At 70.8% G+C, this 51,406-nt stretch carries 54 protein-coding genes and 2 tRNA genes (1 of these 56 cut by a window edge); 34 read left to right on the top strand and 22 right to left on the bottom strand.

Features of this window, described 5'->3' with window-relative positions:
• Positions 1–796, bottom strand: the start of a protein-coding gene (locus BJ975_RS16225; protein WP_179427793.1) for an RNA degradosome polyphosphate kinase. The gene continues 1,337 nt to the left of window position 1, outside the view; 796 of the gene's 2,133 nt are visible here — the first part of the coding sequence; the start codon lies at positions 794–796; its stop codon lies off the left edge, out of view.
• Between the two features lie 39 nt (positions 797–835).
• Entirely contained in the window at positions 836–1,024 is a 189-nt protein-coding gene (locus tag BJ975_RS16230) for a hypothetical protein (protein WP_179427794.1), read from the bottom strand.
• A gap of 119 nt (positions 1,025–1,143) precedes the next feature.
• Between BJ975_RS16230 and BJ975_RS16235 the strand changes: the two genes are divergently transcribed.
• Complete coding sequence (locus BJ975_RS16235) at positions 1,144–2,175, top strand: alpha/beta hydrolase (RefSeq protein ID WP_179427795.1); 1,032 nt, start codon at positions 1,144–1,146, stop codon at positions 2,173–2,175.
• A 1-nt stretch (position 2,176) separates the two neighbouring features.
• Here BJ975_RS16235 and mshD read toward each other — a convergent pair whose 3' ends face one another.
• On the bottom strand, positions 2,177–2,971 hold the full coding sequence (mshD, locus tag BJ975_RS16240; protein WP_179427796.1) for a mycothiol synthase: 795 nt from the start codon (positions 2,969–2,971) through the stop codon (positions 2,177–2,179).
• Positions 2,968–4,395: a carboxyl transferase domain-containing protein gene (locus tag BJ975_RS16245; protein ID WP_317628240.1), complete on the bottom strand. Its 1,428-nt coding sequence runs from the start codon at positions 4,393–4,395 to the stop codon at positions 2,968–2,970. The genes mshD and BJ975_RS16245 overlap by 4 nt, the downstream gene beginning before the upstream one ends.
• A gap of 73 nt (positions 4,396–4,468) precedes the next feature.
• Between BJ975_RS16245 and BJ975_RS16250 the strand changes: the two genes are divergently transcribed.
• Genes BJ975_RS16250 through BJ975_RS16260 form a run of 3 tightly spaced genes read left to right on the top strand, consistent with a single transcriptional unit; the run spans position 4,469 to position 6,201 of the window.
• Positions 4,469–5,521: a mannose-1-phosphate guanylyltransferase gene (locus BJ975_RS16250; RefSeq protein ID WP_269304019.1), complete on the top strand. Its 1,053-nt coding sequence runs from the start codon at positions 4,469–4,471 to the stop codon at positions 5,519–5,521.
• A gap of 9 nt (positions 5,522–5,530) precedes the next feature.
• Complete coding sequence (locus BJ975_RS16255) at positions 5,531–5,902, top strand: YidH family protein (protein ID WP_179427802.1); 372 nt, start codon at positions 5,531–5,533, stop codon at positions 5,900–5,902.
• Positions 5,899–6,201: a DUF202 domain-containing protein gene (locus BJ975_RS16260; RefSeq protein WP_179427804.1), complete on the top strand. Its 303-nt coding sequence runs from the start codon at positions 5,899–5,901 to the stop codon at positions 6,199–6,201. Before BJ975_RS16255 ends, BJ975_RS16260 begins: the two co-directional genes overlap by 4 nt.
• 74 nt (positions 6,202–6,275) lie before the next feature.
• On the opposite strand, the gene manA is transcribed toward BJ975_RS16260, so the two are convergent.
• Positions 6,276–7,487 (bottom strand): mannose-6-phosphate isomerase, class I, encoded by a 1,212-nt coding sequence (gene manA, locus BJ975_RS16265; protein ID WP_179427806.1) that lies wholly within the window; start codon positions 7,485–7,487, stop codon positions 6,276–6,278.
• Between the two features lie 24 nt (positions 7,488–7,511).
• On the opposite strand from manA, the gene BJ975_RS16270 reads away from it, so the two are divergent.
• The gene (locus BJ975_RS16270; protein ID WP_317628239.1) at positions 7,512–8,270 is read left to right on the top strand and encodes an HAD-IIB family hydrolase; all 759 of its coding nucleotides are present in this window, start codon (positions 7,512–7,514) and stop codon (positions 8,268–8,270) included.
• A 150-nt stretch (positions 8,271–8,420) separates the two neighbouring features.
• Here BJ975_RS16270 and BJ975_RS16275 read toward each other — a convergent pair whose 3' ends face one another.
• Positions 8,421–9,176 carry a winged helix-turn-helix transcriptional regulator gene (locus tag BJ975_RS16275; protein ID WP_179427810.1) on the bottom strand — a complete coding sequence of 252 codons (756 nt, stop codon included), beginning with the start codon at positions 9,174–9,176 and terminating at the stop codon, positions 8,421–8,423.
• A 173-nt stretch (positions 9,177–9,349) separates the two neighbouring features.
• Here BJ975_RS16275 and BJ975_RS16280 point away from each other — a divergent pair, with 173 nt between their 5' ends.
• The 10 genes from BJ975_RS16280 (at position 9,350) to BJ975_RS16325 (ending at position 17,421) form a co-directional block, all read left to right on the top strand.
• Complete coding sequence (locus tag BJ975_RS16280) at positions 9,350–9,772, top strand: thioredoxin family protein (RefSeq protein WP_179427812.1); 423 nt, start codon at positions 9,350–9,352, stop codon at positions 9,770–9,772.
• A gap of 207 nt (positions 9,773–9,979) precedes the next feature.
• Positions 9,980–10,420, top strand: a complete 441-nt coding sequence (locus BJ975_RS16285) for a DUF4395 domain-containing protein (RefSeq protein WP_179427814.1) — start codon at positions 9,980–9,982, stop codon at positions 10,418–10,420.
• A 52-nt stretch (positions 10,421–10,472) separates the two neighbouring features.
• On the top strand, positions 10,473–11,321 hold the full coding sequence (locus tag BJ975_RS16290) for a sulfurtransferase (RefSeq protein ID WP_179427816.1): 849 nt from the start codon (positions 10,473–10,475) through the stop codon (positions 11,319–11,321).
• A gap of 1 nt (position 11,322) precedes the next feature.
• The gene (locus BJ975_RS16295) at positions 11,323–11,619 is read left to right on the top strand and encodes a DUF1416 domain-containing protein (RefSeq protein WP_179427818.1); all 297 of its coding nucleotides are present in this window, start codon (positions 11,323–11,325) and stop codon (positions 11,617–11,619) included.
• A gap of 229 nt (positions 11,620–11,848) precedes the next feature.
• On the top strand, positions 11,849–12,376 hold the full coding sequence (locus tag BJ975_RS16300; RefSeq protein ID WP_179427820.1) for a TasA family protein: 528 nt from the start codon (positions 11,849–11,851) through the stop codon (positions 12,374–12,376).
• A gap of 116 nt (positions 12,377–12,492) precedes the next feature.
• Positions 12,493–13,143, top strand: coding sequence for a signal peptidase I (locus BJ975_RS16305; RefSeq protein ID WP_179427822.1), 651 nt, complete (start codon positions 12,493–12,495; stop codon positions 13,141–13,143).
• A gap of 89 nt (positions 13,144–13,232) precedes the next feature.
• On the top strand, positions 13,233–15,089 hold the full coding sequence (locus BJ975_RS16310) for an Ig-like domain-containing protein (protein ID WP_218845986.1): 1,857 nt from the start codon (positions 13,233–13,235) through the stop codon (positions 15,087–15,089).
• 1 nt (position 15,090) lies between these two features.
• Entirely contained in the window at positions 15,091–15,483 is a 393-nt protein-coding gene (locus BJ975_RS16315) for a hypothetical protein (protein ID WP_179427824.1), read from the top strand.
• A gap of 2 nt (positions 15,484–15,485) precedes the next feature.
• Positions 15,486–16,190: a response regulator transcription factor gene (locus BJ975_RS16320; RefSeq protein WP_179427826.1), complete on the top strand. Its 705-nt coding sequence runs from the start codon at positions 15,486–15,488 to the stop codon at positions 16,188–16,190.
• On the top strand, positions 16,183–17,421 hold the full coding sequence (locus BJ975_RS16325) for an ATP-binding protein (RefSeq protein ID WP_179427828.1): 1,239 nt from the start codon (positions 16,183–16,185) through the stop codon (positions 17,419–17,421). The genes BJ975_RS16320 and BJ975_RS16325 overlap by 8 nt, the downstream gene beginning before the upstream one ends.
• A 22-nt stretch (positions 17,422–17,443) precedes the next feature.
• Here BJ975_RS16325 and BJ975_RS16330 read toward each other — a convergent pair whose 3' ends face one another.
• Positions 17,444–17,911, bottom strand: a complete 468-nt coding sequence (locus BJ975_RS16330) for an adenylyltransferase/cytidyltransferase family protein (protein ID WP_179427830.1) — start codon at positions 17,909–17,911, stop codon at positions 17,444–17,446.
• 75 nt (positions 17,912–17,986) lie between these two features.
• Between BJ975_RS16330 and BJ975_RS16335 the strand changes: the two genes are divergently transcribed.
• On the top strand, positions 17,987–18,400 hold the full coding sequence (locus BJ975_RS16335) for a CoA-binding protein (protein ID WP_179427833.1): 414 nt from the start codon (positions 17,987–17,989) through the stop codon (positions 18,398–18,400).
• A 1-nt stretch (position 18,401) separates the two neighbouring features.
• On the opposite strand, the gene BJ975_RS16340 is transcribed toward BJ975_RS16335, so the two are convergent.
• Both BJ975_RS16340 and dtd read right to left on the bottom strand, forming a co-directional pair.
• The gene (locus BJ975_RS16340) at positions 18,402–19,508 is read right to left on the bottom strand and encodes an LCP family protein (protein WP_179427835.1); all 1,107 of its coding nucleotides are present in this window, start codon (positions 19,506–19,508) and stop codon (positions 18,402–18,404) included.
• A gap of 63 nt (positions 19,509–19,571) precedes the next feature.
• Entirely contained in the window at positions 19,572–19,997 is a 426-nt protein-coding gene (gene dtd / locus BJ975_RS16345; protein WP_179427837.1) for a D-aminoacyl-tRNA deacylase, read from the bottom strand.
• 48 nt (positions 19,998–20,045) lie between these two features.
• Between dtd and BJ975_RS16350 the strand changes: the two genes are divergently transcribed.
• From BJ975_RS16350 to BJ975_RS16360, 3 genes are read left to right on the top strand one after another with little or no spacing between them, the layout of a single operon-like run.
• Positions 20,046–20,540 carry an FABP family protein gene (locus BJ975_RS16350; protein WP_179427839.1) on the top strand — a complete coding sequence of 165 codons (495 nt, stop codon included), beginning with the start codon at positions 20,046–20,048 and terminating at the stop codon, positions 20,538–20,540.
• Positions 20,533–21,459 (top strand): CAF17-like 4Fe-4S cluster assembly/insertion protein YgfZ, encoded by a 927-nt coding sequence (gene ygfZ, locus BJ975_RS16355; RefSeq protein WP_179427841.1) that lies wholly within the window; start codon positions 20,533–20,535, stop codon positions 21,457–21,459. The genes BJ975_RS16350 and ygfZ overlap by 8 nt, the downstream gene beginning before the upstream one ends.
• A complete protein-coding gene (locus BJ975_RS16360) occupies positions 21,459–23,210 on the top strand; it encodes a DEAD/DEAH box helicase (protein WP_179427843.1) in 1,752 nt (583 codons plus the stop codon). Before ygfZ ends, BJ975_RS16360 begins: the two co-directional genes overlap by 1 nt.
• Before the next feature lie 16 nt (positions 23,211–23,226).
• On the opposite strand, the gene BJ975_RS16365 is transcribed toward BJ975_RS16360, so the two are convergent.
• The 3 genes from BJ975_RS16365 to BJ975_RS16375 form a co-directional block, all read right to left on the bottom strand.
• Entirely contained in the window at positions 23,227–24,528 is a 1,302-nt protein-coding gene (locus BJ975_RS16365) for an endonuclease/exonuclease/phosphatase family protein (protein WP_179427845.1), read from the bottom strand.
• Positions 24,529–24,596: 68 nt separating this feature from the next.
• Positions 24,597–26,105 carry an endonuclease/exonuclease/phosphatase family protein gene (locus BJ975_RS16370; RefSeq protein WP_179427847.1) on the bottom strand — a complete coding sequence of 503 codons (1,509 nt, stop codon included), beginning with the start codon at positions 26,103–26,105 and terminating at the stop codon, positions 24,597–24,599.
• Positions 26,106–26,114: 9 nt separating this feature from the next.
• A complete protein-coding gene (locus tag BJ975_RS16375; protein WP_179427850.1) occupies positions 26,115–27,587 on the bottom strand; it encodes an endonuclease/exonuclease/phosphatase family protein in 1,473 nt (490 codons plus the stop codon).
• A 158-nt stretch (positions 27,588–27,745) separates the two neighbouring features.
• On the opposite strand from BJ975_RS16375, the gene BJ975_RS16380 reads away from it, so the two are divergent.
• From BJ975_RS16380 to BJ975_RS16390, 3 genes are all read left to right on the top strand, one after another.
• Positions 27,746–28,129 (top strand): helix-turn-helix domain-containing protein, encoded by a 384-nt coding sequence (locus BJ975_RS16380; protein WP_179427852.1) that lies wholly within the window; start codon positions 27,746–27,748, stop codon positions 28,127–28,129.
• Positions 28,126–28,995: a hypothetical protein gene (locus BJ975_RS16605; protein WP_218845988.1), complete on the top strand. Its 870-nt coding sequence runs from the start codon at positions 28,126–28,128 to the stop codon at positions 28,993–28,995. The genes BJ975_RS16380 and BJ975_RS16605 overlap by 4 nt, the downstream gene beginning before the upstream one ends.
• Positions 28,996–29,062: 67 nt before the next feature.
• Positions 29,063–29,320, top strand: a complete 258-nt coding sequence (locus tag BJ975_RS16390) for a DUF2516 family protein (RefSeq protein ID WP_179427855.1) — start codon at positions 29,063–29,065, stop codon at positions 29,318–29,320.
• An 18-nt stretch (positions 29,321–29,338) separates the two neighbouring features.
• On the opposite strand, the gene BJ975_RS16395 is transcribed toward BJ975_RS16390, so the two are convergent.
• The 3 genes from BJ975_RS16395 to typA form a co-directional block, all read right to left on the bottom strand.
• Complete coding sequence (locus tag BJ975_RS16395) at positions 29,339–30,271, bottom strand: hypothetical protein (RefSeq protein WP_179427857.1); 933 nt, start codon at positions 30,269–30,271, stop codon at positions 29,339–29,341.
• Complete coding sequence (locus BJ975_RS16400; RefSeq protein ID WP_179427859.1) at positions 30,268–30,603, bottom strand: PadR family transcriptional regulator; 336 nt, start codon at positions 30,601–30,603, stop codon at positions 30,268–30,270. Before BJ975_RS16400 ends, BJ975_RS16395 begins: the two co-directional genes overlap by 4 nt.
• 114 nt (positions 30,604–30,717) lie before the next feature.
• The gene (typA, locus tag BJ975_RS16405; protein WP_179427861.1) at positions 30,718–32,595 is read right to left on the bottom strand and encodes a translational GTPase TypA; all 1,878 of its coding nucleotides are present in this window, start codon (positions 32,593–32,595) and stop codon (positions 30,718–30,720) included.
• Between the two features lie 101 nt (positions 32,596–32,696).
• Here typA and BJ975_RS16410 point away from each other — a divergent pair, with 101 nt between their 5' ends.
• The 3 genes from BJ975_RS16410 to BJ975_RS16420 all read left to right on the top strand — a co-directional run bounded on the left by BJ975_RS16410 (position 32,697) and on the right by BJ975_RS16420 (position 35,427).
• Positions 32,697–33,146 (top strand): MarR family winged helix-turn-helix transcriptional regulator, encoded by a 450-nt coding sequence (locus BJ975_RS16410; protein ID WP_179427863.1) that lies wholly within the window; start codon positions 32,697–32,699, stop codon positions 33,144–33,146.
• Entirely contained in the window at positions 33,136–34,707 is a 1,572-nt protein-coding gene (locus BJ975_RS16415) for a DHA2 family efflux MFS transporter permease subunit (RefSeq protein ID WP_179427867.1), read from the top strand. Before BJ975_RS16410 ends, BJ975_RS16415 begins: the two co-directional genes overlap by 11 nt.
• 87 nt (positions 34,708–34,794) lie before the next feature.
• A complete protein-coding gene (locus tag BJ975_RS16420) occupies positions 34,795–35,427 on the top strand; it encodes a LysE family translocator (RefSeq protein WP_179427869.1) in 633 nt (210 codons plus the stop codon).
• 1 nt (position 35,428) lies between these two features.
• On the opposite strand, the gene BJ975_RS16425 is transcribed toward BJ975_RS16420, so the two are convergent.
• Entirely contained in the window at positions 35,429–36,733 is a 1,305-nt protein-coding gene (locus BJ975_RS16425) for a glycoside hydrolase domain-containing protein (protein ID WP_179427871.1), read from the bottom strand.
• A gap of 91 nt (positions 36,734–36,824) precedes the next feature.
• Positions 36,825–36,898 (bottom strand) — tRNA-Phe (locus BJ975_RS16430).
• 158 nt (positions 36,899–37,056) lie between these two features.
• On the opposite strand from BJ975_RS16430, the gene BJ975_RS16435 reads away from it, so the two are divergent.
• Entirely contained in the window at positions 37,057–37,764 is a 708-nt protein-coding gene (locus BJ975_RS16435) for a hemerythrin domain-containing protein (protein ID WP_179427873.1), read from the top strand.
• Between the two features lie 63 nt (positions 37,765–37,827).
• Here the strand turns inward: BJ975_RS16435 and BJ975_RS16440 are convergent, their stop codons facing one another.
• The 3 genes from BJ975_RS16440 to gluQRS form a co-directional block, all read right to left on the bottom strand.
• Positions 37,828–38,523 carry a DUF3800 domain-containing protein gene (locus tag BJ975_RS16440; protein ID WP_179427875.1) on the bottom strand — a complete coding sequence of 232 codons (696 nt, stop codon included), beginning with the start codon at positions 38,521–38,523 and terminating at the stop codon, positions 37,828–37,830.
• 253 nt (positions 38,524–38,776) lie between these two features.
• Positions 38,777–38,853 (bottom strand) — tRNA-Asp (locus BJ975_RS16445).
• Between the two features lie 71 nt (positions 38,854–38,924).
• The gene (gluQRS, locus tag BJ975_RS16450; protein WP_317628237.1) at positions 38,925–39,788 is read right to left on the bottom strand and encodes a tRNA glutamyl-Q(34) synthetase GluQRS; all 864 of its coding nucleotides are present in this window, start codon (positions 39,786–39,788) and stop codon (positions 38,925–38,927) included.
• 58 nt (positions 39,789–39,846) lie between these two features.
• Here gluQRS and BJ975_RS16455 point away from each other — a divergent pair, with 58 nt between their 5' ends.
• Positions 39,847–40,536 carry a TetR/AcrR family transcriptional regulator gene (locus BJ975_RS16455; RefSeq protein WP_179427879.1) on the top strand — a complete coding sequence of 230 codons (690 nt, stop codon included), beginning with the start codon at positions 39,847–39,849 and terminating at the stop codon, positions 40,534–40,536.
• On the opposite strand, the gene BJ975_RS16460 is transcribed toward BJ975_RS16455, so the two are convergent.
• Together BJ975_RS16460 and BJ975_RS16465 are read right to left on the bottom strand one after the other, a co-directional pair.
• Positions 40,523–41,281, bottom strand: coding sequence for an SDR family oxidoreductase (locus tag BJ975_RS16460; protein WP_179427881.1), 759 nt, complete (start codon positions 41,279–41,281; stop codon positions 40,523–40,525). The genes BJ975_RS16455 and BJ975_RS16460 overlap by 14 nt on opposite strands.
• Positions 41,278–44,805: an indolepyruvate ferredoxin oxidoreductase family protein gene (locus tag BJ975_RS16465; RefSeq protein ID WP_317628281.1), complete on the bottom strand. Its 3,528-nt coding sequence runs from the start codon at positions 44,803–44,805 to the stop codon at positions 41,278–41,280. The genes BJ975_RS16460 and BJ975_RS16465 overlap by 4 nt, the downstream gene beginning before the upstream one ends.
• Before the next feature lie 92 nt (positions 44,806–44,897).
• On the opposite strand from BJ975_RS16465, the gene BJ975_RS16470 reads away from it, so the two are divergent.
• From BJ975_RS16470 to BJ975_RS16500, 7 genes are all read left to right on the top strand, one after another.
• Positions 44,898–46,016 carry a PucR family transcriptional regulator gene (locus tag BJ975_RS16470; protein ID WP_179427885.1) on the top strand — a complete coding sequence of 373 codons (1,119 nt, stop codon included), beginning with the start codon at positions 44,898–44,900 and terminating at the stop codon, positions 46,014–46,016.
• 146 nt (positions 46,017–46,162) lie between these two features.
• The gene (locus BJ975_RS16475) at positions 46,163–47,317 is read left to right on the top strand and encodes an NAD(P)/FAD-dependent oxidoreductase (protein WP_179427887.1); all 1,155 of its coding nucleotides are present in this window, start codon (positions 46,163–46,165) and stop codon (positions 47,315–47,317) included.
• Between the two features lie 7 nt (positions 47,318–47,324).
• Positions 47,325–48,194, top strand: coding sequence for a branched-chain amino acid ABC transporter permease (locus BJ975_RS16480; protein ID WP_179427889.1), 870 nt, complete (start codon positions 47,325–47,327; stop codon positions 48,192–48,194).
• Positions 48,194–49,252 carry a branched-chain amino acid ABC transporter permease gene (locus BJ975_RS16485; protein WP_179427891.1) on the top strand — a complete coding sequence of 353 codons (1,059 nt, stop codon included), beginning with the start codon at positions 48,194–48,196 and terminating at the stop codon, positions 49,250–49,252. Before BJ975_RS16480 ends, BJ975_RS16485 begins: the two co-directional genes overlap by 1 nt.
• Complete coding sequence (locus BJ975_RS16490; protein ID WP_179427893.1) at positions 49,249–50,019, top strand: ABC transporter ATP-binding protein; 771 nt, start codon at positions 49,249–49,251, stop codon at positions 50,017–50,019. Before BJ975_RS16485 ends, BJ975_RS16490 begins: the two co-directional genes overlap by 4 nt.
• On the top strand, positions 50,012–50,776 hold the full coding sequence (locus BJ975_RS16495; RefSeq protein ID WP_179427895.1) for an ABC transporter ATP-binding protein: 765 nt from the start codon (positions 50,012–50,014) through the stop codon (positions 50,774–50,776). The genes BJ975_RS16490 and BJ975_RS16495 overlap by 8 nt, the downstream gene beginning before the upstream one ends.
• 9 nt (positions 50,777–50,785) lie before the next feature.
• Positions 50,786–51,406: ABC transporter substrate-binding protein (locus tag BJ975_RS16500; protein WP_179427897.1), on the top strand; the 621-nt coding region annotated here is incomplete at its 3' end.

The following is a 51,406-nucleotide window of genomic DNA, read 5'->3' on the forward strand; positions in this document are numbered from 1 at the left end:
TCTCGGCGTCGTCCTCCTCGACCTCGAGGTCCTCGTTGCGGGTGACGCGGAACGTGTGCTGATCGATGATCTCCATGCCCGGGAAGAGGCTGTCGAGGTTCGCCGCGATGACGTCCTCGAGCGCCACGTAGCGGCCGTCGGAGGCCTTGATCCAACGCTGGATGACCGGCGGCACCTTCACGCGGGCGAAGTGCTCCTTGCCGGTGCGCGGATTGCGCATGACCAGCGCGATGTTCAGCGAGAGGCCGGAGATGTAGGGGAACGGGTGCGCGGGGTCGACCGCCAGCGGCGTCAGGACCGGGAACACGCGGTGGTGGTAGAACTCGGTGATCGTGCCGCGCTCCTCGTCGGTGAGCTCGTGCCAGCGCAGCAGGCAGATCCCCTCGTCGGTCAGCGCGGGCATGATCGCGTCGTGCAGGAGGTTGGCCTGGCGCTCCATCAGCACGCGACTGGCCTGCAGGCTCGAGCTGAGCACGTCGCGCGGGTTGAGGCCGCTGGCCGAGGGCACCGCCACGCCGGCGGCGATGCGCCGCTTCAGGCCGGCGATGCGCACCATGAAGAACTCGTCGAGATTGCTGCCGAAGATGGCCAGGAACCGGGCTCGCTCCAGCAGTGGGAGCGTCTCGACCTCGGCGAGCTCCAGCACGCGGGCGTTGAACGCGATCCACGAGAGCTCGCGGTCGAGGAAGCGGTCGTCGGGCAGCGCACCGTCGGTGGCGTCGTAGGGCGGATCGACGTCGAACTCGTCGGGGGACGAGGCGAGGGGCTCAGGGACCGTCAGGTCGGTGGTCTCCATGGACTCACCCTGCCACGGTCAGGTGAAGAGCAGGTGAACTCAGCCGAGCGCCCGCACCACCAGGTAGGCGCCACCGGCGAGGAGCGCCCACAGGGGGATCGAGAGCAGGACGAGCAGGGACATGGAGCGGCGGAACCCGGGGCGTGCCACCGGGGTCTCGCCCAGGGGCGCGGCCAGGTTGGGCTGAGGCTCGCTCTGGTCGACCTTGAACGCTTTCGCAGTGCCCATCGACTTTCCTCTCGTCGTGTACGAGACGTGGTGTCGTCCTCTCCATGATGCGCCACCCGGCAAGCAATTGCTCGCTTTGTGTCACAGAAGTGACGCGTGAGGCTGCTACGTTCGCGTCCATGAGCGTGTCAGGACGGGTTCGCAGGGCCGCAATCGCCGCCGTCGGCGCGGCTCCCCGACCCGTGAAGCGGGCGATGTTCGGGGCGCCACGGCGCCACGGCGACCAGGTGCTGCACCCCGACATGCAGGCGCTGCTGGCGCTCATGCGGCTGGAGGCCCCCGACCCGGCCTCGACGCCCATCAGCCGCCAGCGTCGCGACCTCGCCCGCGCCGACCGCCTGCTCGGCGGCACCCAGCCGATCGGTGCCGTGACCGAGCGCCAGATCGCCGGTCCCGCCGGCCCGATCCGGCTGCGGTTCTACACGCCGCGCGACCTGGTCGGCCCGTCGCCGGCCCTCGTCTGGCTTCACGGCGGCGGCTTCACGCTCGGCGACCTCGAGAGCCACGACGCCCTGTGCCGGTTCGTGGCGGAGCAGGCGATGGTGCGCGTCGTCGCGGTCGACTACCGGCTGGCGCCCGAGCATCCGTTCCCGTCGGCGGTCCAGGACTGCGTCGCCGCGTGGACCTGGGTGTGCGAGAACGCCTCCGCGCTGGCGATCGACGCCGACCGGATCGCGGTGGGCGGCGACAGCGCCGGCGGCAACCTCGCCACCGTGGTGGCGCAGGAGATGGTGCGCTCCGGCGGACCCGTGCCGCGCCTCCAGCTGCTGGTCTACCCCGTCACCGACTTCACGACGATCCGCCAGAGCCGGCGCGACTTCGGCCGTGGCTACTTCCTCACCGAGGACCTCATGGAGGAGTTCACCGGCGCGTACCTCGTGCGCGACGAGGACCGCACCGACCCGCGGATCTCGCCGATCCACGGCGACCTGCACGACCTGCCGCCGGCCCACGTGGTGACCGCGGCGTTCGACCCGCTGCGCGACGAGGGCGAGGCGTACGCCGAGGCGCTCCGCGAGGCCGGGGTCGGCGTCTCGCTCGTGCGCGAGCCGGGACTCATCCACGGCTTCGCCACGATGGTCGGCTTCGGCACGGCCGCGCCCGCGGCGGTGCGCCGCTTCGCGGCCGAGCTGCAGCGCGGCCTGGTCTGAGTCAGGCGCGCGCGGCGTACAGGACGTCGCGCGCCTTCTCGGTGAACCCGAGGCCGCGGTAGACGGCCAGGGCCGGGTCGTTGTCGCCCTCGACGTAGAGGTCGATCGCGGACACGCCCCGGCTCCACAGGTGGCGCAGGCCGATCGCGGTGAGCGCCTTGCCCAGTCCGCCGCCGTGCGCCGCGGGGTCGACGCCCACGACGTAGACCTCGCCCACGCCGTCCTCGACCTTGGTCCAGTGGAAGCCGACGACCTCATCGTCGCGCTCGGCCACGAACAGTCCCGCGGGGTCGAACCACTCCTGCGCGCGGCGGCGGTCGAAGTCGGCGCGATCCATCGCGCCCTGCTCGGGGTGCGAGGCGAACGCGCGCCCGTTGACCGCGACGATCGCGTCGGCGTCCTCCTCGCGGAAGGAGCGCAGCGTGACGCCGGCCGGCGTCACGACCTCGGGCACGACCGCCTCGGCCGTGGTCAGGACGAGCAGCGTGCGCTCGGCGTGCAGGCCCGCGGCGGCGGCGAGCGCCTGCGCGCCGGGCAGGTCGCCGTGCGCCCAGAACCGGGTCTCGCCGCGCTCGACGAGGTCGTCGACGAGGGCTCGCCCGCGGCCCTGGCGCCGGTAGCGCGGGTGCACGACGAACTCGACGGGCGCGTCACCGACCGCGACCGCCCCGACGACCTCGTCGTAGCGCTCCAGCCGCAGCGGGCTGCCGTCGCGCAGCGCGATCGTGGTGGCCTCGTTGAACGGGGCGACGCCGTCGGCCTCGAGGGCGGACTCGGCCAGGTCCAGCAGGGTCATGCGCGTCCTCGCAGCTCTCGCAGGTGGTGGGCGACCTCGGCCGCGAGGGCGCGGGCGAAGGCCTCGGGATCGTCGCCCTCCGGCTCGGGCACCAGGTGGTGCACCGCGCCCGACTCGTACAGGTCGAACGCGCTGATCCGCTGCTCGGTGGCCAGCTGGGCGGCATGGTCGACGTCGCCGAAGACGATCGCGCTCGCGCCCTCGGGCGGCAGCGGCGACAGCCACGAGTTCTCTGCGGCGATCGTGCGCGAGGCGGGCAGCAGCGCGAGCGCCCCGCCGCCGCAGCCCTGGCCCAGCAGCACCGACACCGAGGGCACCCGCATCGTCGACATCGAGCTGATGCAGCGGGCGATCTCCCCGGCGATGGCGCCCTGCTCGGCGTCGGGCGAGAGCTCGGCGCCCGGGGTGTCGATGAACGACACGAGCGGCAGGCCCAGCTCGTTCGCCAGCTTCATGCCGCGGCGCGCCTCGCGCAGGGCCGCGGGGCCCATCGGCTTGATCCGGCTCTGGGTGGTGCGGTCCTGGCCGATCACGATGCACGGCTCGCCGTCGATGCGGGCCAGGGCGACGATCATCGCGGCGTCGCGCTCGCCGCGCTCGGTGCCCTGGAGCCGGATGATCTCGTCGGTGCCCCAGCGCAGCACCTCGCGGACGCCGGGACGGTCGGGCGTGCGGGTCAGCAGGACCGAGTCCCACGCGTCGTGGCGGCGCTCGGTGGCCGCGGGTCGTCGCTCGCGGCTGGACTCGCCGGGCGGGTCGATGAGGATCGACAGCGCCGTGTCGACCATGAACGGCAGCTCCTCGGGCATGACGACGGCGTCGATGATGCCGCGGTTCGCGAGGTTGTCCGAGGTCTGGATGCCGGGCGGGAACGGCGCGCCGTTGAGCAGCTCGTAGACCTTGGGGCCGAGGAAGCCGATGAGGGCGCCCGGCTCGGCGATCGTGATGTGGCCCAGCGAGCCCCACGACGCGAAGACGCCGCCGGTCGTGGGGTGGCGCAGGTAGATCAGGTACGGCAGGCCGGCGGCCTTGTGGTCCATAAGGGCGCGCGAGATGTCGACCATCCGGACGAACGCGGGCGTGCCCTCCTGCATGCGGGTGCCGCCCGAGGCGGTGGTGGCCAGCACGGGGATGCCCTCGGCGGTGGCGCGGCGCACCGCTCGCACGATGCGCTCGGCGGCCACCTGCCCGATCGAGCCGGCGAGGAACTTGAACTCGTTGACGAGCACCGCGACGGGCCGGCCGCGCATCAGGGCGCGCCCGGTGATCACCGATTCGTCGGTGCCGGCACGCTCGGCGGCGGCCAGCAGATCGGTGCGGTACGGCTCGGGGTGCACGGTGTGGTCCACGGGCTCGTCCCACGACTCCCACGAATCGGGGTCGAGGACGAGGTCGATCAGCTCACGAGCGGTCAGGCGGGACACGGCACCCAGTATGGCCGGGATCGGGAGAGTCGACCGACCGCGAGGGGCGCGGCGGACCACTACAGTGACGGCCGTGTCCACCTTCCACGCCATCATTCCCGCCGGCGGAGCCGGGACGCGACTGTGGCCGCTGTCGCGGAAGGCGCGCCCGAAGTTCCTGCTCGACCTCGAGGGGACCGGGCGCACGCTGATCCAGCAGACGTGGGACCGGATGCTCCCGCTCGCCTCGCCCGAGCACGTGCACGTGGTGTCCGGAGCGGCCCACGCCGGCGCCATCGCGGCCCAGCTGCCCGAGCTGGTGAACCTGCTGCTCGAGCCGTCGCCGCGCGACTCGATGCCCGCCATCGGCCTGGCCGCCGCGATCATCGAGCGCGCCGATCCCGACGCGGTCGTGGGCTCGTTCGCCGCCGACCACCGCATCCCCGACCCCGACCGGTTCGCCGACGCCGTGCGCGAGGCGATCGCGGTGGCCGAGCAGGGCTACGTCGTCACGATCGGCATCGAGCCGACCGAGCCGTCCACGGCGTTCGGCTACATCGCCGCGGGCGAGCCGCTCGAGGACTTCGCGTCGGCACGCGCCGTGCGCACGTTCGTCGAGAAGCCCGACGAGGAGACCGCGCGCGGCTACCTGGCCTCGGGCGACTTCGTGTGGAACGCCGGGATGTTCGTCGCGCGCGCCTCGGTGCTGCTCGACTCGCTCGCGCGCTTCCAGCCCGACCTCGCGGCGGGCCTGCGCGCCATCGCGGCCGCGTGGGGCAGCCCGGCGTTCGTCGCCGAGCTGGAGCGCACCTGGCCCACCCTCACCACGATCGCGATCGACCACGCCGTGGCCGAGCCCGTCGCTGCCGAGGGCGGGATGGCCGTGGTGCCCGCCACCTTCGGCTGGGACGACCTCGGCGACTTCGCCTCGATCGCGCCGCTCGGGTCCTCGCCCGACGTGCTCTGGGTCGACGCCGACGGCGTGGCCCGCGGGCAGGACGGCGTGCAGATCGCCGTGCTCGGCCTGCGGAACGTGGCCGTCGTCCAGACCGACGACGCCGTGCTCGTGCTCGACCTCGCGCAGTCGCAGCGCGTGAAGGAGATCGTCGCGCAGCTGCCCGGACTCGACCGCGACGACCTGCTCTAGGAGGCGACGATGGCGCGATGGCCGCAGCAGGTCTACGGGGCGGGCTCGGACCCCGACCCGCGGTTCACGCTGGCGAACGAGCGCACGTTCCTGGCCTGGATCCGTACGTCGGGGGCCTTGTTCGCGCTCGCCCTGGCGCTCGAGGTGCTCGACCTCGCGCTCACGCCGTGGGTCCGGGACGTGATCGTCGTGCTGCTCGCCGCCGGTGCGCTGTGGGGCGCCGTCGGCTCGTGGCTGAGCTGGGCGCGCACCGAGCGCGCGCTGCGCACGGACATGTCCCTCCCCGGTGGCGGGCCCTACCTCGTGCTCGCGGCCTTCCTCGTCCTCGCGGTCGCGCTGTTCCTGATCGACGTGGCGGTCATCCGGGGCTTCGGGTCGTGACCGAGCACCGCGAGCCCACCGAGCGCACGGTCCTGGCCTGGCAGCGCACGCTGCTCAGCCTCGTGGTGATGTTCGTGGTGACGGCGCGGATCGCGCTGGAGGGCGACCGGGCGTGGACGTTCGTGCTGGCGTCCGTCGCGGCGGTGCTGATGCTCGTGCTCTTCGTGCCCCTGCACCTGAGGTCACGACGCCTGCCGGAGCAGGCCCTGGTCCTGCGCGACGGCAAGGCGCCCTTGCTGCTCGCCGCCTCGCTCGCGCTGCCGGCCGCCGCCCTGCTGCTGCAGGTGGCCCTGCGCTGACCGAGATGTGCTCCATCTTCGACGTTTGGAACGGCGTGAAAGGTCGAAGATGGAGCACATCTCGGTACGGGCGGTCAGGGGATCGCGCGCACGGGCCGGTGGCCCACCAGGTCCTTGAGCTCGGAGTCGGGCGTGCCCGGCCCGGGCAGGTAGATCTGCGCGACCTCGCCGGTGCCCACGAGGGTCAGGTCGCCGTCCTCCGCGTCGGTGTAGACCGTCTCGCCGCGGCTGAGCGCCATCTTCTCGCCCTGCGCGTTGAGCAGCTGCACCGCGCCGCCGATGCACATGACGATCGAGTGGCTCGCCGCGATGATCGAGACGCCGTCGGGGTCGGCCGGCGACACCTGCGTGACCGCGAGCGCGAACTCCTCGACCTCGGGGTGGTAGACCTCGGTCGAGAACGACGGGTAGCCCGGCTCGACGCGCGCGACGCGGGCCATGCCGGCCTCGAGGCAGCGGATCAGGCCCTCTGGGTCGAGCGCCTTGCGGGTGAGGCCCGCGCGCATGACGTTGTCGGAGTTCGCCATGGCCTCCAGGCACAGGCCCGACAGGTGCGCGTGGATGACGCCGGTGCCCAGGAACATCGCCTCGCCCGGCTGCAGCGTGAAGCGGTTGAGCAGCAGCGACACCACGATGCCGACGTCGTCGGGGTGGTGGCGGGCGATCATCGCGGCGGTGCTGTAGGCCCGCTTGATGTCGACGCCGTCGTGGACGAGCGCCTTGCACTGGATGACGACCTGGGCGATCTCCGCCGGCGGCGGGGGAGCGATCAGCAGGTTCTCCAGGACGCGAACGATCCCCTTGAAGCCCGTCTTGGCGCGCAGGGTCGCCGAGGCGGCGTTGATCGTGGGAGTGTCCAGCTGGGCGAACACGCGCAGGATCTCGGCGGTGGGCCGGAAGCCGACGAGGGTGTCGAACGTGCTGAGCGCGTAGACCATCTCGGGCTTGTGGTTCGGGTCCTTGAACACGCGCTGCGGGGAGTCGAGCGGGACGCCCGCGGCCTCCTCGCGCGCGAACCCCTCACGCGCCTCGGCCTGCCCGGGGTGCACCTGGATCGACAGCGGCTGCTCGGCCGCGAGGATCTTCAGCATGAACGGGACCTCGCCGGCGATGTCGGACAGCGGTCGCAGACCCTCGGCCGTCTCGACCTGCGAGGGGGCCAGCGGATGGGTGCCGAGCCACATCTCGGCGACCGGCTCGCCGGACACCGTCCGCCCCAGGAAACGCGGAATGTCGCTCGTGGAGCCCCAGTCGTACGCCTGGGTCATGTTGTGCAGACGGCGCATGTACTCAACAGTAGACTCCCTCGCGTGTCCGGACCCCGACTCGTCGCGTTCGATCTCGACGACACGCTCGCCCCGTCGAAGTGCGCGATCCCCGCGCCCATCGGCGAGCTGCTGATCCGGCTCGCCGAGCGGGTCGAGGTGGCGATCATCTCCGGCGGCCAGCTGGAGCAGTTCCGCAAGCAGGTCGTCGAGCAGCTGCCGCCGGCGCCCGCCGAGGTCCTCGAGCGGATCCACCTGCTGCCCACGTGCGGCACGCAGTACTACCGGCTGCGCGGCGAGGAGATCGTCACCGTCTACGCCCACCGGCTGACCGAGGACGAGCGCGACCGCGCCCTCGCCGCCGTCGAGCAGGAGGCGAGGCGGCTCGGCCTGTGGGAGTCGCAGACGTGGGGCGACATCCTGGAGGACCGCGGCTCGCAGATCACGTTCTCCGCGCTGGGCCAGAAGGCGCCCATCGACGCGAAGATGGCGTGGGACCCCGACGGTCGCAAGAAGGGCGCCCTGCGCGACGCCGTGGCGGCCGTGCTGCCCGACCTCGAGGTGCGCTCGGGCGGCTCGACCTCGGTGGACATCACCCACCGTGGCATCGACAAGGCCTACGGGATGCGGCAGCTGGCCGACGCCACCGGCATCGGCCTGGACGCCATGCTCTTCGTGGGCGACCGCCTCGACCCCGAGGGCAACGACTACCCGGTGCTCGCGCTCGGCGTCGACTGCCACGCGGTCGGGGGCTGGCAGGACACCGTGGACTACCTCGAGGGCCTCATCCCCACCCTCGGCTGACGCCCGCTCGCGCTCCGCGCGAGCCAGATGTGTAGCGGTATCCACCCTTTTTCCGGTGGTTGACGCCGAAAAGGGTGGACAGCGCTACAGATCTCGTTCGCCGGAGGCGAAGGTCAGGCGGAGCCGCCGGAGGCGAACGCTACGAGGAGGTCAGGCGCGGCCGGCGACCTGGCGGCGGGCCGACTCCTGGCGCTCGGCGGCGCGGTCCGCGGCGGCCTCGCCGGGCTCGCGGCGCGAGACGAAGCGGTAGCCGACGTTGCGGACGGTGCCGATGAGGGTCTCGTTCTCGGGGCCGAGCTTGGCGCGGAGACGACGCACGTGGACGTCGACGGTGCGGGTGCCGCCGAAGTAGTCGTAGCCCCACACCTCCTGCAGCAGCTGCTGGCGGGTGAACACGCGGCCGGGGTGCTGGGCGAGGAACTTCAGGAGCTCGAACTCCTTGAAGGTGAGGTCGAGGACGCGGCTGTCGAGCTTGGCCGTGTAGGTGACGTCGTCGACCACGAGGCCGCTGGCGCTGATGATGTGGCTGTCGTCCTCGGACTTGTCGCCGTCGGCGGCGACGCGGCCCATGCTCAGGCGCAGGCGGGCCTCGAGCTCGGCGGGGCCGGCGGTGGTGAGGATGACGTCGTCCATGCCCCAGTCGGCGGCGGCGACGGTGAGGCCGCCCTCGGTGAGGATGAGGATGAGCGGGCACTCGATGCCCGTAGTGCGCAGGACGCGGGTGAGGCTGCGGACCTGGGCGAGGTCATGGCGCCCGTCGACCAGGACGGCGTCGCACTGGGGCGCGTCGATGAGCGCGCTGGCCTCGGCGGGGAGGATCTTCACGTGGTGGGGGAGCAGCGCCAGTGACGGCAGCACCTCGACGGACGACTGGGTGCTCTTCGTCAGCAGCAGCAGGTGGGACACGGTCGGATGGCCTCCTATACACGTCGAGGCCCCGACGAACGAACCGCGTTCATCGAAGCCTCATTGCCCTGTCGACCATACTTCATGTGATGTGCCCGTGACGAGAGGTGCCGCGGGAATGCGAACCACGTCACATCGTTGACACATGGTGGACCGATCCAGGAGGAGAGCCGATGACCGGAGTGCAGGTGCTGCTGCTGGCCGTCGTGGTCGCAGGCGTCGGCGCGGCCGTCATGCGCTGGAAGAACGGCCGGTTCGCCACGACCACGACACGGGACGACGCCGAGCGGCTCGGCCCGGACGACCTCGGCGCCCCGCTCGGCGAGCGCGCCACGCTGGTCCAGTTCTCCAGTGCCTTCTGCGCCCCGTGCCGGGCGACGCGCCAGGTCCTGGGGCAGGTCACGGGTCTGGTGCCGGGCGTGACCGCCGTGGAGATCGACGCGGAGGCCGAGCTCGACCTCGTCCGCCGGGTCGGGGTGCTGCGCACGCCCACCGTGCTGGTGCTCGACGCGGGTGGCCGGATCGTCGAGCGGGCCTCCGGGGCGCCCACGCGCGACCAGGTGCTCGTGGCGCTCGGCCGGGCGATCTCCGCCTGACCGTCTCTCATCGTGGACGTTCGTCTCACATGACGGGATGCGGACGCAGGGCGACAGGGTCGTGCCCCTACGCTGGAGGCATGTTCACGACACACCTGACCCGACGACGCGCGGTGGACAACTGCCGCACGCGCTCGGCGCTGTGTCGTCTGCGCTGACTCCCTCACCCGCACTGTCAGCCCTCACTCCTGTTCGGAGCACCCCGTCATGTCCCACGACACCCCCGTCGTCGATCCTCGCGCGCTGCGCTTCACCGCCGCCGTGACCAGCCTGGTCCTGGCGCTGGTGCTCGTGGCGCCCTCGCCCGTGCGCGAGGTGCTGCTCGGCGTCCAGGTGGCGATCTTCGCGCTGGGAGCGTTCGTCTCGCTGTCGGCCTCGCCGTGGGCGTGGCTGTTCCGCACCGTCGTGCGACCCCGCATCGGCGCGCCGCAGCGCACCGAGGACGCGCGCCCGCCGCGCTTCGCCCAGACCGTCGGCCTGGTGTTCACCGCGATCGGCCTGCTGGCCCTCGTGGCCGGACTCACCACGGTCGGCCTCGTCGCCGTGGGCCTGGCCTTCGTCGCCGCCCTGCTCAACGCCACCACGGGCTTGTGCCTGGGCTGCGAGCTCTACCTGACCACCCGACGCCTCGCCGGCCAGACGGCCTGAGGCCCCAGACCACCGCACGACTCCACCACTTCGCAGAGGAAAAGGAAGCACCATGAGCCGCGAGACCGCACTCGTCACCGCCGACTGGGTCGAGGACCACCTGAACGACGACGGCATCGTCCTGATCGAGGTCGACGAGGATGTCGAGGCCTACGACAAGGGCCACATCCCCGGCGCGATCAAGCTGGACTGGAAGAAGGACCTGCAGGACGGCGTCCGTCACGACTTCGTCAGCAAGGAGCGCCTGGAGCAGCTGCTGAGCGAGAAGGGCGTGTCCAACGACGACACGGTCGTCTTCTACGGCGGCAACAACAACTGGTTCGCCGCGTACGCCTACTGGTACCTCAAGTACTACGGCCACCAGAACCTGCGCCTGCTCGACGGCGGCCGCAAGAAGTGGGAGCTCGACAGCCGCGAGCTGACCGACGAGGTCCCCTCGCGCGCCGCCACGACCTACACCGCGCAGGAGCCGAACGAGGACATCCGCGCCTACCGCGACGAGGTCGTCGAGGCCATCGGCACGAAGAACCTCATCGACGTGCGCAGCCCCGACGAGTTCGCCGGCCGCCTGCTCGCCCCCGCGCACCTGCCGCAGGAGGCCGCGCAGATCGGTGGCCACATCCCCACCGCCGGCAACGTGCCGTGGAGCAAGGCCGCGAACGACGACGGCACCTTCCGCAAGGACGAGGAGCTGCAGTCGCTGTACGCAGACGCCGGCCTCGACCAGGGCAAGGACACCATCGCCTACTGCCGCATCGGCGAGCGCAGCTCGCACACGTGGTTCGTGCTCAGCGAGATCCTGGGCTACTCCAACGTCAAGAACTACGACGGCTCGTGGAGCGAGTACGGCTCGCTGCGCGGCGTGCCGGTCGCCGTCGGCGACGAGCCCGGGGAGGCCTGAGATGTGCGGAGCGATCAAGGGCGGGCCCAGCCTCGAGGGCGTCGACGTCGCGAACCAGGCCGTGATCCAGGGTGTCGTGCTGCGGGGCGAGCAGCCCGTGGGCAACGCCTACGTGCGCCTGCTCGACCGCAACGGTGAGTTCACCGCCGAGGTGCCCACCTCGGCCACGGGCCAGTTCCGGTTCTTCGCCGCGCCGGGCAACTGGACGCTGCGCACGCTCGCGCCGCGCGCCGAGGTCGTCGACTCGCAGGTCGTCGCCGCCAAGGGCTCGGTCGCCGAGGTGGCCGTCGCCATCTGAGCCAGACCGCACGAGGGCCCCGGGGGTGGTCTCCCGGGGCCCTCGTCGTGCGTCCGGGGGTCGCCGAGGAGGTCCGTTCCGAGCGGTTCCGGCACGGGGAGGAACCGGTGCCGAACCGAGGATCGAGTGGGGATCTCGTGTGGAGATTCCGTGGATCTGGCCTCCGTAGCGTTCTTCTTGTCAACCCAGACGGGCCGCAGAGAGCGGCTCGAACAGCCAGGAGAAGAACATGCGCACCAAGAAGATCCTCGTCCCGCTCGCCACCCTGCTCGCCGCCGGCGCCATCGCCGTGGGCTCGGGTGCCACCTTCAGCTCGACCTCGGGCAACACGATCAGCGCCGCCACGTCGGGCACCCTGACGCAGAGCAACTCCAAGGCCGGCAAGGCCGTCTTCTCGCTGGACAACCTGAAGCCGGGCGACACGCTCAACGGCTCGCTCAAGCTCACGAACACCGGCTCGCTCGCCGCCGCCTTCTCCCTGACCGAGGTCTCCTCGACCAACGGCTTCGACGGCGAGAACCTCAAGCTCGTCATCAAGAACACGACGAAGAACACCACGGTCTACACCGGCACCTTCGGCGGCCTGGCCGACGGCACCAAGAACGCGCTCGGCACGTGGGCCCCGGGCGAGGCGAACGACTACACCTTCACGGTCACGCTCGACCAGGCCGCGCCCAACACGCAGCAGGGCAAGTCCGCGACCGCCACGTACACGTGGGATGCCGTCCAGCTGGACGGGACCACCACCAACCAGTGAGACCCCGCTCCGGGGAACTGGGTTGACGGCAGGGCGTCTCTCGGGCGCCCTGCCACCCCGGACCGGAGCACGCAGCACCCCCTCGATCCCCCCACCGACCGTCCCCAGGAGTTCCGATGAAGCACCTCACCCGCGCCGCCCGGCTGCTCGGGCGTGGAGTCTCCACGCTGGTCCTGGTCGCGGTCACCCTCGCCAGCATCGCGTACATCGCGCCCAGCCTCTTCGGCTTCGAGCGCTACGTGATCACCGGCGGCTCGATGTCCGGCACGTTCGAGAAGGGCTCGATCGCCTTCGAGCGCCCCGTGCCCGTGGCCGACCTCGCCGTCGGCGACGTCATCACCTACCTCCCGCCGGCCGACAGCGGCGTCGGCACGCTCGTGACGCACCGCATCACCGGGATCGAGCCGGCCGAGAACGGCGCCCGCCTCTTCACGACGCAGGGCGACGCCAACCCCGACCCCGACCCGTGGCAGTTCAGCCTGGTCGAGGGCACCCAGCCCGTCGTCGAGCACACCGTGCCGCACGTCGGCTACGTCTTCATGGCCCTGGCCGACCGCGAGACCCGCATGATGGTGATCGGCCTGCCGGCCGCCGCCATCGCGCTCCTCGCCCTGGTCGAGCTGGGCCGCGCCCTGCGTCCGCGCCGCGAGGAGGCCCCCGAGGCCGCGGACGCCCCCGTTGCCGCACCGACCGGGACCCTCCCCACTCCCGTCCCGGTGCTGGCACCGACGCTGCCGGTCGTCCCCGGCCGCCGCGTCGCCGTCTGACCGTCCCCGGTCAGGCGCCCCAGAAGTGTGGAGCTTCTGGGGAACTCGTGTGGATCAGCCGTGGAGCGACGCTCCGTAGCGTTGAGGACATGGACCAGAACACCCAGTCAGGAGAGTCGATGCGCACGTCCCCCGCGCGCCGTTCCCTCGGTCTGCTGGCAGTTCTGGCCCTCCTGTCCGTCGCTGCGCTCGTCGCTCCCGGCTTCTCCTCGGCCGCCTTCACCTCCACCACCGACAGCACCGCCACCGTCACGGCCTCGCCCGACTGGACGCCGCCCACGGTCACGGTCACGTCCCCCGGCACCGCGGTGCAGGGCACGGTCACCGTCGCCGCCGAGGCCTCGGACTCCGGTCTGGGCGTCAAGGACGTCACTCTCGAGTACAGCGTGGTCGGATCGGGTACCTGGACCGCGATGTGCACCGACACGACGGCCCCGTACTCCTGCGCGTGGAACACCGCCGCGCTCGCGGACGGCCGCTACGACCTGCGTGCGCGTGCCACCGACCTCGCCGGCTACGAGACGACCTCGGACGCGGTCCGCACGGCCGTGGCCAACAAGCTCCTCGTCGTCATGAACGACCCGGGCGACACCGTGCGCGGCACGGTCCAGCTCTCGGCCGCCGCGTTCAACACGGGCAGCCTGAGCCACACCGTCCGCATCCAGTACCGCCTCGCCGGAGCGTCCACGTGGTCCACCGCGTGCTCGAACCTGGCCGCCCCCTACACGTGCTCGTGGAGCTCCGCGGCCGTCACGTCCGGCGACTACGAGTTCCGTGCCGTGCTCACCGCCGGCACCACCACGACGACCTCCGAGATCGTCACGGACGTCACCGTCGACAACGTCGCCCCCACCGTGACGATGACCGACCCCGGCTCGCCGCTCAGCGGCACGCGCACCTTCGCCGCCACGGCCGCGGACGCTCACTCCGGCGTGGCCACGGTGGAGATCCAGTACGCCGCGTCGGGCACGTCCACGTGGAAGTCGCTCTGCACGGTCGAGGCCGAGCCGTGGTCCTGCCGCGCCGCCACGAACGACCTCGCCAACGGCACCTACTCCTTCCGTGCGATCGCCACCGACGAGGCCGGCAACGCCACCACGTCCGCCGCCGTCGCGAACCGCGTCGTCGACAACACCGTCTCCTCGGTCTCGCTCAACGACCCGGGCGTCCTGCTGAGCCGTACGGCCACGCTGTCGGCGGTCGCCAGCTCCACGGCCGGCGTGACCTCGGTGCGGATCCAGTACGTCCCCACCGGCGGCTCGACCTGGACCGACGTCTGCACCGACACGACCTCGCCGTACTCCTGCACGTGGGACACCACGAAGGTCGCCAGCGCGGTCTACGACCTGCGCGCGGTCCTGCTGGACGGCTCGGGCCGCACCACGATCTCGGCCCTGGAGACGGTCCCGGTCGACAACAGCCCGCTCGCCGGCGCCGACGTCCAGACCACCAACGGATCGGGCAGCATCGCGGGTCAGCCGGGCGCCAACGACACCGTCACGTTCACCTACACCGCGCAGGTCAACCCGGCGTCGATCATGGCCGGCTGGAACGGGACGAGCACGAACGTCCAGGTCCGCCTGCGCGACGGCAACGTGCCGGCCCTGCTGCGCGGCAGCAAGGGCGACACGCTCGACGTCATGAACGGCAGCACGGTGCTCGGCCTGGGCTCGGTGAACCTCAAGGGCGACTACGTCCGGTTCCTGCGCACCGTCAGCATCAACGCGACGATGACGGCCGGCACGGTCACGGTGAACGGGCTCGAGCGCACGGTCGTCACGCTCAAGCTGGGCACGTTCGCCAGCGGCAAGGCCGGCGACCTCAAGACCAGCACCACCGCGGCGGCCATGGTCTGGACGCCGAGCAGCGCGGCCACCGACCTCTCGGGCAACCGATGCTCCACCACCAACGTCACCGAGACCGGCACCGCCGACAAGGACTTCTGAGATGCGACGACTCCGCACCACCGCCTCCCGCTGGGCCGCGGTCGCGTGCCTGGCCATCGCGCTGCTCTACCTCGTCCGGGTGGTCGACGCGCCCTCGGCGGCCTACCTGCTGGGCGAGATCGTCATGGGTGTGCTCGGGGTGGCGGCCGCCGTGAAGATGTGGCTGCACAACTGCTTCGAGTCCCACCTCGCGGCCGGCGCCCTCGTGGCCGCCACGTCCGGTGGCACCCTGCTGGCCGTCACGGCCGGGCTGCCGGGAGGCGGTGCGTCGGGCCTGACCCCGACCCGCGTCGCGCTGCTGGCGCTGAGCGCGGCGGTCGTGGTGCTGCTGGTGCAGGACGGTCGGGTGAGACGGGAGCATGCTCGTCGGGCGCGACGGCCGTATGCTCGGTGAGCGTGGCCACCCGTGTGCTGGTCGTCGAGGACGACGACAAGATCGCCCCGCCCCTCGTCCGCACGCTGGAGCGTGAGGGCTACGACGTCGAGCGCGTCGCGGAGGGCCTCGCGGCCGTCGACCGCATCGCCGTCGGGGACGTCGAGCTCGTGCTGCTCGACCTCGGCCTGCCGGACATCGACGGGCTCGAGGTCTGCCGTCGTGCCCGCGAGGGCGGGTACCACGGCGGCATCATCATCCTGACCGCCCGCGACGGCGAACTCGACCGCGTCGTGGGTCTCGACGTGGGCGCCGACGACTACCTCGCGAAGCCGTTCGCGCTGGCCGAGCTGCTGGCTCGCGCGCGGGCGCTGCTGCGCCGCAGTGCCGCTCCGGTCGCGGCCGAGGCTGCGGCGCCCGCCGCCCCCGCCAGCTCGGGGCTGCGGGTCGACACCGCCGCGCGACGCACGTGGGTGGGCGACGCCGAGGTCTCGATGACGTCCAAGGAGTTCGACGTCCTCGTCCTGCTCGACGAGGTGCGCGGCGCCGTCGTCACCCGCGAGCGCCTCACGAACGAGGTGTGGGACGAGAACTGGTTCGGCTCGACGAAGATGGTCGACGCGACGGTGGGCCGCCTGCGGCAGAAGCTCGAGGAGGCCGGCGCGCCGGTGCAGATCGCCAACGTGCGCGGCGTCGGATTCCGGCTGGAGGACCAGCCCGGTGCGTGAGCGGCTGATCGTGGCGCTGGTGGGCATGACCGCGGCGATGCTCGCGCTCTACGGCATTCCGCGCGCGTACATGCTCGCCGACCTCGTGACCACCTACGAGGAGCGCAAGATCGAGCGGGCCGCGGACCAGCTGGCCGTGGTGGTCGACGAGCGACGCAAGAACGAGTCGCCCGTCGACGAGGCGTTCCTCGGCGGCTTCCTCAGCGAGGCCGAGACGCTGACCTACGAGCCGGACGACGGCCCCACGGTCGTGGCGGGCCCGACGCCCGACCCAGCCGACGACATCGTCGAGGAGCGCGCCCTGGCCGACGGCGGCACGCTGACGCTCTCGCGGTCGCGCGACCTCATCGACCGACGGATCTCCGAGGCCCTCGTCCCGCTCATCCTCATCGGCCTGAGCCTGACCGTCGTCGCCGCGGGATTCGGCTACGTGCTGGCGCGCCGGCTCTCGCGCCCCTTCGGCGAGCTGGCCGAGGCCGCCGACCGGCTCGGCACCGGACGCTTCGACGTCGACCCGCCGCACTACTCGATCCCGGAGGCCGAGGCGATCGGCGACGCCCTGCGCAGCAGCTCGAAGCGGCTCGGCGAGCTCGTCCGGCGTGAGCGCGAGTTCGCCTCGAACGCCTCGCACCAGCTGCGCACCCCGATCACGGCGCTGCGCCTGGAGCTCGAGGACCTCGCTCTGTGGCCGCAGACGCCGCCCGAGGTGGCCGAGGAGCTCAACCGCTACCTGCCCGAGCTCGACCGCCTCAGCAGCGCGATCGACGAGCTGCTGGGCCTGGCCCGCGGCCTGCGCCTGGGCGACGCGGTGGACGTCGACCTCAACGAGCTGGTGGCCGACGTGGTCGAGCGCTGGCAGCCGCAGGTGGAGGCCCTCGGTCACGACGTCAACCACGACGACCGCGGCCCCGTGCCGGCGCGGGTCGTCCCTGGCCCGGTCGTGCAGATCCTCGACGTGCTCATCGAGAACGCCGCGAGCCACGGCGTCGGCCCCATCACGGTGTCGGCCCGCGACGCGGGCGCGTACGTCGAGATCGTCGTCGGCGACAGCGGTCGCCGCACGTTCGGGAACGAGATCTTCAGCCGCGGCACCAGCCGCAAGGACGGAGACACCGGCGGCCTCGGCCTGACGATCGCGGCCGACCTCGCCACCACGATGGGCGGCTACCTCAAGCTGACCGAGGACGAGCTCACGACGTTCGAGCTCATGCTGCCCGGCCGCAACGACTGACCCTCAGGGCAGGTGGCGCCGCTCAGGTCAGGTCGCGGTAGTGGTCGAGCAGGCGCGAGAGGACGCCGAGCGCGTCCTGCATCTCCTCGATGTGCCCGGGATCGAGCACCCGCAGCATCTCCTTGAGGCCCGTCGTCGAGATGCCCTTCGTGCGGGGCAGGTACTCGACACGGCACAGGTCGGACAGGTCGTCGAACTTGCCCGTCCAGTCGTCGCCCATCACGAACAGGTCGACGCCGTGCTCGACGATGTCGCTGCGCTTCTGCTCCCACGACTCCTCGGGCAGCACCTGGTCGACGCCCTTGATCGCACCGACGATCGCGGCCCGGTCGGCGTAGGGCACCACGGTGCTCTTGCCCTTGCCGGCGTTGAAGTCGTCGGTGGAGACCCCCACGACGAGCCGGTCGCCCATCGAGGAGAGGCGCTCCAGCAGCCGCAGGTGGCCGATGTGGAAGAGGTCGAAGGTTCCGTACGTCAGGACGGTCGTCACGCGATCAGGATACGGACCGGCCGGACGCGGGGCGGCCGACCGGCGCGCGTCGGCGTCGGCGGCTACGGTCGGGGCATGACCTCGTGGCAGGATCCGGACGCCGTCTCGCTCATGCTCGACGACCTCGAGACGTGGGCCGTGGTGGGCTTGTCGACCAACACCTCGCGCACCGCGTACTCGATCGCGCAGCTGCTGCAGCGGCGGGGCAAGCGCATCGTGCCGATCCATCCCGACGCGCCCACGGTGCTGGGGGAGCAGGGCTACGCCACGCTCGCCGACGTGCCGTTCCCGATCGACGTGGTCGACGTGTTCCGCCGCTCCGAGGACGCCGGGCCGTTCGCCGACCAGGCCGTCGAGGTCGGCGCCAAGGCCGTGTGGTTCCAGCTGGGCGTCGTCGACGAGGCGGCGTTCGAGCGCACGATCGCGGCGGGCGTGCCGATGGTGATGGACACCTGCCCGGCGATCGAGTGGAACCGCCGAGCCCGCTAGCTCAGTTGACGTCCTCGGGGTCCGGCAGGACGTCGTCGGGGTACTTCTCGAGGTACTGGGCCATCCGGTCGCGGCTCAGTGCGGTGAACAGCTCGCTCATCTTGTCCTGCTGGAGGACGACGATGCTGCCGTAGGTGGGATCGGTGTCGGTGCCCTGCACCGGAGCCGTCATGAAGGTGACGTCGTCGGTGCGGACGCCGCGCAGCGACACCGCCAGCTTGGCCATCGCGGTGCCCGACCAGCCCTCGTCCACCGTGAGGTTCTCGGTGAGCGCGGTGACGGTCCGGGTGAGTCGCGTCGGGCTGGTGGTGACGCCCGAGCTGAGCATCTTGCCCATCAGCGAGCGCATGAAGTTCTGCTGGCGCTTGATGCGGTCGAAGTCGCCGCCGACGAGGCCGTAGCGGGTGCGCACGTATGCGAGGGCCTTCTTGCCCTCGAGCGTCTGCGTGCCGGCGTCCCACTGCACCTTCTGCTTGGGGTCGTAGAACGACTGGGGGATGGTCACCTCGACGCCGCCGACGGCCGACGAGAGGTCCTTGAAGCCCTCCCAGTCGATGATCGCCAGGTGGTCCATCTTCAGGCCGGTGAGGTTCTCCACCGTGTTGATCGCGCCGAGCGGGCCGCCGGCGCTGAACGCGGCGTTGATCTTCTCCGAGTGGGTCGTCTTGCCGTTCTCGTCGTAGATCGGCACGAACGAGTCGCGCGGCAGCGAGACGAGGTAGACCTTCTTCCGGTCGGCCGGGATGTGCACGACCATGAGCGTGTCGCTGCGGTACTTGCCGTTGGGCCAGTCGCCCGACGCGGCGTCCTCGGAGATCGTGGTGTTCTTCGACTGCCCCTCCTGCGGCTCGCCCTTGTCCGAGCCGAGCAGCAGGATGTTGAGCGCGCGGCCCTCGTCGGGGTCGGGCTCGCTCTGGGGGTTCAGCTTCACGGTCTCGACGTCGTCGAGCTTGCGCTTGAGGTTGAAGGCGTAGGCGGCGCCGCCGACCAGCGGCAGCAGCACGATGAGCACGACCGACCAGACGACCATCGGGTGGCGCTGGCGGAAGGAACGACGGTTCGACGCTCGCGATCCGGGTCGCCGGGTCGCGTCGGGGGCGTCGGTCACCGCATCCTCCTCATCGTCGTCGCATCAACCTTTCCAGTATGACGGGGGTTGCTGAGAGGGCCCTCAGGAATCCAGCACGATCGTCACGGGTCCGTCGTTGACCAGCTCGACCGCCATGTCGGCGCCGAAGATCCCGCGCGCCACGGGCACCCCCGCGCGCTCGACCGCGTCGCAGAACGTCTCGTAGAGCGGCTCGGCCACGGGTCCCGGTGCGGCTGCGCCCCACGAAGGACGGCGGCCCTTGCGGGTGTCGGCGTAGAGCGTGAACTGGCTGATCGCCAGCACGCCGCCGCCCGTCTCGTCGACGGACTGCTCGCCGGCCATGATCCGCAGCCGCACGATCTTGGCGGCGAGACGCTCGGCGTCGGTGGCCGTGTCCTCGTGCGTGACCCCCAGCAGCACCACCAGTCCCGCACCGTCGAGGCGACCGACGACCTGCTCGTCGACCCGGACCTCGGCCCGGCTGACCCGCTGCACCACCGCACGCATGGCAGGAGCGTAGCGGCGACTTCTGCGGCGGCCGATAGCATGGAACCCATGGCCTTCGAGATCCCGAGTGACCTGCACCCCGACCTCATGCCGGTCGCGTGGCTGCTGGGGACCTGGCACGGCAACGGCCGCGGCGAGTACCCCACGATCGAGGCGTTCGGCTTCGAGCAGGACGTGGCGTTCGCGCACGACGGACGGCCGTTCCTGCACTACTTCAGCCGCACGTGGATCACCGACGATGCCGGCGAGCGCGTCCGCCCCGGCGCGCTCGAGACCGGCTTCCTGCGCCCGTCCGGCGAGGGCAAGCTCGAGCTCGTGCTCGCGCACCCCACCGGCTACGCCGAGATCTGGTACGGCGAGGTCGAGGGCGCCCGCGTCACGCTGGCCACCGACGTCGTGGCCCGCACCGTCACCGCCAAGGAGTACACCGCGGGACAGCGGATGTACGGACTCGTCGAGGGAGCGCTGATGTACGCCTACGACATGGCCGCCGAGGGCCAGCCGATGCAGTCCCACCTGTGGGGGAAGCTCGAGCGTGCCTAGCCCGCTGCTGGACCGGCCGGGCGCGGTCGAGGCCGAGGGCCTCGACGCGGGCGTCGCGGCGCACTACGGGTCCACCTTCGCCGCCGAGCAGCGCACGCTGCTGTCGGGCGACGGCTTCGTCGACCTCTCCCACCGCGACGTCCTGCGGATCACCGGTCCCGACCGGCTGACGTGGCTGCACTCGCTCACCACGCAGTTCCTGGAGGGGCTCGAGGCGGGCCGCTGGACCGACGTCCTGCTGCTCTCGCCGCAGGGCCGCATCGAGCACGACTTCACCGGCGTCGACGACGGCGAGACCTTCTGGGCGCACACCGAGCCCGGCGCGGGCGAGGCGCTCGTGCAGTTCCTCGACCGCATGCGCTTCATGTCGCGGGTCGAGGTCGTCGCGGTGGACGACCGCTTCGTCATCGGGCGCTGGGCCGACGGACTGGTCACCGAGCTCGTCCCCGACCTGTCCGCCGTCCCCGGCACGCCCGTGGGCGTGCTGGCGTGGGAGGCGCTGCGGATCGCCGCCGGGCGTCCCCGGTTCGGCTCCGACACCGACGACCGCACGATCCCCAACGAGGTCGGCCTGCTCGGCTCGGCCGTGCACCTCGACAAGGGCTGCTACCGGGGCCAGGAGACGGTCGCCCGCGTCCACAACCTCGGCCGGCCGCCCCGCCGGCTCACCCTGCTGCACCTCGACGGCTCCGTCGACCACCTCCCGGCGCACGGCACCGACGTCGTCCACGACGGCAAGGTCGTGGGTCAGGTCGGGAGCGCGGCGCGCCACCACGAGCTCGGGCCCATCGCGCTCGCACTGATCAAGCGGAACACCCCGGTCGACGTCACCCTCCTCGCCGACGGCGTCGCCGCCGCCCAGGAGTCCGTCGTCGACCCCGACGCAGGCCTGCACGTGCGGGCCGGATTGAACCTGTGATGACTGACGAAGCCTCATTCGACGACCTCGGCCTCGACGACACGCTCGTCGCCGTGGTGCGCAGCCTCGGCTACGAGACCCCCAGCCCGATCCAGGCGCAGGCGATCCCCGCGCTGATCAAGGGCGGCGACGTCGTCGGCCTGGCCCAGACCGGCACCGGCAAGACGGCCGCCTTCGCGCTGCCGATGATCCAGCGCCTCGACCCGGGCTCGCCCAAGACCCAGGCCCTCGTGCTCGCGCCCACCCGCGAGCTGGCGCTGCAGGTCAGCGAGGCCATCTCCAGCTACTCGGCCGGGTCGAACCTCAAGGTCCTGCCGGTCTACGGCGGCCAGAGCTACGGCGCCCAGCTGCAGGGGCTCAAGCGCGGCGCGCAGGTCGTGGTGGGCACGCCCGGTCGCGTCATCGACCACCTCGACCGCGGCTCGCTCGACCTGTCGCACCTCGAGATGCTGGTCCTCGACGAGGCCGACGAGATGCTCAACATGGGCTTCGCCGAGGACGTCGAGCGCATCCTGGCCGACACGCCCGAGTACAAGCAGGTCGCGCTCTTCTCGGCCACCATGCCGCCGGCGATCCGCCGCCTGGCCAAGCGCTACCTGCACGACCCGCAGGACATCAGCACCCCGCAGGCCACGCGCAGCACCACCAACGTGCGCCAGCGCTGGATGCCGGTCTCGCACCACAACAAGCTCGACGCCCTGACGCGCGTGCTCGAGGTCGAGCAGGGCGACGGCATGATCATCTTCGTCCGTACGAAGCAGGCGACCGAGGAGCTCGCCGAGAAGCTGCGCAGCCGCGGCTACACGGCGGCCGCCCTGAACGGCGACCTCGTCCAGGCCCAGCGTGAGCGCACCGTCGGCGCGCTGAAGAGCGGCGCGATCGACATCGTGGTGGCCACCGACGTCGCCGCGCGCGGTCTCGACGTCGAGCGCATCACGCACGTCGTCAACTACGACATCCCGCACGACCCCGAGGCCTACGTGCACCGCATCGGCCGCACGGGCCGCGCCGGCCGCTCGGGCGACGCGATCGTCTTCGTCACCCCGCGCGAGCGCCGCATGCTCGAGTCCCTCGAGCGCGTCTCGGGTCGGCCCGTGGAGCAGATGCCGGTGCCGACCCCCGACGAGGTCAACGCCCGCCGTGCCGACCGCTTCGCCGGCTCGATCACGAACGCCATGGGCGACCCCCAGTTCAGCGTCTACCGCGGGCTCGTCGAGCAGTACGCGCAGGAGCACGACGTCGACATGACCGAGATCGCCGCGGCGCTCGCGGTGATGAGCCAGGACGACAAGGAGTTCTTCCTGCGTCCCGACCCGCCGCAGGAGAAGCGGGCCCCGCGCGAGCGCTCCGAGCGCACGCCGCGTCCGAGCTCCGACGGCCTGGCGCCCTACCGCATCGCGGTGGGCAAGCGGCACAAGATCCGCCCCTCGATGGTCGTCGGCGCGCTGGCGAACGAGGGCGGGCTGAAGCGGTCGGACTTCGGCAAGATCACGATCGGCATGGAGCACACGATCGTCGAGCTGCCGGCCGACCTGCCCGAGGCCGTGTTCGACGCGCTGTCCGGCACCCGGATCTCCGGTCGCAAGATCGACATCCAGCCCGACACGGGACGTCCGGGCGGCGATCGCAAGCGCCCGCCGTCGAAGTCGTACGCGAAGGGCTCGGGCAAGTCGTACGACAAGCCCAAGTCCTACGACAAGTCGAAGTCCTCCGGCGACAAGGACCGCAAGCCCCGCCACAAGAAGGGCTGAGGCCGGCGGGCGTGGGTCAGGAGACCTGCGCCCGCACCATCAGCGGGTGATGGTCCGAGGGCAGCGGTGCCACGAAGCGGCCGCCGGACATCTTGCCCACGTTGGCCCACTGGTGGACGCGCGAGCGGCCGGGGCGCACCCAGACCTTGTCCACGTGGTCGCCCCACGTCACGCCGACGATCGGCTGCGTGGACCACCGCGGGTTGGCGGTGTTGAAGTGCTGGCGCGACACCTTGAGCGCCTGCTCGTAGGCGTCGTAGAAGCCGTTGGCCTGCATCACGGTCTCGAGGCGGCTGTTGCCGGCGCGGCTGCGGTTGGTGTTGAAGTCGCCCAGCAGCACGACCGGCAGGTGGTGCAGGCGCTTGCCCCACCACGCCAGCTGGTTGCCCAGGTCGGTGAAGATCTGCGAGGTCTGGCGGGCGCGGACCGCGGCGTTGGAGCCGCCCTCGTCGACCTTGAGGTGGATGCCGACGAACACGACCGCCTGGCCGCTGGCCTTGTGGCGCAGCACCGACCAGGGCGCGTCCTTGCCCTCGGGCTCGGCCACGCCGTCGAGCGGCAGGATGCACGGCTCGACGCGGACCGGATCGCCCTCGTCGTCGCGGACGACCTTGCCGGTGCGGGGGTCGGTCTCCAGCGGGCACTCGGCCGACTGCTGGGTGGCGGAGAGCCGCTGCGTGACCTGCTCGAACGCGGCCGTGCGGTAGAAGATGCGGTTGTCCTTGCCGCCGAGCGTCTCGGTGTAGCCGGGGATCACGGCGTTCTTCCAGCGGCTGGCTTCCTGGACGGCCAGGACGTCGGGCTTGAGCCGCAGCACCTCGTTCACGACGAGCGGCTGGCGCGTCTCCCACTTGCTGCACGCGTTCGAGCAGACGTTGTAGCTCATGAGGCGATAGACGGGGTGGCGCTTCGACCACAGCTTCGCGGTGGCGGCGGGCGTCACGCGGGCGATGCGCGCCGAGCGCTTGCCGGCCTTCGAGCCGTTCACGGCGCGGACCTGGATCCAGTAGGTGCGGTTGCGCTTGAGCTTCGTGATGGTGGCCTTGCGCGACTTCACGGTGACGCGCGGCTTCTTGGCCTTGGCCACGCCGGCACGGCTGCCGGCGACGAAGACCTGGTACTTCTTGGCGCGCGTGGCCTTCGGCCACGAGATCGAGATCTTGGCGTACTTCTTGCCCGACGAGTCGTAGGGGGCGGCGCCGGTGACCGACACCAGCCCGACCGCGCCGGGCTTCTTGGAGGCCGCCTCGGCGGGGGTGCCGAGGGTGGCGGCGGTCAGGACGGCGACCACCGCACAGGCCAGCAGACGAAGACGCATGGGCACGAGGGTAACTCGCCAGAGTCACATCAGTCACATCGTTTTCGCCGAAACGACGGGACCCGGGGTCAGTCGACGAGGCGGGGCGAGATGTCCGGGTCGAGCTCGGCGGGCACCGTGACGATCGCCGTGGGCTCCTTGACGAGCTCCTCCTCCTCGCGTGGGAGGGCGACGGTGGCGGCGATCATGTTGTGGTCGGAGAGCCACGGGCCGACGTAGGTGGTGCCGTTCAGGTTGGCGAACTGGCGCCAGGACGGGACCGCCCAGTCGTCGGAGACGTAGACGTGGTCGACGTGGTCGGCGGACATGATCGCCTTGTCACCGCGACGGCTGCCGGTGTTGACCTGGGCGTTCTCGGTCTCCTCGGCGACCTCGACCGAGTCGCGCAGGCCGTTCGCCCGCACGATCGGACCGACGGTGTCGCCGCGGCGGTGGGTGCCGGAGTTGAAGTCGCCCGCCATCACCACGGGGTCGCCGTCGGGGTTCACCGAGGCGAGGCTGCCCATGAGCGAGCGCATCTCGTCGGCGCGCTTGCCGGTGGCGTTGTGCCCGCTGAGCAGGTGCACGCTGACCACGACGAACGGCCGTTCGGTCTCCTGGTCGACCAAGCGGGCCCAGGTGGCCCAGCGGCCGTGGCCGATCGACCAGCGGCCGCCGGCGAGCTGCTCGAACTTCTGCGACGAGTAGAGGATGTAGCGCGAGTTGCCGCCGCCCTCGGCCATCACGAGCTCGTTCGGGCCGCCGCTGAAGGCGGCGCGGGTGGTGGGGCCGACGCGCTGGCCGCCGGCCTCCTGCAGGGTCATGATGTCGACCTTCGAGGCGTGCACCTGCGCGGCCTGGTCGCCCACGCGGCCGCCGAAGCCCTTGCAGGCCTCGGCGCAGATGTTCCACGAGCCGATCGAGAACTCCGACGCCTCGGGCGGCGTGGTGATCTTCGTGGGCGGGCCGAACTCGCTCACGCCGGCGTCGCCGACGGCACGGACCCGCACGTAGTAGGTCTGCTCGGGCTTGAGCGAGGAGGTGGCGAACGCGGTGCCGCCCTTCGCGAGCCGGCGCACCTTGGTGGGGAGCTGGTTGCGCTTCTTGGACACGGCCACGTCGTAGGTGGTGGCGTAGTCCGCCTTGCGCCACTTCACGACCGCGCCGTCGGGCGCGGTGGCCTTGACCTTCGGCTTGCGCGGCACGTCGGGGAGCAGGGTGACGGTGCCCTCGACCGCGAGCTCGGTGGCGCCCTGGTCGACGGCCTCGACGCGGTAGCTCACGCGACCCTTCGGATCGGCCGCCTTCGGTGCGGGCAGCACGGCCTGCGGCTCGCTGGTGAGGATCGTGCGGTCGGGCCGGGCGAGGTCGTCGCCGAGGCTGACGCGGTACTGGGTCCCGTTGCCGGCCCACGCCAGCGAGACGGCACTCGGGTCGACGTCGACCGACGTGACCTTGAGGTACGGCGTCTCGAGCCCGGCGAACGCGACCACGGGACCGTTCCCCTCGGGATCGGTGGTGGCGGCCAGGAGTCCGGCGGCGGCGGTCAGCACCAAGCCCGCGCCGACGAGGCACGAGGTTCGGAAAAGACCGGGCACGAGGGCATCTTACGGGGTCCCGACGACCAGCCTCGCGACGACGGGATTGTGGTCGGACGGGAAGGGCATCGCGTACTCGCGGCCGTTCGTGGTCTCGATGAAGTTCGCGGGCATCGACCACGCCTCGACGGTGATTCCGGCGACCGGGACGAAGATCGCGTCGACGTGGTGACCGTTCGACTTGGGCACCGGGACTCCGCCGTTGGCGCTGTTCAGCTCGGCGTTCGACACCTGCGCCGCGCGGTCGAGGGAGTTGACGATCCCGTGCCGGGCGAAGCGCTGCTGGGGCGCGTCGAAGCCGCCCGGGTAGTTGCTCTGGTTGGCGTTCGACTCGTTCGAGTTGAAGTCACCGCCCCAGACCACGGGCAGGCGGTGGGGGTTGATCGCGTCGACCTTCGAGATGAGGCGCGCGGTCTGCTGGAGGCGCAGCTGGTCGCGGGCGGCGCCCTTGTGCGGCTCGAGGTGTGAGTTCGTGACGATGAACGCCGTGCCGGTGCGGCGGTCGCGCAGCAGGTTCCAGGTGGCGTAGCGCCCCGTCTTCGAGTCCAGTGTCAGGCCGCCCCCGTCGAGCGAGGTGAAGCGGGAGGACTTGAAGTAGATCGTCTTCGCGCTCTTGTAGGCGCCCTTGCGGAAGCCGGGCAGCTGCGTGTGGAACGCGGTCTTGGTGGCCGACTCCTGCGTCAGCACGATGTCGGGCGAGGCCGAGCGGACCACCGCGCCGGCGATCGGCTTGCGCACCGACCACTTCGGCACGTTGCGCAGGAACCAGGCGCCGCTGTCGGAGGTGCGGCACTTGTCCTCTCCACAGAGGTTGTAGGTGGCGACGGTGGCGCGGCTCGCGACGGCGGTCAGCTTGGTGCGCGTGGCCGGGCCCCACGGGCCCTTGACCGCGCCGTTGACGCCACGGACGCGGGCGAAGTAGGTCATGCCGCCGTTGAGGCCGGTGACCTTGGCGCCGAAGCCGCGGCGGCTGGCCGTGATGACCTGGCCGCGGAACGAGCGGTTGGTGGACAGTTGGACCTGGTAGCTGGAGGCGCTGGTGGCGCGGTTCCAGCGGAAGGTCAGGTAGTGCCCCTGGCCGCCGGTGACGCGGTGCGTCGGGCCCTTGCCGACCTTGAGGTTGGCCTTCTTCCAGCGGGTGGACGGGCCTTGGCGCTTCCCGCGGTAGGAGGTGAGGCGGTAGTAGAAGTCGGTGCCGGAGTTCGGGCGCAGCTTGCGGAAGGTCACCCCGGTCTTGCGGGTCGTGACCTTGCGGATGCACGACGTGGCGCGCGGGGAGGTCTTCACGCAGATCGCCACCTTCGTCGCCCGCGCGGGGCGCTTCCAGCGGATCGTCAGGGTGGAGGTGTAGGTCTTGGCGCGGACGACCGAGACCTTGGCGGGCTTCTTCGGGGCGGCCTCGGCGGCGGTGGAGGGGGCCAGCAGGAGGGTGCCGGTGACGGCGAGGGCGAGCAGGGCGCGCCGGAGCAGCGTGAAGTTCATGGAGATCTGACGGGTGTGAGAGAGGGAGGTGCGCCACCCGAGGGCACATCGGCCACCACAGGCTAACCCGAGTCACTCCCGTTTCTCGTATCGCGCCGTTCGTGTCCGGTGCATCACACTTGCTTGCATTCGCTAACTTTTGCAAGCACGCTGGAGTCATGGGGAAGTTGAACATGCCAGATGCCGTCGGCTCGGCCGTCGGGTCGCTCGGCGAGTACCTGCGTGACCAGCGGACCCAGGCGCAGATGTCACTGCGACAGCTGGCCGAGCTCGCGGACGTCTCGAATCCGTACCTCAGCCAGATCGAGCGTGGCCTGCGCAAACCGTCCGCCGAGGTGCTGCAGCAGATCGCGAAGGCACTGAGGATCTCGGCCGAGTCGCTCTACGTCCGTGCCGGCATCCTCGATGCCGAGCGCGCCGGGGAGACCTCGGTCGAGGACGCCATCGACCGCGACCCGCGGTTGACCGCGCGCCAGAAGTCGGCGCTGCGGGACATCTACCGTTCGTTCGTCGGAACAGCAGACCTCGAGGAGAGCTCATGAGCATCACCGACACCATCAACGCCCAGATCAAGTCCATCCTGGACGACATCGCCGCCCTGCCGTCGAGCGTCAAGGGCTTCGACGTCGCCACCCTGCAGAAGAAGGCCGAGACCCTCGCGCAGACCGCGCTCGGCTCCGCCACCGCCGCGTACTCCGACCTCGTGAAGAAGAGCGACGACCTGCGCACCCTGGCCAAGGGCCTGACCATCGACGACGTGAAGACGGCCGCCGACGACCTCGCCGCGCGCGCCGAGGTGTTCGTGTCCGAGCTCCGCGGCAAGGTCGAGGACGTCAAGGTCGACGACCTCAAGACCGCCGTCGACGACTTCCGCGAGAAGGCCGACGACCTGGTCGACGACCTCAAGGGCAAGGCCGAGGAGATCATCGACGAGCTCACCGCCAAGGCCGAGGACCTCACCGGCAAGGCCGCCGAGGCCGTCGAGGACGCCACCGAGTCCGCCGGCGCCGCTGCCGCCTCGTTCGCCAGCTCGGCCCGCATCCGCAAGGCCACCGCTCCCGCGTCGTCGGCCAAGCCGGCCGCCGCGAAGAAGAGCCCGGCGAAGTCCACCGCGACCAAGAAGTCGTCGTCAGCCGCCCAGACGGCCGCGAAGAAGGAGACGGCCGCCTCGAAGCCGACCACCGCCAAGAAGGCCGCGGCCAAGAAGGCGACCGGCTCGGGCACCGCCGCGAAGAAGACCGCGGCCAAGAAGACGACCGCGACCAAGAAGACCGCCGCGAAGAAGTCGGCTCCCGCCACGAAGACGGCGGCCAAGAAGACGGCCACGGGCACGTCCAGCACCGCCAAGAAGGCGCCGGCGAAGAAGTCGTCGACCACGTCGAACGGCTCGGGGACCTCCGCGTCCTGACGCCTGCATCCCACGGAATCAGCGGTGGGCACCACCTCAGGGTGGTGCCCACCGTAGTCTTCCCCCCATGGAATTGGCTCTCGTGACCCCGGCGATCTGGTGGCTGCTGCTGTGCACGAAGGTCTTCGCCCTGGTCGACTGCGTCCGCCGCAAGCCCTACGACTTCGAGATGGCCGGCACGCTGCCGAAGAACGTGTGGCTGATCATCCTGCCGCTGGCGATCTTCGTCGACATCATCTGGCGCAACCCCATCGGCATCCTGCCGCTGGCCGGCACGGTGGCCGCGCTCGTCTACCTCGCGCAGACGCGGGGCTCGGGCTACTGACCCTCGCCCCGCGCGCCGTCAGAGCCGGCTGGCGTGCAGCCGTGCCTTGCGGAACCCGTCGAACGCCTCCCAGGCGGTGACCAGTCCCACGCCGACCGCGATGCCCCGCAGGACCGTGTCGACGATCTCGGGGTCCCAGTCGAGGTGGGCGACCAGCTCGGGGTTGACGATCGACCCGTCGAGCAGCAGGACGATGGTGGGGATCGCGAACAGCAGCGCGAGGCCGAGGTTCGCCCAGGCCGCCGCCCACGTGTAGCCGGCGCGGTGGATCCACACGAGATGCACGAGCTCCAGTGCGAGCGTCACCAGGACGAGTGGCAGGTACCAGCTCCACAGCTCCGGGTCCGCCATCGGGATCCGCTCGCCGTCGTCGAAGAACGGCGAGCCGACGTGCTGCCAGATGAGCATCGCGGCGAACGCCGGCAGGAAGATCAGCCCGGCCACGAGGTCGGCGGTGCCCGTGCCGGTGTCGGGCTCGGGCAGCTGGTCGACCGACCAGGTCTCGACGCCGTCGATCGAGGTGCCCATCCAGTCCAGTACCGCGAACACGAGCGTGGTCCAGAAGACCAGGTGCACGACCATCTCGAGCAGCGTCCAGACGCCGCCGCCGATGATCGACCCGATCGAGTCGCCGTCGAAGGCTCCGACGATCACGGTGACGGCGGTGACGAGCGGGGCGACGATGGCGACGAGGATCGTCATGAGGCGCAGCCACGGGAAGAACAGGCGCGGTCCGATGAGCGCGGGCTCGCGGCCCGTGTAGTCGACCGCGACGCGCAGCGGGTCGCCGAGCTCCTCGAGCGTCTCGCGCTCGGCCTGCTCGCCGCCTCCGCGCGCGGCGACCGTGTCGCCGATGCGCTCGCGCAGCTCGGCGGCGACCTCCTCCTTCGTGCGTCCGGGCAGCCAGCGCGTGGCGGCGTGGACGTAGCGGTCGGTGAGCGTGGTGGTCATGCGGTTCCTCCGGTGGTGAGCCGCCCCAGGGCGGTGTCGATCTCGTGCCAGTCGGCCAGGAGAGCGGCGGCGAGCCGCTCGCCCTCGATGCTCGTGCGGTAGAACTTCCGCGGTCGCGCCTCCTCGGTGTTCCACTCGCTGGTGAGCAGGCCCTGCTTCTCGAGGCGCCGCAGCAGCGGGTAGAGGGTGTTGCCGTCCACGGCGATGCCGGCGGCGGCCAGCGACTCGAGCAGGCCGTAGCCGTACCCGGGCTCGCGCAGGCTCAGCAGCGAGGCCAGCACCACGGTTCCGCGGCGCAGCTCCTGCAGGTGTTGCTGGGTCAGCTCGTCCATGCGTCACACCATAGTGTGCGACACACACTATGCGCAAGACGCACAGGTTGGTCGGAAGACGACGAACCCCTCCCCGGCGAGGCCGGAGAGGGGTTCGGAGGAGGCGCGGAGCGCTTACTTGCGCTTGCGGGCGGTGCGGGCGCGCTCGCCCGCGTCGAGGATCACCTTGCGGATGCGCACGTTGCTCGGCGTGACCTCGACGCACTCGTCCTCGCGGCAGAACTCCAGGCACTGCTCGAGCGAGAGCTTCTTCGGCGGGATGACCTTCTCGAAGTTGTCCGAGGTGGCCGAGCGGATGTTGGTCTGCTTCTTCTCCTTGGTGATGTTGACGTCCATGTCGTCGTCACGGGAGTTCTCGCCGACGATCATGCCCTCGTAGACCTCGGTGGAGGGCTCGACGAACAGCGTGCCGCGCTCCTGCAGGTTGGTCATCGCGAAGGAGGTGACGGCGCCGGCGCGGTCGGCCACGAGCGAGCCCGAGGGGCGCGTCGAGATCTCGCCGAACCAGGGCTCGTAGCCCTCGGAGATGTGGTGGGCGATGCCGGTGCCGCGGGTGTCGGTGAGGAACTCGGTGCGGAAGCCGATCAGGCCGCGCGCCGGGACCAGGAACTCCATGCGGACCCAGCCGGTGCCGTGGTTGACCATCTGCTCCATGCGGCCCTTGCGCACGGCGAGCAGCTGGGTGATCGTGCCGAGGTACTCCTCGGGCGCGTCGATCGTCAGGCGCTCGACGGGCTCGTGCAGCTTGCCGTCGATCTCGCGGGTGACGACCTGCGGCTTGCCGACGGTGAGCTCGTAGCCCTCGCGGCGCATCTGCTCGACGAGGATCGCCAGCGCGAGCTCGCCGCGGCCCTGGACCTCCCACGCGTCGGGGCGGTCGGTGGGCAGCACGCGGATCGAGACGTTGCCGATGAGCTCGGCGTCGAGGCGGTCCTTGACGAGGCGGGCGGTGACCTTGGTGCCCTTCTCGCGGCCGGCGAGCGGCGACGTGTTGGTGCCGATGGTCATCGAGATCGCGGGCTCGTCGACGTGGATGAGCGGCAGCGCGATGGGGTTCTCGGGGTCGGCCAGCGTCTCGCCGATGTTGATCTCGCTGATGCCCGCGATGGCGACGATGTCGCCGGGGCCCGCGGACTCACCGGGCTTGCGGTCGAGCGCCTCGGTGACGAGCAGCTCGGTGATCTTGACCCGCTCGACCGAGCCGTCGCGCTTCATCCACGCGACCTGCTGGCCCTTCTTGAGCTCGCCCTCCTCGACGCGCACGAGCGCGAGGCGGCCCAGGAAGGGGGAGGAGTCGAGGTTCGTGACGTGCGCCTGCAGCGGCGCGCCCTCGGTGTACTCGGGGGCGGGAACGTGCTCCATGATCGTCTGGAACAGCGGGATCAGGTTGTCGCCGTCGGGCAGCGTGCCGTCCTCGGGCTTCTCCAGCGAGGCGACGCCGGCCTTGCCGGAGGCGTAGACGACGGGGAAGTCCAGCGCGTCGTCGGCGGCGTCCTCGGGCAGCAGGTCCATGAAGAGGTCGTAGGTCTCGTCGACGACCTCGGCGATGCGGGCGTCGGGTCGGTCGACCTTGTTGACCACGAGGATGACCGGCATCTTCGCCAGCAGCGCCTTGCGCAGCACGAAGCGGGTCTGGGGGAGCGGGCCCTCGGAGGCGTCGACCAGCAGCACGACCGCGTCGACCATCGACAGGCCGCGCTCGACCTCGCCACCGAAGTCGGCGTGGCCGGGGGTGTCGATGATGTTGATGGTGACGGTCTTGCCGGGGATGTCCTCGGTGCCGGGTCCGGAGTACTTCACGGCGGTGTTCTTCGCGAGGATCGTGATGCCCTTCTCGCGCTCGAGATCACCCGAGTCCATGACCCGTTCGGTCACTTCCTGGTGCTCGGCGTAGGCGCCCTGCTGCTGGAGCATCGCGTCGACGAGAGTGGTCTTGCCGTGGTCGACGTGGGCGACGATGGCGACATTGCGCAGATCAGAGCGTGTAGGCACTCGCCCAATCCTACGGCAGTGCGGGAAACTCCTTGTCCACGCGGGGCGTAATGAAGGTCACGGTTCCGCAATAGTTGCATGTGCGTTAGTATTTCCCGGTCATGACCCAGTCACCCCATGCCTGCGCGTTCGAAGCCGTCCGAGGATTCCTCGGGCGGGTGTTCACGACGGCCGAGGGCGAGTCGCTGGAGTCCGTGGCGGGACTCGACCTGTCGTTCACGCAGGCGCGACTCTCGTTCGTGCTCGCCCACTACGAGCACCCCGTCGCCATCGGTGACCTGGCCGAGTCGGTCGGGCTCTCGCCGGCGGCCGCGGGGCGGAACATCCAGCAGCTGGTGCGCAAGAAGCTCGTCGTGCGCACCGAGAACCCCGAGGACCGGCGGGTCAAGCTCGTCACCCTCACCGACCGTGGACGCAGCCTGGCGCAGAGCCACCTGAAGTCCAAGGAGGACGCCGTGCGCACGCTGCTCGGCGACCTCGACACCGACCAATGCCTCGCGCTCGTCGAGGCTCTCCAGCCACTGCTGAAGGAAGAACCGCATGTCCGATAGCACCCCGGTGAAGCCGCCGGAGTACCCCGACAAGATCGACGCCGCCGTCCTCAAGGTCGCCGGCGTGGTCGTGCTCGGCTCCATCATGTCGATCCTCGACATCACCGTCGTGAACGTCGCCCTGCCGACGTTCCAGTCCGAGCTGGGCGTCGAGAACTACTCGACCGTCGCCTGGACCGTCACGGCCTACACGCTCGCCCTCGCGGCCGTCATCCCGCTCACGGGCTGGGCGGCCGACCGCTTCGGCACCAAGCGCCTCTACATGCTCGCGCTCGCACTGTTCACCGCCGGATCCGTGCTGTGTGCCGCGGCCTGGAACATCGAGACCCTCATCGGGTTCCGCGTCCTGCAGGGTCTTGGCGGCGGCATGCTGATGCCGCTCGGCATGACGATCATGACCAAGGCCGCCGGGCCCGAGCGCATGGGCCGCCTCATGGCGATTCTCGGCGTCCCGATGCTGCTCGGCCCGATCCTGGGCCCGATCCTCGGCGGCTTCCTGATCGACAACGCCTCGTGGCACTGGATCTTCCTCATCAACCTGCCGCTGGGCCTCGGCGCGCTCGTCTACGCGTGGCGCGTGCTCGAGCAGGACGCCCCGCACCCGAGCGAGTCGTTCGACTTCATCGGCATGGCGATGATGAGCCCCGGCCTGGCGCTATTCCTCTACGGCGTCTCGTCCATCCCCGACGCCGGTGGCATGGGCGAGCCCAAGGTCTGGGCCACGATGCTCGTCGGCGGCCTGCTGGTGATCGCGTTCATCTTCTACTCGTTCAAGCCCAAGCACCCGCTGCTGGACTTCCGCCTGTTCAAGAACTACAACCTGTCGATCTCCACGCTGACGATGTTCGTCTTCGCCGGCGCGTTCTTCGGCGGCCTGCTGCTGGTCCCGACCTACTTCCAGCAGGTCGGCGGCGAGACCCCGCTGCAGGCGGGCCTGCTGGTCGCCCCGCAGGGCATCGGCGCGATGCTCACGATGCCGCTCGCCGGCATCCTGGCCGACCGCGTCCCCGTCGGCCGGATCGTCCCCTTCGGCCTCGCGCTGATCTGTGGCGGCATGTTCGCGATGACCTCGCTCGAGGCGGACACGTCCTACGGGTTCATCATCGCGGCGCTGTTCGTGATGGGCCTGGGCATGGGCCTGACGATGATGCCGCTGATGACCTCCGCCCTGCGCACGCTGCAGTCGCACGAGGTCGCCCGCGGCTCGACGCTGCTCAACATCACGCAGCAGATCGCCAGCTCGGTCGGCGTGGCCATCATCTCGGTCGTCCTGACCAACCAGATGAAGGACAGTCAGGCGATCCAGGCCGGACAGGCGCTGGCCGACGCCGAGGCGAGCGGCACGCAGCCCGATCCGTCGATCCTGGAGTACGTCCAGTCGCTCGGCGCGAGCTTCGAGTCGGTCGTGAAGTCCGACATGGCGGCCGCGTTCGCCGCGAGCTTCTTCGTCGCGTTCTGCCTGTGCGTCGTCGCGCTCGTGGTGAGCCTCTTCCTGCCGAAGAAGCGCGAGGAGTCGCACCTGCTGGACGACCAGGGCAAGGCACCCGTGGTCATCCACTGACGGTCACTCCCGCACGACGGCCCACCCGGCTCCCGGGTGGGCCGTCGTCGTTCCCCGTGCGATCCCGCGGAGGACTACGCTTCAGCCGTGCCCGCCCTCGACCAGCTGCTCGCCTTCGCGCTCGCCTCGCTCGTGCTGATCCTCATCCCCGGTCCCAGCGTCCTGTTCGTGATCGGGCGATCGCTCGCGCACGGGCGTCGCGCCGGCATCCTCAGCGTGCTGGGCAACGGGCTCGGCGGGCTGCCGGTGGTCCTGGCGGTCTCGCTGGGCCTCGGCGCGATCGTGGCCGGCTCGGCGGTGCTGTTCACGATCGTGAAGGTGCTGGGCGCCGGCTACCTCGTCTACCTCGGCGTGCAGGCGATGCGGCACGCCTCGATCGCGGTCACCGCCGAGGTCGACGGCCCCGAGGAGTCGCCGTGGCGCGCCCTGGGGGAGGGGTTCGTGGTCGGCGCGACCAACCCCAAGACCATCGTCTTCTTCGTCGCCGTGCTGCCGCAGTTCGTGAGCTTCGAGTCCGGTGCCATCGGCTCGCAGATGGCCGTGCTCGGCGTGCTCTTCCTGCTCATCGCGATCGTGTGCGACTCGGGCTGGGCGCTGCTGGCCGGAACTGCGCGCCAGTGGTTCACGGGCTCGCCGCGGCGGCTGGCGGCCGTGCGGCGCTCCGGCGGCGCGATGCTGGTGGGCCTCGGCGGCATCCTGCTGACCACCAGCCGCACCTGAGTCAGCGGCGACCGCGCTGGAGCGCGTCCCACACCGCCTGGTCGGCGGTCTGGTAGGTCGGCAGTCCGACCGACTTGCGGTAGGTGCGCACGGCCGTGGTCGTGCGGGCGTCGTAGATGCCTGTCACGTCCACCTTCTGGCCCGCGGCCCGCAGCGACCGCTGCAGGCGGTGCACCGGCTCGCCGACCTTGCCCCGCTTGAGCGCGATCGGCGTCTTGCCGCGCGACAGCAGGGCCGTCCACACCGGGCGCGAGGCCGTGGACGTCTGCGACCAGCCCAGCGACGCCCGGTACGAGTTCACGGCCTTGGTCGTGCGGGCGTTCCAGCGGCCGGTGACGGTGGCGCCATGGCCGGCACGCTTGAGCAGGCACTGGAGCAGCTTCACGTCCCCGCCGCGCGAGCCCGCCTTCAGCGTGCGGTAGCGGTTGAGGGTGGGCTTGATGCCGCACACCTTCTGCTCCTTCTTGGCCTTCGAGCCGCCGCCCACGGTGAGGACGTTCTTGTCGATCAGCACCTTGCGTCCGCGGTAGGAGACGGTGACGTTGTTGTGGTACTGGTGCAGGCGGTCGCGCTTCCAGAACGTGTTCTGCAGGTAGGGGCGCCCGTTCGTGTTCGCCTTCCTGTTCGTCCAGGCGAACCACATCTGGTCGGGGAAGTCGAAGGTCTTCGATCCGGCGTGACGCACCTCGTCGACGGCCTGGATCGCGGCGGACGCGCTGGAGTAGAGGCCGACCTTGTAGCCGCGCTGGTGAACCCGCTGGACGAAGGCGTCGATGAAGCTCAGCACCGCGGCGTTGCAGCGTCGGTTGGCGCGGTCGTACCACTCGATGTCGAGGTAGACCGTGTTCTTCCTGGCGAAGCCGTAGCGGTCCGCGGCGCGCACGGCCTCGTCGGCGTCGGCGCGCGCCTGGGCGCGGGCCTTCGTGCGGTCGTACGACATGCGCCTCTTCGCGGACTTCGAGTCGAAGCAGGGCGCCTGGTAGCCGACGTGGATCGGCAGGAACAGCCAGCCACGCGACGCCTGCCGCTGGACCCACCCGGGACTCAGGTACGGCTGCTTCGACTCGTCGCAGTAGCGCGAGTTGCCCGAGGTGTAGATGCCGACCACGGTGTACGGCGAGGCCACGTTCCACGCGTCCATGACGTCGTTCGAGGGGGCCACGCAGGTGTCGAAGGCGTAGCCGCCGAATCGCTTCGGCGAGCTCGGCTTCGCGGCGTGGGCGGGCGCCGCGAGCAGCGAGGCGGTGAGCAGCAGGCCGAGCACGACGGTGAGCCGGCGGGCGACCTGGAGGACGGTGGAGCGCATCGTTCCAGCGTAGGTCGATGCGACGCGGGCGTCGACACGCTTGCTGGATAAAGCGAGAACCCCCGGTCGGTGACCGGGGATCTCGAGGCGGTGGCCAGGGCCGGGGTCGAACCGGCGACCTTCCGCTTTTCAGGCGGACGCTCGTACCAACTGAGCTACCTGGCCGTGCTCCGTGGAGCGACGTTCACCCTACCGCACCGCCTCCGCGCCGCCGAAATCGCCTCCGGCTGCGTATCAGCAGCGACGTCGGGTGCTCTCCGGTCGTGGGTGGCCGCCCGCGCGTGCCGCCCGCCGTCGCACCGCAGTCCCGAGAGAGAAGGCAGATGTCCCCCACCCCCTTGCTGCTGCCGGGCCAGGCCGCCGCGCCCGAAGGCCCCGCCGACATGACCATGATGTACGTCCTGCACCACGCGTTCCGGCGCGACCTGCGGGACTTCACCCGCGCCGCCGCGCACACCGCCACCGACGACACCCCGCGCTGGGTCCTGCTCGCCGAGCGCTGGTCGCTGTTCACGCACGAGCTGCACCAGCACCACACCAAGGAGGACGAGATCCTCTGGCCGCTGCTGCTCGAGCGCGTGCGCGCCGCCTCCGACGCCGAGTCCGAGCGCGTCCTGCACGAGATGGAGGCCGAGCACGCCGTCCTCGACCCGCTGCTGACCGCGGCGTCCGCCGCACTCGAGCGGCTCTCGGCCGGTGGCGACGTGCGGGCCCACGACCTGCTGTCCGACTCGCTGGAGGAGCTCGGCGAGGCGCTGGACCAGCACCTGGGTCACGAGGAGAGCGCGGCCATCCCGATCCTGCACCGCTACGTCGGCGGCAGCGAGTGGGAGGAGCTCGAGCGGACCCGGTTCCGGCCGAAGCAGTCGCTCGCGCAGGCGCGGCAGTTCGTGCCGTGGGCGCTCAAGGGTCTGCCGGCCGACGCGGAGCACCGGGTGCTGAACCTCGGCGGTCCCGCGCTGCGCATCATCAACGCCCTCGGGCGCCGGAGGTTCCAGGCGCAGGAGGCGGCGGCGTTCGGCGCGGCTTGAGTCCCAGGGAGTGAGAGAAGCCCCGCCCATACGGGCGGGCTCTCAGCACTGGCGACCGAGCCGTCAGGCTCCGAAGCGCTTGCGATCCAGCGTCTTGAAGTAGCCCTTCTTGAGAGCGCGCTCGGCGCTGTCCTTGGGCGTGGAGAAGAAGCCGCGTTCGGACGGCGACAATCCGCCGGCCCCGATCTTCTGCCTCAGCAGTGCCATCGTGCAGCAGAGGTCCGCGGCTTGGAACAGGCTGTAGTCCGCGGGGACCACCTGGCGTACCTCGACGCTCAGGTGGGCGTTGAACACGCTGTTGACGAGGTTGGTGATCTCCTTCTGGCCGTTGTCGTAGTAGATGACGATGCGCTGCCAAGAGGTGAAGTACTCGTAGTTCGAGCGGATGAGCTCACCGAGCGCGCGCGACATGGCGCTGACGAGCTTGTCGGTGTCGCCCACCTCGCGCTTGCTGAACACCCACGAGTGATGAGTCACGTCGCAGGTACGGACGAAGTCGACGAGCACCCGGAAGATCGATCGGCGCGACGGCATGTCGAGCAGGCGGTAGTCCTTCTCACGACGGATCAATGGTCCGGTGTGGATCGCATGGTTCTTCCGCAGTCCACGGGAGAGCAGTGCCTCGTGGATCTTGTCGAGGTGACCGGCGATGTCGTCGCTCTGGTCGTGGAAGACGAGACTCAGCACGTAGAACGGCGAGTGCTTCTCGAACGGGCCGAAGTCCCCTGACTCGTCGATGAAGATGCTCAGCTCACGCACGTCAGGCCCCTGGACACGACTTGAGGCGGGTGGAACCCGCCTCAAGAGGGTGGCGGGGGATGTCCCCGCCTAGTGGTTGGACCAGGGCCTTTCGGCCAGCCCAGATGGGTCAGGTTACACCGAGGCGAAGCACGCAGGCAATCAGCGGCCGATGTCAGCGGCACCGCCGTGGGAGGAGGTAGCGGCGTTCGGCGCGGCCTGAGCACTCATGGAATGAGAGAAGCCCCGCCCTTACGGGCGGGGCTCTCAGCACTGGCGACCCCGACGGGACTCGAACCCGCGACCTCCGCCGTGACAGGGCGGCGCGCTAACCAACTGCGCCACGGGGCCTTGTGCGTTGCGGTTTCAACCGCGACCGCAAGACTACCCGACGGTTCTGCGAGTCTCCAAAACGGGGGTGGTCAGAACGTGACGATCCATGGCTCGCGGCTGATCTCCCGGGGGTCCAGCTCGGCGAGCAGGGCCTCGGGCGACCGTGCCGCGACGCCCAGGGACGTGCCGATCAGGTCCCAGGCGTGCTCGGGGGAGAGGTCGCGCAGGGTCACGTCGCCGTCGCGCTTGGCCAGGCGCCGGCCGTCGGCGTTGAGGGCCAGCGGGACGTGCGCATAGGCCGGCTCGGGGGCGCCCAGCTCGTGCGTCAGGTAGGCCTGCGCGGGGGCGGCGTCGAGGAGGTCGTCGCCCCGGACGACCTGGTCGACGTCCTGGTCGGCGTCGTCGACCACGACGGCGAGGTTGTAGGCATGGGCGCCGTCGCCGCGTCGCAGGACGAGGTCGTCGACGTGGCCCTCGATCTCGCCGTGCAGCTCGTCGCGGATCGTCCACGTGCGCTCGCGGGCGCGCAGCCGGATCGCGGGGGAGCGCTCGGCCCGGCGCGCCTCGCGCTCGCTCTCGGTGAGGTCGCGGCATGTGCCGGGGTACGAGCCGGGCGGGCCATGCGGCGCGCTGACGGCCTCGGCGATCTCGCGGCGCGTGCAGAAGCACTCGAAGGTCAGGCCGGCCGCGGTGAGGCGCTCGAGCGCGGCGGCGTAGAGAGGGTCGCGCTCGGACTGGCGGACGACCGGGCCGTCCCAGTCCAGCCCCAGGGCGGCGAGGTCGGCCAGCTGGCTGGCCTCGAACTCGGCCCGCGAGCGCTGGCGGTCGAGATCCTCGACCCGCAGGAGGAACGGGCGCCCGTCGGCGCGTGCGAACAGCCACGCGAGGATCGCCGTGCGCAGGTTCCCCAGGTGCAGGTCGCCCGACGGCGACGGAGCGAAGCGGCCGGCCACGCTCCCGACCCTAGTGACCCTTCGGTAGCCCGGCGCACCAACCACTAGAGTCGCTGCCGTGACATCCCACGGCGCCGAGCCCGAAGACTTCATGGAGCTGGCCGCGCGCCGGCGCATGTCGTTCCAGCGCAGCCCGGCGGCCGTCAGCCCGCGCGGTCTCTTCGACGACGTCGAGCCGGCGGGGCGCTTCCGCTTCCTCGTGGCCGCCGTCGTGGCGTTCTCCGGCCGGGGCTTCCACGCCACGACGACCCGCGACATCGCGACCGTGGCCGAGGCGAGCCCCGCGAGCCTCTACACGTACTACGACACCAAGTCCGAGCTGCTCCACGAGATGTCGGCGATCACCTTCCGCTACGTGATCGACATGCTGCGCGAGATCGTCGACCGCGGCGCCCCGCCCGTGGAGACGATCTCGGTGATCGTGCGCGAGTACCTGCGGTTCCACGCCGAGGAGAAGATCGTCGTCCTCGTGGTCAACCGCGACTACCGCGCGCTCGGCCTGAGCCAGCTCGCCGAGCTGCTCGGGATGGCCGACGAGATCCACCAGATCGTCGAGTCCGTGGTCCGGGCCGGCATCGAGCAGGGCGACTTCAGCGTGCCCGACGTGCACACCGCGACGCGGGCGGTGCTGCGCCTCGCCGATGTGTCCCCGTGGTTCAACGAGCGCTCGTCACGCACGATCGACGAGCTGGCCGACCACCACGTCGGGCTGATCCTGCAGATGCTGGGGCACGTCAGCGCGGACTGACGATGCTGAGGCCTCCGTCGAGCGGGATCACGGTGCCGGTGAGGAAGGAGCCTCCCGGAGCCGCCAGCAGGATGGCCAGCGCCGCCGCGTCGTCGGGTCGCCCGATGCGGCCCAGGGGCGCGGCCCCCTCGAACTCGTCGCGCGACTCGGCCAGCACCGCCGCCATCATCTTGGACTCGAACGGTCCGGGGGCGATCGCGTTGACCGTGATGTTCCGCGGGCCGAGCTCGACGGCCAGCACGCGCGTGAGGTGGTGCAGCGCCGCCTTCGACGCCGTATAGGAATAGGTGGAGAGGGTCGGGACGCGCAGGCCGTCGATCGACCCGATGTTGACGATCCGCGAGGGAGCGTTCGGCGTGGCCGATGCCCCGAGCAGGGGCGCCAGCTCGCGGACGAGGAAGAACGGCGACTTGAGGTTGAGGTCGACCACCTTGTCCCACGCCGCGGAGTCGAACTCCTCCAGCGGAGCGCCCCACGTGGCGCCGGCGTTGTTCACCAGCACGTCGAGCCGTCCGGTGGCGCCGGCGAACTCGGAGGCGAACTCGGCGCAGCCGGCCTCGGTCGAGAGATCGGCGACCCAGGGTCGCAGGCCTGCCGCGCGCAGCTCCTCGACGTCGAGGAGCCGCGAGACCACGTGCACCTCGGCGCCCGCGGCAGCGAACCCGTCGGCGATCATCCGGCCGATGCCGCGCCCGCCGCCCGTCACCAGCACGGTGCGGCCGGCGACGTCGAACAGTCCGCTCACGCGGTCACCTCCGTGAGGGCCGGGCCGGCCGGCGCGAGGGCCTCGGCAAGACGCTCGCGATAGAGCTCGATGTTGCGCAGCTTGATGTCCTCGTAGCCGCGGACGAGGTCGGGCAGCGCCGCGATGGCGGCCGCGCGCTCGACGCCCAGCTCGGGCAGGTCACGCGAGATCCGCCCGACGAGCTCGACGTACTCCTCGCGCAGCTGCCGCTCGGCGCGGCGCACCTTCGCCATGCCGAACGGATCGAGCGCGGTGCCCCGCAGGCGACGCATCGCGTAGAGCGCGCGGAAGGCCGGCTTGAACCAGGCGCCCAGCGCGATCTTGCGCTTCATGCCCAGCGCCCGCAGCATCGGCGGGTGCAGGCGGTACTGCGCCTTCGCGCCCGGGCCGAACTCCGCCTCGAGGGCCGCGTCGAGCGACGGGTCGATCGACAGGCGCGCGACCTCGTACTCGTCCTTGTACGCCATCACCTTGTGCAGGTGCTGCGCCACGGCGAGCGTCAGCTCGCTCGACCCGGGAGCCGTCGCGGCCTCCCGCTCGCGCACCTGCCCGACCACCTCAACGTAGCGGCGGGCGTAGGCCAGGCTCTGGTAGGACTCGAGGTCGGCCGCGCGCGACGTGACCAGCTCGGTGTCGGCGGCGCCCTCGGCGAAGCCTGCCTGCGCGACGAGCGAGCGGACCCGGTCGGAGACCGGCGCCAGCGCCGACGTCTCGGGGGCCTCGGCGGTCAGGTCGCTCAGCAGCGCCGCGCGGTCCGCGACGAACTGGCGACCACGGCGGAACGCCTGCACATTGCGCTCCACGGCCACGCCGTTCAGCTCGAGCGCCGTCTCGATGCTGGCCGCCCGGACCGGCAGGGCGCCGGCCTGGTGGGCCACGCCCAGCAGGAAGATGTTCGCGAACTGGTCGTCGTCGAACAGGTCGAGCGTCATCGCCCGGGCGTCGACGAAGCGGCTCTCGCTCTCGCGGGTCACCTGCTGGATGCGGCCGACCGTGCTCTCGGCCTCGGGGAACGAGACCGTCGTGTCGGTGACCATGGCGCCCGTCGGGACCTCGGCGGTCGAGACGATCGCGACGGTGCGCTCCTCGTGGGCGACCCCGAGGTAGGAGTCCTGCGCGGCGACGAGGACGTCGCAGCCGAGGTACAGGTCGGCCTGGCCGGACGCGATCTTGTTCGCACGGTCGACCGGGGTGGTGCTGAGCTTGACGTCCGAGACGACGGCGCCGCCCTTCTGGGCCAGGCCGGTCTGGTCGAGTCCGCGGACGAAGCGCCCGTCGATCTGCGCCGCGGTCGCGACGATCTGCGAGACCGTGACGACGCCCGTGCCGCCGATGCCGGTGATGCGCATCTCGAACGCGTCCGCCGAGACGACCGGCTCGGGCTCGGGGAGCGTGTCCGCCGAGAGCGCCGGGACCTCGCGCTTGGCCTTCGCGCCGCCGGGGGTGACGGTGAGGAAGGAGGGGCAGTCGCCGTCGAGGCACGACAGGTCGATGTTGCAGGACGCTTGGTGGATCTTGGTCTTGCGACCGAGCTCGGTGCTCACCGGCTGCACCGAGAGGCAGTTCGACTTGTCGCCGCAGTCGCCGCAGCCCTCGCAGACGCGCTGGTTGATGAACGCGCGCGTCGGGGGCGCCTCGACGATCTTGCGCTTGCGCTTGCGGCGCAGCTCGGTGGCGCACTCCTGGTCGTTGACGAGGACGGTGACGCCGGGGGTGCGGCTGAGCTCCTCCTGCGTGCGCATGAGCTCGTCGCGGTGGCGGACGTCGACGCCCTTCGGGAGCCGGCGGCGCCGGTAGCGGCGAGGCTCCTCGGTGGTGATGACGACCTTGGCCACGCCCTCGGCGAGCAGCTCCTCCACGATCTCGTCGACCGTCATGAGGCCGACGGCCTCCTGGCCGCCGGTCATCGCGACGGCGGAGTTGTAGAGGAGCTTGTAGGTGATGTTGGCGCCCGAGGCCACGGCCGCGCGGATCGCGAGCGAGCCGGAGTGGTGGAACGTGCCGTCGCCCATGTTCTGGAAGAGGTGGCCGCTCTCGACGAACGGGGACATGCCGATCCAGGTGGCGCCCTCGCCGCCCATCTGCGTCATCCCGATGACGTCGCCGACGCGCTCCTCCGGCATGAGCGAGACCATGCCCGAGCAGCCGATGCCGGCGCCGACGAGCGAGCCCTCGGGCACCTTGGTGGACCGGTTGTGGGGGCAGCCCGAGCAGAAGTAGGGCGTGCGGTTCGCCGTCAGCAGCGGCAGCTGGATGCGGGCCCGGCGTCGCGGACGGGTCGTGAGCTCGACCTCGACCTCGGGCAGCGAGACGTGCTCGGCCAGCCGCGCCCGCAGGACGTCGGCGATGATCTCGGGGGTCAGGTCGGCGTCCGCACGGAACAGCGGCAGGCCGGTCAGCGTGCGCTTGCCGCTGACGGACGGCGCCTCGAGGTGGCCGTAGAGGATCTCCTTGAGGGCCGATTCGACGAACGAGCGCTTCTCCTCGACGACGATGACCTCGCACAGGCCGATCGCGAAGTCCTTGATCTGCTCCGGGTCGAGCGGGTGCACGGCGCCGAGCTTGAGCAGCCGGATGCCGCTCGCCTCGAGGTCCTCGTCGTCGAGGCCGAGCCCCGCGAGCGCCTGGCGGACGTCGTAGTAGGTCCCGCCGGCCGCGACGATGCCGACGACGGCTCCGTGCCCGGCGCCCTCGACCCGGTTGATGTCGTTGGCCACGATGTAGCGCCGGGCCAGCTCGATGCGCTCGGTGAACAGGCTGCGCTCGAGCTCGGCCAGCGTCGGCTGGAGGAAGCGCGCGCTGACGGTGTGGGTGAAGTCCCGGCCCGCGATGCGGCGCGAGGGGATGACGGGAGCGAAGTCGGAGGACACGGTCGTGCTGGCGGTGCCGTCGGCGACGTTCGTCGCGATCTTGAGGCCGGTCCACAGGCCGCTGAAGCGCGACATCGCCACGGCGTGCAGGCCCAGCCGGAGGCACTCGGCCGGGTCGGCAGGCACGAGCACGGGCATGCCCAGCTCGGCGATCGCGATCTCGCTCGAGCTGGGGACGGTGGAGGACTTGGCGATCGAGTCGTCGCCGACGATGGCGACGGCGCCGCCCTCGTGGTGGGCGCCGCCGAGGTTCGCGTGGCGGAGTGCGTCGGAGGCCCGGTCGAGACCCGGCGCCTTGCCGTACCAGTACCCGACGATTCCGTCGTTGATCCGGTCCGTGGCGTTGCCGGCGAGCTGGCTGCCCTGGACGATGTTCGCCGCGAGCTCCTCGTTGAGTCCCGGCTTGAACTGGACGTCGGCGGCGTCGAGCAGCTGCTGCTGACGCGAGAGCTCGAGGTCGTAGCCGGCGAGCGGAGATCCCTCGTAGCCGGACACCAGCCCGGCGGTTCGACGACCCTCGCGACGGTCGAAGCGCGCGACGTCCAGCGGGAGGCGCACGAGCGCCTGCAAGCCGGACATGAAGACGGTTCCGTCCTCGACCGTGTAGCGATCCGAGAGCTTCATCGACGACCTCCTGTGACGTGGATCTCTGATTCAATCGGACCTGACTCGTGATATCACCGGTCAGAAGCACCAAATCCCGGCCAGAACGGGCTGGTCTTTGGTGGATTCCACAAAGGAGGGTCATGGACGACCACGAGAAGCGCCTCGCGACGGCCCTGTGCGCCCGGGTGGCGGCCGACCTCGACGAGCTGGGACCGCGCATCACGCGCAGCATCCGGCTCGCCCAGCCCGAGTACTCGCTCGTGCCCCTGGACGACCACGTCGAGCACGTCACCGAGCAGCAGCGGCTGCTGCTGATCGCGCTCGGGCGGCACGAGGTCGTGAGCGGCAGCCAGCGGGCACGCGCCGCGGACCTCGGCCGGCTGCGGGCCACCCAGGGCGTGAGCGTCGCGACCGTCATCGGGGCGTACCACGTGGGCAACCGCGAGCTGTGGCAGAACCTCGTCGCCTACGCGGACGAGGAGACCTCCTGCCTGCCGGGACTGGCGACGCTGCTGTGGCGCTCGATCGAGGTGATGACGGCAGAGATCGTCGCGGCCTACGAGACCACGGCCCGGGCGCGCCAGACCCACGCCCTGTCGCTGCGGCAGCGGCTCGTCGAGCTGCTCCAGCGCGACGAGCTGGCGGCCGAGGCGCACGACGTGGCCGTCACGCTCGGGCTCGACCCGGCCGGCGCGTTCGTCGGGGCGTGGGTCGGCCTCGAGGACGACCCGCTGGCGCAGGCCGCGAGCCTGACCTCCGGCCTGCGACGGGGCACGGCCTTCGCGGTCGGTCACCCTGCGGGCGTCCAGGTCCTGGCCCAGGGCTGCAGCGCCGACGAGCTCGAGCTCGCGATCCGCGCGGCGGAGCCCGACGTCCGGCTCGGGGTGGGTCTCGAGCGCGCCGGGCTCGAGGGCGCTCGCGACTCGTTGCTCGACGCCCGGCTGTGTCTCGAGATCGCCACCGACGCCCAGCCCACGCGCCGGTTCGAGGAGGACTGGCTGAGGGCGACGATCCGGTCCCAGGCCGACCGCCTGGACCCCATCGTGCGGGGGCTGCGGGACGTCGTCGAAGCCAATCCGCACCTCGTCGAGACGTTGGATGTGTACGTTGACACCGGCTTCTCGATCGCCGACACGGCGCGGGTCCTGCACCTGCATCCGAACAGCGTCGCGTACCGCTTGGACCGGTGGAATCGTCTCACTGGTTGGGACGCAAAGACCTTCCGAGGGCTGTCGCAGTCGTTGCTCGCCGCAGTGTAGTAACTAATTTTCCCTGCAATCTCGGCTTTTTACATTGCGGAAACGCAATGTTGACTAAGCGCTCGCTTGTGCCCCGCTATCTTCGGGTGTCATAGTGCTGCTCCTGTGATGGATGTCACGTGGAGCCGAGGTAGGGAGTCGAGCGCATGACCCAATCCGAATTCGATGTGATCGTCGTCGGCGGCGGGATCGCCGGCGTGTCGATCGCCAGCGAGCTGTCGAGCGACCGGTCGGTCTGCCTCGTCGAGATGGAGTCCTCGCTGGCCTTCCACACGACCGGCCGATCGGCCGCGACGTTCCTGGAGACCTACGGCGGACCGAACATCCGCGCGCTCACCACGGGCAGCCGCGAGTTCCTCACGAAGCCCCCCGCGGAGTTCGAGCAGATCCTCATGACGCCCCGGCCGCTGCTGCAGTTCGCGAAGCAGGGTCGCGAGAGCGTGATCGAGGAGCTGCACCGCGACGTGCTGCCCCTGGTCCCCGATGCCGAGCTGGTCGACGAGGCGCGGATGATGCAGCTGTTCCCGCTGCTGCGACCGGGCTTCTCGAACGTCGGCATGTACGAGCCCGGCGCCATGGAGCTCGACGTCCTGGCGATCCACGGCGGCTACGTCCGGACGGCTCGCCAGAACGGCGCCGAGATCCACAAGGGCGCCAAGGTCGAGCGCATCGAGCGCGAGGACGACGGCCGCTGGTCGGTCACCACGAGCGACGGGGAGATCCGGCGCGCGCCGCTGGTGGTCAACGCCGCCGGAGCCTGGGCCGACGTCGTGGCCGAGGCGGCCGGCGTGCGCCAGATCGGGCTGCGACCGCTGCTGCGGACGATCTTCATGGTCTCCTCGCCCGGCGGCGCCGGCACGAAGGACCTGCCCATCCTGGGCGACATCGACCAGGCGTTCTACGTCAAGCCGGAGGGAGAGCAGTTCCTGTGCTCGCCGGCCGACGAGACCCCCAGCGAGCCGAAGGACGCCAAGCCCGACTCGCTCGAGATCTCGCGGGCGATCGACGAGGTCAACGACGCGACCACGATCGGCGTGAAGGGCGTCTCCACCTCGTGGGGCGGCCTGCGCAGCTTCGTCCCCGACCGCAACTTCGTGGTCGGCGAGGACCCCGAGGCCGCCGGCTTCTTCTGGTTCGCCGGACAGGGTGGCTACGGCATCCAGACCGCGCCCGCGACGGCCCGTCTCGGCGCGGCGCTGGCCCGCGGGGAGCAGGCGCCCCAGGACCTGCTCGACCGTGGCCTCGACCCGCTCGCGCTCGTCCCGCACCGTCCCGGCATGCTCGTCGACGCAGGGCACTGAGGCCGCCATGGAGCTCCTGCAGCAGATCATCAACGGTCTGACCATCGGCAGCACGTACGCCCTCGTGGCGATCGGATTCTCGGTCGTCTACGGCGCGCTCGGGCTGGTCAACTTCGCCCACGGCGACATCCTCATGGCCGGCGCGTTCTCGACGTACGGGCTCTACACGCTCGGCGTCCCGCTGCCCCTGGCGTGCCTCGGCGGCATCGTCGTCGGCAGCCTGCTGGCGGTCGCGGTGGAGGAGGTCGCGGTACGGCCGGTCCTCACCCAGCACCTGCTCATCCCCATGATGACCACGCTCGGCGCCGGACTCATCATCCGGAACATCGTCGAGCGCATCTGGGGCAACGGCACGCTGCCGTTCCCGTCGTTCACCGGCGGCGGCTACGTCCACATCGGCGACCTGCAGATCTCGAAGTCGGCGGTGGTCACGCTGGTCGTGGCGTTCGTCGCGATGTTCGCCTTCCTGGCGTTCCTGAAGTTCACCAAGGCGGGCTTCGCGATCCGCGCGGTCGCGCAGGACATGACGGCCGCCCGCCTCATGGGCGTGCCGGTCAACCGCACGATCGCCGTCGTCTACCTGACCGGTGGCGCGATGGGCGTCGTCGGCGGCCTGCTCTACGCGAACACGCTCGAGGTCGTCTACCTCGGCATGGGCTTCGCGGTGCTGCTCAAGGGCTTCGCGGCCGCGATCGTCGGTGGCATCGGCAACCTGCAGGGCGCCATGATCGGCGGCCTGGTCATCGGCGTGCTGGAGTCCACCGTCGGCCCCGCGACCGGCTCCTACCGCGACGCGGTGGCGTTCGTCCTGCTGATCGCGATCCTCCTCGTCCGTCCCACCGGCCTGCTCGGTGCCCGCATCCAGGAGCGTGTCTGATGCTGCAGGTACTCCCCAAGAAGCTCCTCTGGGCCATCGGCGCGATCGCGCTGGTCGCCGCGGTCCTGCTGCCGAATCTCGTCGAGCCGTACACGGTGCGCGTCGCCGCGCTGATCCTCGTGTTCACGGTGTTCGCCACGGGTCTCAACATCATCCTCGGGTTCACCGGTCTGCTGAGCTTCGGCCACGCCGCCGTCTTCGGCGTCGGCGCCTACGTCTCGGCGCGGCTCCTGCTCGACACCGGCATGCCGCTGCTGCTCGTCATGGTCGCGGCCACCGTCGGGGCGGGCGTGGTGGGGCTGCTGGTCGGCCTCACCTCATGGCGCGCGGGCGGCGACTACCTCGCCCTCGTGACGCTCGGCGTCGGCCAGATCTTCTACCTGTTCCTCATCAACGAGAAGGACCTGACGGGCGGCGCGACCGGCCTCCCGGGCATCCCCGCCGGCAACTTCTTCGGCTGGGACCTGGCGCCGCTGGAGAACACGTACCTGTTCATCCTCGCGGTCACCGTCGTCGTGATGGGCTTCGCCTGGGTCCTGGGACGGTCGTACTTCGGCCGGGCCATGCTCGCGGTGCGCGAGGACGAGATCATCGCCCGCGCCCACGGGATCAACGTGCCGCTGACCAAGGTCCTGTCGTTCGGCATCGGCAGCGCGATCGCCGGTCTCGCCGGCGTGCTGCAGGTGCTGCTGCTGGGCTTCGTCGGACCCGCGACGTTCAAGGTCGACCAGTCGATCCTCGTGGTCGAGATCGTCCTGATCGGCGGCATGGCCACGACGATCGGCCCGCTGCTCGGCTCGATCCTCGTCATCGGCTCGACCGAGTACCTGCGAGCCCTGGCCGACTACCGCTCGGCCGTGTTCGGCGTGCTGATGCTCGTGATCCTGCTCTGGCGTCCGGGCGGTCTCGCCCAGATCTTCGGGCTGAGCTCGCGGACGCCCAACGCGGTCCGGCTGCCCTTCATCGGGAGGATCGGCCGCCGCAAGGGCGCGCCGGCTGCGACGCCCGCGGCGGACGAGATCGAGGACGAGCACGAGAAGGAGGAGGTCAGCCGATGAGCACGACCCTGCTGAAGGCGACCGACGTCGGCTGCCGGTTCGGAGGCGTCATCGCCCTCGACCGTGTCGACTTCGAGGTCGCCGAGAACGAGATCGTCGGCCTGATCGGGCCGAACGGATCGGGCAAGACCACCCTGCTGAACGTGCTCTCGGGCATCTACAAGCCCACGTCCGGCTCGCTCACGATCGGCGGCAACGACGTCCGCTGGCCGTCGTCGCGGATCCTGAGCAAGCGGTACAAGCTGGCGCGGACGTTCCAGAACATCCGCCTGGCGCCCGGGCTCACCGTGCGGGACAACGTCCTCATCGGGATGCACTCGACGTTCCACTGGTACGACGCGCTGCGCCGTGGCAGGTCGTCCCGCGAGGCGTCGGCCCGCCAGGCCGCCGACGAGATCCTCGAGTTCGTCGGGATCGCGGACAAGGCCGACCACATCGCCACGGACCTCAGCTACGGCGACCAGCGCCGCGTGGAGATCTCGCGGGCGCTGGCGACCTCGCCGAAGCTGCTCCTGCTCGATGAGCCGGCTGCCGGCATGAACCCGCGCGAGGCCGCGTCGCTCGTGACCCTGATCCGCCAGATCCACGCCCAGCGAGACCTCTCGATCGTGGTCATCGAGCACAACATGAACGTCGTCATGAACACGGCGTCACGGGTCATGGTGCTCGACGCCGGACTCTGCATCGCCCACGGCGACCCGAAGACCGTGAGCTCCGACGAGCAGGTGCTCGAGGCGTATCTGGGAAAGAGGTTCCGCAATGCCTGACCTGCTGCTGCAAGCCAAGGACCTGTGCGTCCAGTACGGACCCGTCACCGCCCTCGACGGCGTCTCGATCGAGGTCAACCGCGGCGAGATCGTCGCGCTGGTCGGTGCGAACGGCGCCGGCAAGTCCACGCTGCTCAAGACGCTCTCGGGCCTGCTGCGACCCGTGAGCGGGGAGGCCTCGTTCGACGGGACCGACCTCGCGCGCACCCCGGCGCACCGGATCGTCTCGGCCGGGCTCGTGCACGTCCCGGAGGGCCGCCACGTGTTCCCCCGGTTCACGCTGCGCGAGAACCTCATGGCGGGCGCGTACACGGGCGACTTCCGCGCCGCGGCGAAGCAGGCCGACGAGATCATCGCGTCGACGCCGATCCTGGCGCGCCGCGCCGGCAGCACGGCCGGGCAGCTCTCCGGCGGCGAGCAGCAGTGGCTCGTCGTGGAGCGCGCGCTCATGGCGAATCCGACGATGATCATGCTCGACGAGCCGTCGATGGGCCTGTCGCCCGTGCTCGCCGACCAGATCCTCGAGCTCGTGAGCCAGCTGCGCGACCGCGGCGTCACGGTGCTGCTGGTCGAGCAGAACGCGCTCGGCGCGATGGAGATCGCCGACCGCGTCTACGCGCTCGGCTCGGGCTCGATCCTCTACTCCGGCACGTCCGAGGAGCTGCGCCACAACGAGCACTTCGCCGACCAGTTCCTGGGAGTCGTCTCGGCCGACGCCGAGGCGGCTGCCGCCACCAACCCCCCGCAAGAGAAGTAGGAGCAACACATGTTCAGCAAGCGCGTGGCCCTGGCCGCCGCACTCAGCACGGCCCTCCTGGCCAGTGCGTGTGGCGGCGGCTCCGGCAGCAGTGACTCCGACACCGTCGTCCTGGCGGTCGCCGGACCCATGACCGGCGACAGCGCCGAGTACGGCCAGCAGCAGCTGGCGGGCATCCAGCTCGCCGTCGACCAGTACACCGAGGGCGGCGGCATCCCCGAGGGCCCGCTGAAGGGCAAGAAGATCAAGGTCGTCAAGTACGACGACGCGGGCGACCCGAACCAGGCCGCGTCGGTCGCGCAGAAGATCTGCGACGACACCGAGGTCATCGGCGTCTTCGGCCACGTCAACTCCTCCGCGACCCTGGCGGCCGAGCCGATCTACGAGCGCTGCGGCGTCCCGCTGATCGTCAGCTACTCCTCGAACCCCGAGATCACGGCCGAGCTGCACGAGAACCTGTTCCGCACGCTCGTCGACGACGCCAAGCTGGGCGCCGAGATGGCCAGCTTCGCCGCGGGCGAGCTGAAGGGCAAGAACGTCGGCGTCATCTCCTCGGACGACGACTACGGCGTGGGCCTGAAGGAGAACTTCGAGCCCGCCGCCGAGGAGCTCGGCCTCACGGTCGCCAAG

The sequence above is a fragment of the Aeromicrobium tamlense genome (assembly GCF_013408555.1).
GTDB lineage: Bacteria > Actinomycetota > Actinomycetes > Propionibacteriales > Nocardioidaceae > Aeromicrobium > Aeromicrobium tamlense.

What these genes read in the sequence shown, in the direction of transcription:
- BJ975_RS16230 (WP_179427794.1), bottom strand. Translation starts at nt 1,024, where the DNA reads ATGGGCACTGCGAAAGCGTTCAAGGTCGACCAGAGCGAGCCTCAGCCC.
- BJ975_RS16235 (WP_179427795.1), top strand. Translation starts at nt 1,144, where the DNA reads ATGAGCGTGTCAGGACGGGTTCGCAGGGCCGCAATCGCCGCCGTCGGC.
- mshD (WP_179427796.1), bottom strand. Translation starts at nt 2,971, where the DNA reads ATGACCCTGCTGGACCTGGCCGAGTCCGCCCTCGAGGCCGACGGCGTC.
- BJ975_RS16255 (WP_179427802.1), top strand. Translation starts at nt 5,531, where the DNA reads ATGGCGCGATGGCCGCAGCAGGTCTACGGGGCGGGCTCGGACCCCGAC.
- manA (WP_179427806.1), bottom strand. Translation starts at nt 7,487, where the DNA reads ATGCGCCGTCTGCACAACATGACCCAGGCGTACGACTGGGGCTCCACG.
- BJ975_RS16280 (WP_179427812.1), top strand. Translation starts at nt 9,350, where the DNA reads ATGACCGGAGTGCAGGTGCTGCTGCTGGCCGTCGTGGTCGCAGGCGTC.
- BJ975_RS16285 (WP_179427814.1), top strand. Translation starts at nt 9,980, where the DNA reads ATGTCCCACGACACCCCCGTCGTCGATCCTCGCGCGCTGCGCTTCACC.
- BJ975_RS16290 (WP_179427816.1), top strand. Translation starts at nt 10,473, where the DNA reads ATGAGCCGCGAGACCGCACTCGTCACCGCCGACTGGGTCGAGGACCAC.
- BJ975_RS16295 (WP_179427818.1), top strand. Translation starts at nt 11,323, where the DNA reads ATGTGCGGAGCGATCAAGGGCGGGCCCAGCCTCGAGGGCGTCGACGTC.
- BJ975_RS16300 (WP_179427820.1), top strand. Translation starts at nt 11,849, where the DNA reads ATGCGCACCAAGAAGATCCTCGTCCCGCTCGCCACCCTGCTCGCCGCC.
- BJ975_RS16305 (WP_179427822.1), top strand. Translation starts at nt 12,493, where the DNA reads ATGAAGCACCTCACCCGCGCCGCCCGGCTGCTCGGGCGTGGAGTCTCC.
- BJ975_RS16310 (WP_218845986.1), top strand. Translation starts at nt 13,233, where the DNA reads ATGGACCAGAACACCCAGTCAGGAGAGTCGATGCGCACGTCCCCCGCG.
- BJ975_RS16315 (WP_179427824.1), top strand. Translation starts at nt 15,091, where the DNA reads ATGCGACGACTCCGCACCACCGCCTCCCGCTGGGCCGCGGTCGCGTGC.
- BJ975_RS16335 (WP_179427833.1), top strand. Translation starts at nt 17,987, where the DNA reads ATGACCTCGTGGCAGGATCCGGACGCCGTCTCGCTCATGCTCGACGAC.
- dtd (WP_179427837.1), bottom strand. Translation starts at nt 19,997, where the DNA reads ATGCGTGCGGTGGTGCAGCGGGTCAGCCGGGCCGAGGTCCGGGTCGAC.
- BJ975_RS16350 (WP_179427839.1), top strand. Translation starts at nt 20,046, where the DNA reads ATGGCCTTCGAGATCCCGAGTGACCTGCACCCCGACCTCATGCCGGTC.
- BJ975_RS16360 (WP_179427843.1), top strand. Translation starts at nt 21,459, where the DNA reads ATGACTGACGAAGCCTCATTCGACGACCTCGGCCTCGACGACACGCTC.
- BJ975_RS16365 (WP_179427845.1), bottom strand. Translation starts at nt 24,528, where the DNA reads ATGCGTCTTCGTCTGCTGGCCTGTGCGGTGGTCGCCGTCCTGACCGCC.
- BJ975_RS16375 (WP_179427850.1), bottom strand. Translation starts at nt 27,587, where the DNA reads ATGAACTTCACGCTGCTCCGGCGCGCCCTGCTCGCCCTCGCCGTCACC.
- BJ975_RS16380 (WP_179427852.1), top strand. Translation starts at nt 27,746, where the DNA reads ATGGGGAAGTTGAACATGCCAGATGCCGTCGGCTCGGCCGTCGGGTCG.
- BJ975_RS16605 (WP_218845988.1), top strand. Translation starts at nt 28,126, where the DNA reads ATGAGCATCACCGACACCATCAACGCCCAGATCAAGTCCATCCTGGAC.
- BJ975_RS16390 (WP_179427855.1), top strand. Translation starts at nt 29,063, where the DNA reads ATGGAATTGGCTCTCGTGACCCCGGCGATCTGGTGGCTGCTGCTGTGC.
- BJ975_RS16395 (WP_179427857.1), bottom strand. Translation starts at nt 30,271, where the DNA reads ATGACCACCACGCTCACCGACCGCTACGTCCACGCCGCCACGCGCTGG.
- BJ975_RS16400 (WP_179427859.1), bottom strand. Translation starts at nt 30,603, where the DNA reads ATGGACGAGCTGACCCAGCAACACCTGCAGGAGCTGCGCCGCGGAACC.
- BJ975_RS16410 (WP_179427863.1), top strand. Translation starts at nt 32,697, where the DNA reads ATGACCCAGTCACCCCATGCCTGCGCGTTCGAAGCCGTCCGAGGATTC.
- BJ975_RS16415 (WP_179427867.1), top strand. Translation starts at nt 33,136, where the DNA reads ATGTCCGATAGCACCCCGGTGAAGCCGCCGGAGTACCCCGACAAGATC.
- BJ975_RS16425 (WP_179427871.1), bottom strand. Translation starts at nt 36,733, where the DNA reads ATGCGCTCCACCGTCCTCCAGGTCGCCCGCCGGCTCACCGTCGTGCTC.
- BJ975_RS16435 (WP_179427873.1), top strand. Translation starts at nt 37,057, where the DNA reads ATGTCCCCCACCCCCTTGCTGCTGCCGGGCCAGGCCGCCGCGCCCGAA.
- BJ975_RS16470 (WP_179427885.1), top strand. Translation starts at nt 44,898, where the DNA reads ATGGACGACCACGAGAAGCGCCTCGCGACGGCCCTGTGCGCCCGGGTG.
- BJ975_RS16475 (WP_179427887.1), top strand. Translation starts at nt 46,163, where the DNA reads ATGACCCAATCCGAATTCGATGTGATCGTCGTCGGCGGCGGGATCGCC.
- BJ975_RS16480 (WP_179427889.1), top strand. Translation starts at nt 47,325, where the DNA reads ATGGAGCTCCTGCAGCAGATCATCAACGGTCTGACCATCGGCAGCACG.
- BJ975_RS16485 (WP_179427891.1), top strand. Translation starts at nt 48,194, where the DNA reads ATGCTGCAGGTACTCCCCAAGAAGCTCCTCTGGGCCATCGGCGCGATC.
- BJ975_RS16490 (WP_179427893.1), top strand. Translation starts at nt 49,249, where the DNA reads ATGAGCACGACCCTGCTGAAGGCGACCGACGTCGGCTGCCGGTTCGGA.
- BJ975_RS16495 (WP_179427895.1), top strand. Translation starts at nt 50,012, where the DNA reads ATGCCTGACCTGCTGCTGCAAGCCAAGGACCTGTGCGTCCAGTACGGA.